The organism is Haladaptatus sp. HS23 (genome assembly GCF_056892285.1).
In genome coordinates, this window is the sequence record NZ_JBXGLH010000017.1 from 1 (window position 1) to 57671 (window position 57671).

A 57671-nucleotide genomic window follows, 5' to 3' on the forward strand; every position below is an offset into this window, starting at 1 on the left:
AACCACGGCGATTGATACCGCTCTCGACCAGCTATCTCTTCCAACAGTGAGCAACTACTTCTAATGTCTACTATAGCTTGGATCTGAGCGTATGACAAATGAACGGATCCTCACCTGCGTTGACTGTCAGTGGCGAATAAGCACACGCGAGCATTCGTCGCATGAAGTCAATCGGCGTGCAATACGGCATTTTCGTGCGACTAGGCATCAGGTGACTTCCCCATCGTGGAATTTCTATGATGAGGATCATCTGTCTTAGCTACTGCTGTAAACTGACCACTAATCTGCTACCCAAGAGCGCACGATCGATCGTGAGGAGAATGGTTGCCAGAACGGCCACGAAGATTGACGCCGGTTGGTCGTCGAACTCTATGCTCTGTCGGTAGCAACCGATGTTTCCCACCAAAGGTCCTTCACTCTGGATCGAGTGCCCACATCTGCTTAGTGCAACATGAGGCAGTGAGACGAATGAATCCCAACCAATCCTTCAGGTCTATTTAAATAAATTTACTGCCGCCCGTTTTTATAAGCGGCAGTGCACCCACCTCGAAGGAAGGTCACAAAAATATGCACACCTGCCTCTAATCAAGGAGAGAAATAGCAAGGTCGTATGCTACTGTCGGTGACGAAATGCAACGGTCTACGCTGACAGCGAAGTCACGAGTAGACGAATCAAACTCGCTTTAGTGGCAGGGAGTCGTTTCGATGTCAGCCCAGACGAGCCGATGGTCCGAGGCCGTAGTAACGTCTTCACCGAGGTTTCGCTTCGTTGCATTCTTGCTCGGCCAGACAACCGACGAAGCGCGAAGCGAAAGATCTGGAGAGGGAAGAACGTAATCGATCTGTTCAACAACGCCCTCAACATCACCACCGAACCGTGTTGCGGTGGGGAGGCCCCGTTGTGAACCGCCCAGACTCTTTGGGAGCTGATCAGTGTAAAAGCCGTCGTTGTCGAGGAGGAACTTCTGGGCAGGATGGAGTGGACGCTCGTCTCGACCCAGACCCGGGCCCGCATTCATGTCGCCCATCAGGACGTAAGAGGCGTCATCATCGAGACCACCATGGACGCCATTGTCGTCGTATATGTAGTCTTCACCAGCGACGTAATCTGCGAAGAACCGGACTTCGTCGTGATTCCACTTCCCGTTGAAGTTGTTCTTACCGTCGAAACCAGGCGGCGTCGGGTGTGCAAACAGACCATGGACAGTCCCTCCCTCGGTCTCAAATGGAATATCAATGTGGGTCTTTGAGGAGAGTCGATAGACATTGAGTTCCTCCTCCGTTAGGTAGAGCGCAGTTTCGTCATCCCCAGAGTCTGTAACAACGCACTCTTCACCCGCGACCGGAATGAGATTTCCAGGCATATCCGCCCACTTAAATCTCCGAAAGGAACGAATGTTTGATTCGTCGATCGGATACTTGCTTGCGATCGCGAATGCATAGTGACCCGGATATTCCCCGAATCCGAACGCGTCACCTGGGCGTTCGCCGAAGGTTCCGTCCTTATTGAAGTCAAAGTCCTGTTCGGGAAGGGCGCCTGTATTACTCTTTGGCTGAAGCGTATGTTCGTAATCGATGCCCTCGAGGTCATCTCGTTGCGGGATGCTGAGATAGTTCTTCACAAAGGCGTCGATGTTCGCTCTGTCAGTGTATTTGCCCTGCTGGAGATTGTTAGTGAGTTCATTGATGACGAGGATATCTGGCTGGACCTCTTGGATGACTCGGGCGGCCGCTTTGGCCTGCGGATCACCTTGCTCCTGGACTTGCTCTGTTTCTAATTCGATCACGTTAAACGTCGCGTAGCGTGTCCCATGATCCTGCTTTCGGTGTTCGTCCCGTTGTCGTCCACCCACGGTACCGACGAAACCAGCTGCAGTCGCTGTACCACCGATCGTCTTGAGTAATGCTCGTCTAGCCTGAGATCGAACCATCGATCGTATATGTGATATATAATTACATTAATTTTCCCATATAGATGTAATCGATAGTAACTTGATATTGGTTTGTTCGAAACCGAGGATTCGCGGCGATGGTACGATTCTGTAGTTTCGAGTAGGCAGAGAGAAAGCGGTTTCCGTGTGATGGCACTACGGTGAGCTATGGCGGCTGCGTGGGCACAGTGGGAGCACGTCACGAAGGTCGACCCGGATAAAGCACTCTACAAGGGGGATACCTACGCTGGCATTGTCGATACAGGAACGGATGCAATCATTATCGGTGGCACTACGAACGTCACTGAACCCAGCGTTCAGTCAATTCTCGATGCACTTGCTTCCACTACGACCCCGATATTCGTCGAGCCGACCTATCGCCCGTCGTCGTCTCATACCGAGGCACTCTCTGGGTACCTGCTGCCGATTGTTCTGAATGCCGATGACCCACTGTGGATCACAGGAGCACACCACGAATGGGTTCGTTCATCCAATCTGGAGTGGGAATCCGTGCATCCAGAAGCCTATATCGTCCTCAATCCAGCGTCGGCAGTCGCCACGTACACGCAGGCAAACTGTGACCTCGATATCGATGACGTCGTCGCCTATGCTGAGCTTGCCGAACAGATCCTCGGGCAGGAGATCGTTTATCTCGAGTATTCTGGCATGCTTGGTGATCCAGCTGTTGTCGCTGCCGCACGAGATGTACTCTCATCAGCGCAGCTCTTCTATGGGGGCGGGATTCACGACTACGACTCGGCCTACGAGATGGCAAGTGTCGCTGATACGGTTATTGTTGGCGATATACTCCATGAGGCCGGTATCGAGGCGGTCGAGGAGAACGTTCGTGGTGCGAAGGATGCACAGCACGAGTCATAATCGTACTCTCGACGATGAAGCAGTGATTGAGAAGATCAAGAGTGCGAGCCTGCAATCGGTCGCTTCTAGGTTAGTATAAAATACTAACTCTACACCCTATCAGTTTCCATGTGGGCTTTACAGCTACCGTTTTGAGTGACCGGCGTCCCTTTTTTAACTTTTGTATTGGTTTTCTATATTCCCCATAAATACTATCTCACCCAATCTAGTATTATTTTCTAGTTATGAGCTACGTTCAAGACGGTTTAGAGCAAGACAACGGATCTCTGGTTCGTATAAACGCCCGGTGCTGGTCCCTCACGAGATGAGCCAATATGAACGACCACAAGAGCAGTACGCAAGATTCCGGTGCCGTATCAACACGCAGACGCACGTTTCCCGCTGCTGGTGCAAGTGCTGGAGTGACGGCGCTTGCTGGCTGTCTCTTACCCACAGGCGGGAGTGGTGGGAGTGTCCCGCCAGCAGGGCCGACGAACAACAGCACGAACGCGACAAGCGGACACTTTCGAGCGATCGATCCCAAGCAGTGGCGTGGAGAGTTCCGTAACGTCGTGAATATGGCGAAGGCCGGTGCGGATCCGACCGGTGAGGAAGACGTCTCTCCCGTAATCCAGCGCGAAATCGGGAGTGACACACTGCTCTACTTCCCGCCGGGACGCTACAAGCTGAATAGTCAGGTTCGGCGCGTCGGACTTCAGAATCTCGGCATCATCGGCCAGAACGCGACGCTTGTCCACGGGAAAGTGGATGCTATCAAAGGTTTTGACGTGACAGCAGGCGAGTTCCACGGTCCTGCCCAACACTTCAAGATCGGGATTCCTGACGATCCGCATCAAGGCAAATTCGTGTTCGGCGGGTTCACACTCGATTGGCGCGGGAAGAACCAGGGGATGCAGGTACTGAATCACCACACTGCAGGGAGGTCAGAAATTCGGTCGCTTCGCCAAGTCGGGATGCATTCTCTTGGATGTCAAGGACCGCTTCGGGTGAATCCAGCCACAGAAGAAGCGCGAGCCCGCGTGAACAACGTCGATTTCCGGTTTGGAGGGCTCACCTACCAGAAGACAATCAACACTCGTGATACCTACGACGGTGGCCCGTACGCTGGCCGTTCGTGGGCAACCTCTGGGATTACGATGCATCCGAGGACACAGGGATATCTTCGCGTCGAGAACTCGCTGTTCGGTGGCTGGCCGGACAACGGGATCTATGTCAAGGGTGGACATCCTGGTGAAGGAGATGGGACCGTCGACGTGATGAACTGTGTCGCGGCGAACAGCCAAGCATCCAATATCCGCATCGGGGGCGACAATTCACGAATTCACAACTGTGTAGTTGTGACTGACCGCTCATTCGGAGACGAGTTCTACTACGAGCAGCGCCCGATTCGCATCGACGACGGCACGTGTACCGTCTCAAACTCGAAAATCGTCCAGACAAAGCCGACGGGATGGTCACTCACGATACAGCACGCTGTCGAAAAAGCCGTAGTGAAAAACGTCGAGGTGACGATGAAGGATACACCAATGACAGCGCTCGTCGTCGACGATGGTGTTGGTCAGGCAATTGTCGAAGACTTCGTGATCAACACGCCTGGGTGGGATGCGACAAAAGCGCGAGTCATTCGGAATGGTGGAGCAACACTCAAGAACGTGTTTCTCGATGGCGAGCAAATTGCGTGAGAGAGCTGGTTTTTAGATTCGGGTGAATTGGTCGGCATTCACTGGGAAAATACTCCGTCCGTAGAGTTTGATGAAGTACGCGGCGATGAACCATGAGAGAATCACCAGCCAGCCAGCGGCCGCCCCCTCTAAGCCGAGCACGTACATCGCGACCACGCCCGTTGTTCCGAGGACGATGATCTGGATGATGCTACCGACGAGAACGACCTTCAGAAGGCCGATGAGTATCGAGAAATGTCGGCGGAGGGTCTCTCGTGCAGTTTCGTTCGGCGCTTCGATCGAGAGTGGGGGGATGCGCATAACTTCATCCTCCATTTTCCTCGTTAGCGAGCGGATCACCGACTAACTCGTACAAGGCTGTTTTCGCATGGATATTCTCGAGATACCCGGCAGCAGTGAGTATTCCGAGCCGATTGTGGACGTATTGGCGCGAGCGGCCAGTCTCGTCGACAATGTACGATTGCGTTGCCCGCCCACCTCGGAGTATTTCAAGAATCTCTTTATCGACATTGGTGAGAGTGATCGTTCGATTGGAATTGTGTGGGAGCATGTAGTACAGCCCTAGGGTGTGACATAAATAGATTACGGACACACTGACTCTAATCGATAGTATACGGCATCTCAGTGTGTGCGTAAGGTATTTATCTAGCCCTCTAGATGTGAAAGTGAGTACAATGGATGAACAAAAGCCGAAATCGGCCCAGAGACCCATCTCTGACCGATTCCAGCAATTGATGAACGATTCGACACAGGAATATCACGCACTGAAGCGCGTGGTCGCTGAGAAATGTGGAGCGATCCCCACTCGATTTATTCGTCATAGCGTCGGTATCGTCGCCACAACCGCGGCGTTCTCAGTGCCAGTGGCGGCACAAGCCACTCAAGAGGCAAGCGACGTGATGTGCTCATCCGGGCTTGGTCCCGTCATTACGCTCGCGTTCGGGATGATCACGATCGGAATGTTTCTGCTCGCAGCATTCCGCGGTGCAATGGCCTGGCTGAAAATGGGGAGCGCCCGGTCAGACAAGAAGAAAGAAGGTCGCGATGCAGCCCGTGGGGCAGTAATCACGTTTTGCGGTGCGTGGTTTTTCCCGCTGTTCGCCGTCGTCCTCGACAAGGCGGGTGTGAGCACTCTCTCGTGCGTGAATTTCGCGAATATAATGTGAGCTTCTCGAGTTCCCTTTCTGATCATGATCTGGAAGAGACGCAGCAGATGGTTTTCGGCATTCCTTCTCGTCATGTTAGTCGCGTCGCTCGCTGCTCCAGTCGCGGCACAATCAGCCAGTGCAAACAACTCGACGACGTCCCAGAACCACTGGATCGGTAGTCCTGGCAACGGTCAGACGACGGTACCATCGAATAATTCGACAAGCAACGGTGTCCTCGGTGGACTTGGTGGTGGACTCGTCCCGTCGATTAACCCAGTCGACATGGCGAAGGGGCAACTCAAAGCGATTGCTAGGATATTTCTTGGCGTCGGGAAGGGCATCGCGAATACGGTTCGCGATAGCGTCGCTGCAGTGCCCGCTCCTGGCCAACCGGACAAGCCGAGTACCTGGGTCAATCCTCAGAATGGTCTGTGGCCCGGCGTCTACAAAGCCTCGGCATGGACGGCTGGCCTCGCGAGCGTTGTACTGATGGCGGCATTCGGGATGTCGTTCTATCGGTCGGATCCGTACGAGAAACGTCAGGCGTGGAAGCGCGTTGGGGTCGCGCTCGTTATGGTTGCGACGACCTGGATCATCCCGCCCCTCTTGCTCCATCTCGCAAATGAAACTGCGATATCGGTTGCTCCCAACGGTGCTGAGTTCATTCAAACGAATTCAAAGCTCGCGAAACTCGGTGTTGGAATTGGCCTTGGTGCCATTCTTGGTATTCTCCAGTCAGGCACAATTGCCATCGGGGTTCTCATCCTTGGCCTCGAGCGAGCTCTCATCTATGTGTGCGTGTTCTTATGGCCGCTCTCCTGGGCCTGCCGTGCGTATTCGGGCTTCCTGAAGAGCATCGGTGACACCTTCGTCTATCTCTTTGGCGTCGTGATTGTCACGAAGCTCTTTCAGGCCCTCGTCCTTCGATTGCTCGCCAACTTGCCCTGGACGTCAGGCGCACTCGGCGTGTTGGAGACGTTCACTCTCGTCATTGGCGGGCTCGTCTTCGCCTTGCTCGTTCTCCCGAAGGAGATGCTAGCCCACGCGAACGACGCCGCCTCAATCGCCCTTGGCACCTCAGCAGCGAATCAGCGCAAGGCAGGTGAGTACGTCGACAAAGCCGGTGAGCGTGTTGGGCACGAGGTGCACGAGAAGTACCAAGACTACCAGGGCAACGACGGTTCCAGTTGGGACCAATCGGACAATTCGACGTTCAGCACCGGGACCGCAGCGAATGAGGATACCGTGAACTACCGATCGGTGAACAATGCGTTGAACGCAGACGGCGGTATCGACGCTCAAGACGTGCGGGAAGAGCAAGAACGCGCTGACTATGAGCTGAATCAGGACCGTGAGATACTGCAGCAATACGACTAACCCCCCGTTTCGGTTCACGCCGACATCCCGGTGCAAGGCTGGGAACGGGACTTACCTATGACAGACAACGAAGACGCACCGAAAGACCCGAGTCAACTCGTCCCGCCACACGTCGATTCCGGGCTCGACTACCACGGGCTCAAAGTGAACGACCTGCTCTATGGGGTCCCGGGGGCTGGGGTGGTCGGTGCCAGCGGTCTTGCTGCACTATTCGGAGCCCCGCTCGGTCCCTCCTTGCTGGGTGCCGGTGTCGGTGTGCTTGGCGGGATCGGTGGAATTGGACTGGCCGTCTCATCAGGCGAGTACTCAACGGGACTGGACCGCATCAAAACACCGCTCGCCTATGCGAAGGCCAAACGCGGGTTCCCAAAGTCAGGTGACGAAGCGGCGACTGTGCACGGCGTGAAACGAATCCACGCCGATGGCACTGCCGAGATGGACGACGGGCGACTCGTCGCGATGGCGCGAATCTCTGGCCGAAATACGACGATGCAAGAGACCAATGACGCCCGTGAGATGATTGGCCGTATTCGTGGCGAACTTGATCAACACGTGAGCGATTTCAACTTCCGCCTGTTCAGCACGGCGCTGGAGATCAACCCCCACGATGTCACCGAAAAATACCGGACGAAACTCTACTCGTCGGAGTACGCGGGCGAGGAGTGGAAGCTAGCGCGAGAGCTCCTTCGAAGTGTGATTCAGTGGACCGAGAACACCGATTTTCCGCGGTTCGATGCGCGGGAATGGCAGCACTATCTCGTCGTAGAAGTTCGTCCGGATGAAGTTGCGGTATCGGACATGACCAGCGAAGGCGAAATTCGCTCGCTACTATTCGGAGGTGATACCGAGCAGTGGGACGCCAAACGCCGACGGATGCAGCGTGAAGTGAAGAGCCGGCTTTCCAGGCTCTCCCGTGCATTCGGAAGTACCGACGGGTGTGAGACGACGCAAGTCGGCCCAGCTGAACATTCGCTCCTCTTGGGCCGGTACTGGAGCGGGACGGAGCACTCCTTCGACTCAGATAGTGTGACGAAGAACGTCGATGCAGCAGTGTGGCCACATAGTGCCGAGAACGGTGACAGTCCACGCCCCGAAGCGGTGGATGCGACCGACACGCCATCGACGGGAGTAGCAGATGTCGCAACGGTCGAGGCAACGACCGACGGCGGTACCGTCTCGCAACCGGTCGCGAGCACTCATGCTGACGACACGGCCAACGAAGAGACGTCGTTCCTCGCACAGGTCCGCGAAGGCTTGCTCGCCCCGCTCGCCAGCGACGAAGACGAGACAAACGGACTGGCTCACGATCGCGTGCAGGAACTCCTGGCCCCGCAAACGTTCGACGCTCGCGATAGCTACGTTCGCACCGGCCAGCAGTACTGTCGAACCTACTGGATCGCTGATTGGCCGGTCGAACCTCGAGAGAAGTTTCTTGAGGAGATCTACACCATGCGAGGCGTGGACGTCGATGTTTGCTTAGACGTGCGAGCGCGGGACAAGCGGGCAACGGAACTCGAATTGAAAGACACAATCGGCGAGATCGACGCGAACATCGACGAGCGTAAGGACGTAAGCGACGTTTCCGCGATCCTCGTTGAGGACGACCTCGATCCGTACGTGAAAATGTACAAACTGCTCCATCACACACAGGCCCAGCCGTGGGATTTGAGCGGCTACGTGACGGTTCGCGCTGGTACTCGGCAAGCACTTGATGAAGCCGAGGAGCGTATCGAGGAGGGGCTAGCGAGTGAAGACGAACTCACACTGGATATCGCGAAACACCGCGCACTCGAAAGTGCGTGTGAGAAAGTGACCGGTACGCTCGAGAGTGCTCCCGCTCATCTAACGGTACTTGCGCCGGAGCAACGACAAGCCGAACTGTTCGAATCATGCTCGCCGAACGGCCGGGATAAATTCGCCGATGTCTCCACACGCGAACGCTATTCACTCACTCTGTCGGGGACGATTGCGGCGGCTTTCCCGCCGGTGTCCACGTACATCGACCAAGAAGGCGGCGTCGAGCAGGGTCGGAACGTGCAGAACGGGAGCGAGATTATTAAAAACCAGTTCTCGGTTGCGCCGGGCCACCGCCTCACGATCGGAAGTTCCGGTAGCGGGAAATCGTACCACGTCGGCAAGCAAGCCACGCGCTGGTACCTGGCCGGTGAGGACCGTACACTGATTCTCTGCGATACGATGGGCGAGTTCGGTGGGCTTGTCGAACTCATGAACGGCCAGCATATCACAGTCGATGGGTCGCAGACGATCAACCCACTTCACATCGAAGAGACGCCGGAGGATGTGCTTCGAGCGTCGGGGAATCTTGACCCCTATGACATGAAATTCACCGAAGCCCGCAACTTCATTCTCGACATGATCGGTGACACGAATGGGGACTTTGCTCCGCTCGTCTCCGATGCGTTGAACGCTACGTACGAACAGACGGGGATCCTGAAGGACGACGTCTCGACACACAAACCGGAGAACAGTCCGACGATGGCCAACTTCCGGGCTATCGTCAACGACATGGGCGAGAATCCGGGCGACTACGTCGATTCCGAACTCGAGAAGGCCCAAATCAAAGAGAACGCTGGACCGCTTCTCCGACGGCTCAGTGGCTTCAAAGAAGGTGGTGAACACGATACCCTCGTCGGGGAATCGGAAGCCCAAATCCGTCCGGGCCAGGTATCGTATCTCGACCTCCAGCAGATTCAGGGCCTTGGTGCGGCGGCGGACAAAGCGACGATGCTCCAGTTGATGCTCGGGCAGGTCTATCAAGCGGTCAAACGGGCACCCAGTGAGACGCTCTTTGTCGTCGACGAGGCACACTATCTGTTTCAATCGAAGGAGATTCTAGCGTGGCTCCAACAATCAGCGCGTCACTGGCGGCATTTCAACGCCGGACTGTGGTTTCTCTCGCACCGACCGGGGGACTTCGCGAGCGCCGACGACACGGATATGCAGGAGTACAAACGCGCCATTCTCGGACAGATTCCGACGACAGAGTTCTTCTACACGGACAAGCTGGAAGAGCAAGATGCAAAAGAGCGTTTCGGGATGAACGATGAACAACTGCAGTTCATCACTCAGCACGCCAAGCGTGGTGAGCAGGGACTCGGCTATACCGACTATCTCGTCGATTATGCGGACGTCGAAGGGTGGATGCACGCTCAAGTCAAAGCATCACCGTTCGAGGATATCGTCTACAGCTACAAAGCCAGCGAGCACGGGCCCTTTGAGGACTATATCGCCGACGAATGGGGTGAGCTCTGATGGGTCTGTTCGGCAGTGACGAGACGCGGGGGAGTTACACTGCGACGCAACTCGGTGAATCGTACACCCAAACCGTGGACGAAACGCTGGGTGTGTTGCTCGGCATTCGGCCCTACAAAGACAATCAGGGGATCGTCGATGGTGCAGCGATGCTCCAATCGCTCCACGACGTGCGGACGAAAGGGTTCCGAGACACGAACATCAGCCAGCACCACACCTTCGAGTTGTGGTTCGACGAGGAGAAGCTGAAGTTCTACATGCACGCTGCTGACGAGAGTGCCGCAAACAAGTTCCGTCGACGCGTCGCGAACAGCTATTCGAACACACAGGTGTTCCGAGTGGAGGGAGGCGACGCATTCCCTCAGATCCATGCTGATGACTACATAGCTGGCGCTGAACTCGACTTGAACCGTCACTACTACTATCCAATTCGTAATCATCAGGGCGACGGCTTCGAGCGCGACCCCTACGGCGAAGTGACGAGCGAGATGCTCTCAACGCCGGAAACGCGGGTTGTCGTACAAGTCGTCTTCCGCCCGGCGAAAAACGATTGGACCGAGGGGAATGGCGGGCTGCTTTCCCGAGATGAGAGTGTGGACGACGTCGCCGAAGGGCTTCGATCGGATCGCGTCGTCGGGTGGCTGAATCCCCGTACCCGTGATGCGAGTAAGAAAGACCGCGAAGCGGCGGACGTCGTCGAAATGCAGCGAGGACAGTATGGTTTTCATACGAATTTGCGGATTCTCGCCGCGTCGCCCGATAAGTACGAAGCCGAATCACGGGCACGAGGTGTCGCGGGGATGTTCACCCGCTACTACAACACGATGACCGAGCAGGGCTTCACCGATGAGCCTATTCCTGCCAGCGAGCGAGGGGCGTTCATTGAGAAACTCCATGCCCGTGAGTGGGAAGACCGAGAGATGATTCTCTCGGTAAGCGAACTCGCGGGTGCTGCACATATCCCGAACAAGGAGATTGAGACGCCGAAAATCGACTGGCGTTACTCCCAACGCGGCGGCGAGGTTCCAGCCGACAGTCAGCGCAGTGAGTAACAACGACGGCACTCCCTCGCTTCCCGGATGGTCCACGCCACCACGTCGGTGCAAGCCCGGCGCCGGGGCTTTGGTGACATACGATGTTCAACAACCTATTCGGCGATGACGACACCCCCGATACCGAGTCAGTAGAAGCCGCTCCCGACGAACAGGACACCAACGAGATTCCCGATGAGCTTCGAGCGCCGACCGGCGAACCGTATCAAATAACACCGACGAAGAACGCCCGCATCGGCGGCGCTGAAGTGCTCACTCATACGGAAGAGAATGGCGTCGTCGCAGGCCCGAAGGTCCGTCGCCTCCTCGAAGGTTCACGGACGCGCCCCGAAGGCCCACTCTGGACGGGATATAACGACAGTTCTCAGGAAGGTTTCCGCGAAGTTCCCATCGAATTTGGATCGCTCTTCCAGCATAACTGGGTGTGTGGAACGACGGGTGCGGGGAAAACGACGGAATTGTTGAACTGGATGGTGCAGCTCGCATACGCTGGTCATGGCTTCGTCTACTTCGACCCCAAGGCACGCGACTCGAAAGAACTCCTCCAGCTACTCCCGGAGGACCGCCTCGAGGACGTGATTTGGATTGAACCCGGTGACGAAGACTTCGACCGAGACGTCGGCATCAACTTCCTCGAGATCCCCGAGACAGATAGCCAGGTCGAACAAGAGCGAGAAATCGAAGATCGACTTGAGAACCTGAAAGCGATTCTCGACAACGACGACTACTGGGGGCCGCGCATGCGTGCGATCACCGAGAGTATGGGTCGGGCGATGATGAAATCGGAGAAAGACTACTCGGTGATTGATTTCTACTTCGTCCTCCTAAATCAGGAGCGTCGCGAACAGTTCGCCGAGGAGGTCGAGGATCCCTATATCAAGGAATTCGTGAACGAGATCGCGGAGATGGACGACGACGCCGTTCGCCCACTCCTGTCGCGAGTGAAAAATTGGGTCGAGAATGGTGTGATTCGCCGGATTATTGCCCAACGTGAGAGCTCGATCGATTTCCAGAAAATCATTGACGAGAACAAAATCGTGATTGTTCGTACACCGGTGTCGAACCAGGACGTCAAGCAGATGATCACCCTTGGCGTGATGCGCCCGATCTGGAGTGCCGTCCAGAATCGGTCGTTCGAGGACGGGGAGAACGAGCCGTTCTTCGCGATTTTCGACGAGTTCGACGCCATTGCGAGCCAGAATCTCGATGTCAAAAATATGCTCGCTCGGGCTCGGTCGATGCGCCTGTCGGTGACGATTGCCTGCCAGTACCCCGAACAACTCAAAGAAGCGGGCGTGCTGAGCGCCGTCAAAGCGAACTGCAACAATCCGGTGATCTTCCGACTACCGAACGACGAGGACGCTCGTCCTGTTGCGAAGTTGTTCAAGGGGTACAACGAGGAGGATTTGATGGAGACCGAGAACTACCAGGTGTGGACGCGAATTCCCATCAAAGGCGGAATGCAGTACTCTGACCCGCTCAAGATTCACACATTCGCGCCGTATCCACCGCTTCGCTCGGAAGCAGATGCCGAGGACATGATTCATCGCAGTCTAGAGCAGTATGGAAGTTCGCCGATTACCGACGCCGAAATTCAGCGCGAACTACCGTATGGCGAATTGAACGAGGGAACAACGGCGGACGATCCGGCAGACCTCCCGGTTGGGACAGACGAGCATTTGCGCAATCAGACGCTCAAAGCCGTCTACGACGAGAGTATTCGACAGGGTGATCCAGGTGGCTGGGTGCAAATAGCAGCATGTGTTGAGCGGTTGAACCGGTATCTGCCCGGCGACGACGTAACCGACGCCGGGAAAGCATGGCGCAAAGTCTTGCAGCGAGTGCCGGATACACACCTCGATCATCGGGAGGTCGAGGACGAGATGGAAGTGAAGCCGCTTGATACCGGCTTTTTGAATCTCGGTGACTCGGAGAACGATGGAAAGGCTGAGCATTGGGCACCGATGGCTGACGCCTACGTGCCAATGACGCAACTCGGATTCATCTTCGAGATACCCGAGCAGACCGGCCAATCCATGCCCGACGGTCTTGCACGACTGGACGACGTCCTCGCAATTACACCGGACGACGACCCAGTGACGGTGGCGGATAAAGTGAACAGCTACCAGGAGGATCACGCCCTCTTGGATCGGCTGGCGGGGACGAGTGACGCCTACATCGAAAGCGAACATACGACGGGCAGTACGCAACCATCACAGACGGTCAAGAACCTGGCACAGGCACACAACGACGGAAATCGATGCCTCTTCTTTGCCCGCGAGGAGGTGGCGGAGAAGGTGTATGATACGGTCGCACACGAGCCGTTCTGCTGCCGAAGCAACCATGGTGTGACGGACGAGCGTCGGTTCTATACGGGCACGCAGACGCTGACGATTGACAGCGAAACGATGACACGCCCTGGCGGACGCGAGAATGTTTGGGTGCATGACGAGCAGACCGGCAAATACGAGCTTCGAGATGGAGAGGGGGAAGTACATGCTCGGTTCAGGTCGGCAGCGGACATCTTTACCGACGCCAATGCGTACCCCGACGGCGGTACGAACAACATCAAGCCGCCGGTCATCCCCGAGTACGAGATGGATGGTGATCTCAGTACCGTCGAGTGGGACGTGATCGTGGTGCCGCCGGAAACAGAGACACCGATGGATATCATGCTCTATCAGGAAGGCGGGTCGAACATTCACCTCCCGAACCTCATCGACGATATAGTGGACGAAGAAGATTCTGTGACAGCCAACGCAGAGCCAAGCATTACTAATGAGTCGCCGACACAAACGGAGGAACAGCAGGTCGATGATGTGAGAAAGAACGTGATTGACGAAGCGGCAGAGTTCCTCTAAGTGGCTGGTTGCGGACTACAAATTATCTTTGAGTTTCTGAATTGCCTTCTTGGTCCGTGAACGCAGGTCCTCGATATCGTTGTCGTGCTTGGTGCGTAGCGACTCGACTTCCTTCTCGAGCTCCTCGATCCGTTCCCAGAGTGCTTCCACATCATTAGGATGGGCGAGATCTCGTGCGGCGAGTTCCAACCCGTCCTCGCAGAACTGCTCACCCCGCTCCGTCAACTGCCACACGATCGCCCGTGATCCTTGGCCGATGTGAACCCGATCAATTTCTTCGACTAACTTCCACCGTTCCAGTAGGTCCATGTGGTGGGTCATGCTGCCGGTTGGAATGCCAGCGTGTTCCCGTAGCTCCGAGGTGTTCACTGCAGTATTATCAGCGGACAACAACACTTGGAGGATGTTGCGGCGAGGATGGCCGAGGCGGTCTTGCATCTCCTCGAAGGTAGGCACCGTTCCATCTGACTCCTCAGTGATTGAACCATTGCTCATGAGGCGTTATTTTCCCTGTGAGGCCATAAATATAGCCTCCTATATGGCGTGATTACATCATCCCGACGGAAAGGCACCTGCCAAACAAGGGGGGCGAAGAGATAGAGAGAAACCAGGCCTGCAAGAAGCTGACAGAAGTGACACATAGATGAACAGCGGGGAGAAACCCTGCCGAGAGCGAGAGTGGATACCAGCTGTGACATGAGTAGTGGCACCCCAAAGTATCAACCGACAGAGGTAGAGGTGACAGATGAAACGCCCCCGGCTGGCACCCCGGAGACGAAGTGAAAATAGCACCCCACAATGGGCGAGAAAATGGGCACCCCAGAAGGCGTCCAGCGGGATCCAAATGGTGTGACGAAAAGCGGCGGAAACACGACGAGAAACAACTGGACAGTCCACCAAGAGCAAAGCAACGACAAGCATCACAACGAGACCAGAGACAGTCCACTAGAGACGAACCACGACGGACCAGGGCAAGAACAGAACGACAGTCCCCATGCGAAAACAACAGCCGAGGGACAGAGAACAACGCGAGCTGGGACAGTCCAACAGCACGAATAGAAAGCCCAAACTGCGAGCGATATAGCTTGCCGAAGGTGGAGAAATAGTTAAACCGAGAACCGGTGACAGTCAATGAGAGCGAGACAGACACGGACAGTGTAGCGGGAGCGAGAAGAGAGCTGAAAACGAGAGATACACAGTACGACGAGGAGCGAGCTAGGCGACAGTACCGACAGCAGGGACGTGCAGTTTAACGAGAGGACGACAGTCACCGAGACGAAAGAACCTCGAGGAGCGGTCCACCTCAAATACCGAGTGACGACGTACGAGACACAAAGGCTGTGAGACAGCACAGAACAGTCAACAAGAGCGACGAGTTCTGACAGTCCTCTTCCGGGACAGGACGACAAAATCCGATGAGCGACGATAGTGGGGTGCCAGTGGAAGCATTGGTTGGGGTGCCCACTGGCTTCACGCAGATCTGAGTGCCAACCAGGATGCCAGAACGGGTGCTAACAGGAGCACACACCGTCTGAAATCTGGTGTGACGGCATGATCTGGGTGCCGACCCAAGCCCACCACGGGGGTGCCGTCTCCAGCGAGACACCGCAGTTTCAATGAAGCGACCCACGACAGCAGGAGATGAACAGCACGGAAGACTATCCACGAACGACAGATTACCGTGTTCGCCGACCACTACAGATGGACTGTCATATTTGACCACCAGCACACCCCGAACTCCGATGGTCTCATGCTGAAAGGACTGTCCAAGATGAACAGTACAGGAGAGATGAGCCGGCTAGAGCCCGGTGGACTGTCCTCTGCGTACCAGCAGGAGAGTGGTAGGTTTAGTAATGGTGGGACTGTCGAGTGAGCGCTGTTTACAGCGGAACTCTGGTGTGTTACCAGCGGGACTGTCAGGAGTTAGAATTGACTATCTATCCGGTGGAAAAGCAGATGAAAACCGCTGTGTTTCAGCTGGGTGGGCACCCCGTCTGGTTTCTGCCGGCCGACTGTCCACTGGTCACGAGTAGCGGTTATTCGCTCGGCGGCGAGTATTCGGCATCCCACCCTTGAACTAAACAGAGCAAATCACAGCCGCTACTTCAGTCAAAGTTGAATTAGGGGAATTATCCGTCTGTGTCCCCATACGTCATCGTTGCTGTGGTCTTGAGTACATCGTCTCCACCAAACCACCCTTGGGTAACCTGTGTCTTAGCCTGGGTTTCCACAAGAATGTCACCGGCAGTTAAACGACCTGGATTGACAAATTCTGAGATGAACTGATACGTTCCCGAACTCGTCGTGGGTGGTGTCAAATGGATTCGCCAGTCTGCTGTCTCTGTCGAATGTTTTTGTTCTACTGTCGCTTGCTTCTGATCATCATTATTGGCGGGTACAACGTTTGACTGCCAATTCGTACAGACCCCATCGTTCGACAGATCCTCTGTCCGCCAGTTGTGCTGGACTGCAATGCCCGCCTGTTTCCAATTCGTTGAGCACCCACTATCGCCTGTGATGACATTATACTTCGTCAGCAGCACAAGCCGTGTTTGGTTATTGGCGTGGCTTTTTTCGAAGAGAGTAGCCTCCATGTAAACTGCTCCGTTTGGACAGTCATTGCCATCGGAGTTTGTCTCGGCACGTGCAACGACAGGAGCTGACTTGACATCGGAAATATCGAGCATGCCCCCTGAGATGGTTGCAGCAGTCCCCGGCGGGCCAGTGATCATTGTGCATCCTGAGAGGGCAGCGCTGGCGGTGAGACCACTTGTAGCAAGGACCGAACGGCGGGAGGGCATGATTGGTGATTTGAAAAGCAGGGTAATATTTGTTAGGGGACATATAGTAATAGAACCCCACAATATTGATGGCAGCCCAGGTGATGAAAATTCAGAATCGCTCAAAATGATTGGTTAGTAGCTCGAATCAGCAGTGAGCTAAGGGGGTGCCGTAAAGATAGTTTCCTGCCGTCTCCCTGACTTCGCTTCTGATTTCACTGCTGGGTGGTACATTAAGCAGGTTTGGGGACACCTGATCTCGAGTGATCAGGTGAGAAACGCCGTTGCTACCGACAGAGCGCCAACTATGGTCGCCGGACTGTTACTGACTTCGCAGATGAGCCAGTTTGCTTGACTCTGACCGTTGTCGGTAGTTGCTCTTTCATTGTCACGACTAAGCGGTATGCATCAGCACTCTCATCAGCTGTGCAACCACCGCCAAGCCAAGATGAGGTATCCGTATTACCGACAGTCACTGTGAGGGTCTGCGAGCCTTCGTTGTAGGAGACATCCTTCAGATCTGCTTTGTTGCATGTGCTTGATCCAACATAGAGTGCTGCTCGAACGATCACCTGCTTCGACTCCGGTTTGAAGGAGACAATCGGTTGTTCGGTTGGCCCAGGGAAATCGTTGACATCCGGACTGCCTGACTCGTAGATAGTGAATTTTCGACCGGTAATTGAGTGGGAGCGGTTAGTCACACCACTAAGATCGCCTATACAACCACCAAAGAATGTAAGCGCAGCCAATGAGAGGAGTGCACGACGTTTCATAAGTAAAAGCAAGCTATTGTAAGCGAAGACATCGGCAATGATTTTGCAGCTGTACTCACTCGTCTATGGCTCATCTTCACTGACCTCAAGCGTGAATCCCCACGTGAACGTCTCATCATACCCGTCTTCGTCGTGAATATTATAGGCGGCCTCGAATCGATACTCTCCAGTCGGGAGACAGCCGTACTTGGTCGGATCATCAACGACGATCAGTTTCTCTGTCGAGGACTGTCCCGGCTCAAGCGATGCTGGTGTCGGAAATTCATTCGTCCAGATGAGTTCGTGCTTCGATTTCCCGTCGGTTCCAATGCACTCCGGTGCGTAGTCAGCTGGTGGACTATCTGGTGCCTTGAGTGCATAGAGAAGAATGCCAGATTCTCCTGCGCTTGAACTAGCGCCTTTGTAGTAGGGAACGTCGAACTTTCTGGTTGTGTCACCAGTATTGGTCGCGGTAGTCCTGAGATGGGCTGTTTGAGCGTTTGTTATCGTTGCTTGTGTGACTTCGATAGTCAGGTCAACTGGATACCGTTTTGGGACTGCATCGATTTGTGTTACTGATACCCATTTTGGAAACGGTGTGTTGCCTGAGGACGCTCGACCGAGACAGCCAGATGAGATGGGGAACAGCGTTCCCAGGCTTATGAGCACGGTTCGGCGTTTCATATCAGTTCATAGGTGTATTGAGGAATAAGCTTCGTGGTGAGTGAAATACCTCTTTGACATTACTCTCGTGAGTCAGAGACTCTGTTTACGATTTCGTCCTAGTGATCACTTTTGACTAGAGAAGTGGCAAAATTACTCCCACGGTACCTGAGAGATTCTATAACCAAATTTCAACTGGTAGTATCTGTAGGTGGCAAATTATGGGTACCCACGTACTTGTGTCGTTCATAGAGATACAGGTAGGGAAGCACGAATCCAATCACAGGAACGATCATCCAATAATACCATCCAGACGGGTTCCAGTCGGAAACGGCAGTAACATACTGCTTATCGAAGTAGATGATGAGCGGTGAGAGGAGCGTTAAAACACCGCCAAGCAGAGCAAACGGTGCGGTGATCAACGACGTGTAGACGTCAGGTGGCAGAGCAATTGCAATGAGAGCAATAATTGGGACGAGGGCAGCAAGCACTCCAATTGGAATCCACCACTTGTCGCTGGGAGTGAGTTCAGGTGTCGAGACGATTGTTTCGCTCATGGCATAGTAAACGATGTGATTAATTATTAATTTATGTACGACCAGAAGTAGCAATCTGAAACCAATGCTATCGTTGCTCGTCACGCTCGTCTTGGAGGTGCTCAACGTGGGCTTCTAACCGACCAATCATCCGTTCCATGCGGTCAAGCCGTTCGTCAACACTCCCGCCTGACCGGACGCGAAGAATGAAGTAACCGAGTCCACCGAGGACGCCGAAAAGGATGGCGGCAGACACGACAAGCATCAGGGCTATAAATACGAGCTCAAAACCATCTATGAGCAGAAATGGTGCCATTAATTTGGATATAGTAAGAAGACAATATAACACTTGACACCGCTCTCATCATTGTTGTTGGACCCTTCACCTCGCCACCCGCGTCGGAGCATATGAAGCATCCCGACCGTTTTGCACTACCGTGATCGAAGACAGTCCCTTGAGATCATCCTAACCGCGTCTATTACGACCGTTCGTAATCACAGGACAGACAAGAAGAGAAAACTCAGCGCGAGAGATAGACGTTAGTATACAATACTAACGCTGGCAAATCAAACGTAACCCTCAAGGATCGAGGCACTACTCTGCAAGTCAATTGTACCGCGCGAAAATCTTCCTCGTAACTACGGCTTATCGCGAGAACTACTTAAATGAAAGCTGATCAGTGGCCGTTGCCCTCCTCAACGCGGAACGACCCACCGCACTTGCTACAGCTGTACTGCTCGGGGTGACGTACTGTTTTCGAGCGTCGATAGCGGGCAACCCGACCGCCGCAGTCCTCACAGACAAGCCACCACTTGGGCGTAGTGAAGTGTTCGCAGTGCCGTGAGGTGTCGAGGTGGTTCGTCCAGCGGGCGAACGTTGCGCCGTGATCCGCGTCGCCGAACTCGTGGTACTGCCACGCGTGAATCAGTTCGTGCCGGACGGTTTCACTGAATTGCTCCCAGCCATGTTGTTCGTAGGCCGTCCAGGTCAGCGCAATTGTGATTGCCTCTGTTGCAGGGTCGTACTTCGTCACGCCCGCCTGTCATTGGGCTCGGTGTGAAACCTCCCAGTTGATTGTTTCGACCGGCAGTTCGGGGAAGTGCTCGGCGGCGACGTTCGTAGTGTGGCGTTGCGTACGGTCAAACCGACCACGCTCGGTTGGCGGTGTGCCATCGCTACCGCTCGGCGCATCTGTACCCGGTAGCTGTATTTGGACAAAACCCCTATGCACATTGTTGGTGATGTTTTGTCCATGACCCAGTATACAGAGTGGGCAGATAAACAGCAAACAACCACTGTGTCGGTAGATGGGCACGAACTCACGATCGCCTATTACGAGGAAGGGACTGGTGATCCAGTCATTTTTCTCCATGGAATCCCCACTTGGTCGTTTCTCTGGCGAGACATCGCTCCTGAAATCGCCGATGAATATCGGGTTATCGTCCCTGATCTAATCGGATATGGAAATTCATCTATGGACGACCACTTTGATCGATCGATTCGTGCACAGGAAGAGGCGATCGGTGATTTTCTTGATCAGCTCGGAATCGACTCCGTCTCGTTCGTTTCCCATGATATCGGTGGCGGTGTCGCACTGCGCTATGCCGCACACAACCCCAGTCGCGTCGACAAGCTCGTTTGTTCGAACGCGACCTGTTACGACTCGTGGCCGGTGCAAGTGATTACTGACCTCGGGTTACCTAAAACCGCAGAAACTCCGCATGACGAGTTTCTCGAAGAGATGCGTTCTACCTTCTCACAGGGAACCTATGAGGAGGCTGACGAAGCCTTTGTCGAGGGAATGCTTGCTCCCTGGGACTCGGAAGAAGGGCAGGTCTCCGCCTGCCGGTGTGCTGTTGCGACGAACACGAACCATACGACCGAAATCTCCTACGAGAACATCGAAGCAGATCTCCTCTGTCTCTGGGGGGCAGACGACCAGTTGCAGCCGATCGAGTACGGGGAACGGCTCGCGGAAGAAATCGATGGTAAGGTAACACCGCTAGATGAGGCATATCACTGGGTGACCGAGGATCGCCCCGAATCTTACCGAGAGGAACTACGGACGTTCCTCCAGAAGTAACGACCATGAATACGACTGACCAAATCCACGAAATTGAGGCGACAGGCTGGCAGCGCGGTATCTACGACGACATCAAACGGACCTTCCGTGCGCCGTTTATCAACTGGATTTTCCGGACGACAATGGCCAACTATCCCACATTCCTTCGCTACGCGTGGGGGCAGTTGAAGCCCGTTTTCGATACGCGCGCATTTGCCCGATTTTCCGTCGAATACCGCGATGGGATTCTCTCGACGGTCGAGAAGTCGGCCGACCTTCCAGTGTATCGCTGTGAAGAGATCGACATCGTTCCATCGGAATACCGAGAACTCTGCGGCCAACTCGCAACGTTCGATATCGTTGCCCCTCGACTCGCTGTTTTGTTTGAAGTGATGGATCGGACGCTTCACGACAACCCTATTGGTGAAAATCCGAACACAAATCGAGAGACGACGGCACCCTCCCCGAACTGGCTTGACGGTAACCGAGGTATCTCACCGACGATGATCGGCTTCGACGAAATCCCTGACGAATTGGACGACACGATCTCGGGAATTCAGGCGTTCCACGGATTCGATAGCGGTCTACCGAGCATCTACCGGTGTCTCGCCCAATGGCCAGCACTGCTCAACCCGCTGTGGTTCAATCTTGAACCGATTCTGAAATCGGATACCTTTGATCGTGCTTGTGAGGTGGCGAACGAACGAGTCTCTGAGCACGTCAACTCTATTCCGTATCGTCCACGGTTGACCCCTGACGGTCTTCGCCACGTTGGATTCGATACCACGACCATCGAGGATCTCAGAGGGCTGTTCCATGAGTTTAATCAGGGTGCTGTTGCAACCGTAGTTCCTGCACTGCCCCTGTACGCTACAGCCGTCGACGCGACGGGCATTCGTCGCTTTCCATAATTGCCATTTTCGCTCGGAGGATGAGGCTTTCTTCTTCAATAAGCTACCAATTGCCAACTGATTATGTGGGGATAATCATCTCGTCTCAAATACAAGGGATGGGCTACTCTGTGCCCCGATTACACCTCGTACGTCTTCTGCCAGAGGACTGTGTCTAAGTAGTCGATGAACCGGGTCATCCGACCGTCTTCCAGTTCACAGACGTGCGCAAAGGGAACAGCAAGGGGCTTGCCCGACGTTCTGTGCATTCCATGGAAGGTACCGAGGACAACGATCGTGTCACCGCCGTCGATGAATTTGTTGGTGTCGACCTGAAAATCCTCGAAGTCCTCGAGACAGGGGGTAAAAACGTTCTCTAGGACTTCCTCTGGACCGTGGTACGTTCCACCGTAGATGTCGCCCTCAGGCTCAGTCCACTCGATATCCTCGTCCATTGTGGCCATCGGAGTGTCGATGTCACCCTCGTTGAACGCGTCGTAGACGCCCTGCACGAGTTCGACGTTGCTTTTAGCCGCAGTGCTCGCCATGGTTCTTCACCAAGTCGTATGTACGTCGCCCAAAAGCATATGGGTAGATATGTGCTAGCATACCACTCCTGCGATTTGACACCGTTCTCATTTCATCAAACAGACTATCATACTCTACAATCCTCGTTGAGGCGGTGTATCGTGAAATGGACTCAAAGATCCTGTTTTGTAGTGGCTTGTGTTCGCGCTGGGTCGAGCAGTGTCATTGGTACGAGGGGTACCGTCGATCACTGGGAAAAAACACAGGATCACTCGTCAAGAAAGATCGAGTTGGCAGCAAGCTCCTGTCTCGAGTTCATTCTCCTCGATGTACTGGGCCAAACACGCATAATTACAGAACTTTCCGATAGTGGTCCGCTCTCCGCTTTGTTCTTCGTCGACAAAAACGGGGGAGTGTACATGCACATCACTCCCACAATACGTACAGGCTTCGCTCATATGCTGTGAGAGCGAGCTACAGAAGGAAAAGAGTAGTCTCAACGCGTATGAATCCTAACTGTCTAGCGATCACATATCAGGGTCGTAGAAATAGAGACTGAAGCGGTGGTTCGTTCGGCAGTTCCGTCCGTCCTGTTCTCACGCATGGCCAACACGGGAATCCATTCAGGCCGTCACAGTCGCAGTCTTCGGGTTCGGCCTCTTTGTCGTCCTCCGAAGGAATGCGTCAAGCGTCCCGTCGTCAGTCGCGTTGTCGACGGCGTCCATGTGCTTGCAGAACGCGTTGCGGTGGACGTGGTGCGGGCAGGTGCACGCCATCAGTTCCTCGGTCACATCGTCGATGGAGACTGTATACTGATGGTCTGCGGGGTCTCGTGGCTCTCGTTGGTGACTGTTACGAGTCCGGAGGCATCGACGTCGAAGGAAAATTGTTCGGCCTGTGTGCGGTTCTGTGCTGTCTCGGCAGCGCCAGAATCTTTCGGCAGATTCGTTCGCAGATCTAATCAGAGTGATAGCGTCTGCCCGGTGATGGAGATGCAACTGACAACTTGAGAAATTGTAGAAATTTGTTGGAGAAAATTTATTAGTAGAAAATGAGTTGTGAATGTATGGACGGAACTGGTGGAGATGGAATGGACAGGATGGATGGAGACCCGACAGGCTCTGGGACTCCAGTCCTCAAGTCCGATTCAATCAAGGCAATGGTAGTACTTCTTGGCATTCTCGTCGTCTTCTTTCTCCTTATGTATTTTCTTGGGTAGCACTTCACCACTACACACCAATCATAGCTAATGGGTAGAGGGACCAACTGGCGACAAGATTCTTGCAGCGATATGCGAATCAACGTTCTGTCTGTGATCGCTCGGTGAGCAGTGGAGTCAGTTGAGAGAATGGTCGTGCAGATTGTCTTTGGTTCGAATAGTAGCACAAAGCATTTACCGGTCTCCATTAAGCCACAGATTGCGGCGCGGTTGCCAATGACTCCCTGAATCGGTCTCGTGGGTTTGGCGCCATCACTCCCGATCCACACGCTCTCCCCTCGCCACCCTTCCTTCCTTCCTTCCTGTTCGCACGCGTGCCCTGCGTCACGAGCAAGGAGACGATACTTACATCTTCTCAACGACTGACCAGAAGAATTTTAATTTGACAAACATAGTAGTGTGGTATGAACCGATTCTATCTCTTTTACGTCTCTACGCTGATTGGCGGCGTAGCGCTAGGTATCCCTGCATTGATATCTGTGATCACTGGTGAGCAAAGTATTCCACTAGTACTTCAAGCAGTAGGTGGATGTGGTATGGCAGTTGGAGCAATCTATGAGGTTTTCTGCAAAGATCCAGCAGAGTTCACTGTGGGAAAGTATACGGTTTGGACAGTCGTTCTTGCAGCCCTGCTGATTATCCTCAGCGGCGCTATTCGGTTAGTAAGCTAGCGGTTAGAGTGAACGCGATGAGCAGGGCCGATTTGCGGAGCAAACGAGTAATGACGATAATTCCAGATGAATAGATGGTCGGGGAAGAATCGTCTATGAAAATGATAGTATGGGTTCATTCAATCGATCGGCAGTCGGTTGTTTTTGCAGTCATTTAATCGTCGAAAGTTATTAGCCAAATGATAGTCTGGGTCAAGAAGTGAAGAAAACCATTCTCGAACCAGGTCCAGGACAGATCGAGTCAGAAAAATCGACGAACCACCAAGCGCTCTGGCTGTGGCAATCCATCACTCGGACCATATCCAATTGGAAATCTCAGGGACAGGATGGACGAGGGGCGATCTAGAGGCACAGACACGGAATATCTTCGAGCTGTTTGAGCGATTCGTTTCAGAGTTTGAAGGCGATATGCGGAGTATTGTTCGAAACCGGATCCACATTCGAGAACCACATCTGACAGCCAAGAATCGGCGTCTCATTCATGAGATCCGGGGCGATTTTTTACTCGGCCGAACTATCCCGCGAGTACGTTCGTTGAGGTTTCTAACTTAGCACACGAGGACGCTTTAGTCGAGATGAAGCTGATGCAGTAGTTCCTACTGGTGGATGGGAAACAGAAGTTCAAATGGACGGTTGAGAACAGATTATCTAATTCCGACCAGTGTTGGGTCCTTTGATTGAACTACGATACACAGTATTTTGATGGAGTAATTGCCTTCCTCTGGTATGAACGTCCAACTACTCGAAGCGACCCAGAATCCAGAGGAACTTATCTGTCGTAGTGTGCGAAACGATTCACTCTGCGGCGGATGTTGATCGGCCATCGATGCCCTCAAGAATTCGTCCTAGGGGGACAAAAGACAGATTGGAGAGCCTCTCTTTTCCTATACCGGATGAATACCATGAGAACGACTAACGAAGCGGTGGGGAGAGACGAACCAAAGGGGGTTGTGATACCCGCTTCACGGTATCCACATGGGTATGCATCCGTTCGATCACTTAGCCGGGCAAACATACGAACGATCGTCGCAGTCGCAGATGAATACCTTCCGGTTGCCGCATCCCGATTCTGCGACGAAGTCGTACGAGTTCCGCCCTCGTACGAAATACTGGCGTACAAGGACGCACTTCTGGGAATCGCTGCCCGTCCGGACGTGCACACGATTATTCCACATCGTCCACAGGATACATACGTCCTCTCGAAGTATCACGACGAATTCGATCGATACGTTAGCCTCGTCGTCCCGCCACTTGAGACATTGAAGAGAGTACATGATCGAAAGCAGCTGATGGATATTGCAGAGCGCACAGGGGTACCAGTGCCGGAGACACGTCTACTGGACGAAGCCACCGAATGGGAGGTCGATCGGGTCGTCAAATCGCGATACAACCTGCTCGTCGACGAGTACATCGACTCGTATGAGCCATCCGAGTCGTCGATCGTCAAGTCGGTACAGCACGTTCCGTCGAACGAGTCACTCGATATCGCGACAACGTGCGAAGCAATGGACCATGTCCCGATCGTCCAAGAGTACATCGATGGAACGGACGAGTACGTATTCGGTGCGCTCTACGACCACGGTAAACCGCTCGCGACGTTTCAGCATCGACAGATTCGCGGGGATTCGTATACCGGTGGTGGTGGTGTATACCGTGAATCCGTCGAGATTCCGAGCTTAGAAACAGCGGGTCGAGCGATCCTCGATGAACTCGAATGGCATGGGCTCGCGTGTATCGAATACGTCGAAGATGCGACAACTGGTGAATTCAAACTCGTCGAAATCAACCCACGGATGTGGCAATCACTTGCATGTGCGACGGCTGCAGGTGCGGATTTCCCGTTCTGGTACCGGCTTCAGGCGATCGGCAACACCGACTCGATCGAACCGGGATACGAGGTCGGTGTCGGAACGCATTACATGATCGGCGAGCTGGAATACCTCACGAGCATCGTCCGCGACGATTCATCAATCGTTGGTCGTCCACCGCTTTCTGCAGCCATAAAGGAGATTCTGCTTTCGTGTTATGAGATGCCGAACTTCGATTACTTCCACGTAGACGATCCACTCCCAACGGTTCGTATAGCACGATCCGAAATTTCCAAGGGGATCCGACGGCGAATGACATAGTGTCGGGCTATGCACTTTCTTCCGCTGCACCGGGCGAAAAGGAGTGCATTTGATTCATCATCGTCGCCTGCTTTATCATCGGCATCTCCAACAGGGTAAGAAGCGTGTACAGTTCCGCAGTCCTGTTTTCTCCGTTCTGATGCTTTCGATAGACCGTTTTTACCCCCTTCCAATCCAAGAATGGAAGTGCCTGGATCGTAGGCTTGTGCTTGCGGATGGCATCGATTACGAAGTCTTCGTGGCGAGCAAACCTCGCGTGATCCCGCCACGAATCTTGATTGAGGTGATATTTTGGTGGTTGGTGTCTCGGTAAGTGTTTGCGTCGGAAGCTGGCCACTTGTCGCCCGAGATACTGCACTGGATAAGACCGCGCGATCGGGACATCCGATGATGGATGTGGGATAGCTGCGAGTTCGGGAGCAAGCCGTTGGACGGCCCGATTGATGAGATCGCGTCGGAGGCGGTATCTTTTGGGTATTCGAAGGTGTAAATCTACGAGCCGGTTATCCAAGAAGGGAATGTGAGACGGACACAGCTGGCGGAGGCTATGTAGATTGATTAACTCGGAATCGTTCGAGAGGGGATAGTACGTGCTACAGACGAGCAAGTCGTCCAATGAATCGTAGCGTATGCCGTGGTGATCGATTTTCCCATTATCCTGAACGACATTCGCGGACAGGATTTCATGGAGGTCGTGAGACGTGGTGAGGTATTCCGGCGGCGAAGCGAGCGCCGTCCCGCCCGAAGAAATCCAGTACTCGAGAATATCCGTCAGTGAGCTCATCTCGACGCCGACCGGTAACGTGAGCGTTCCCAATGATCCGAGCGATTGTGAACGGGTTGGAATAGGATAACTTTTGAACAGCGTATCAGCATAGAGGCCGGTGAAGAGCGAATCAACCGACTCGGTGATTTCGTCCGCGAAGGGGGTGAGATAGCCTTGGAAGTAGTAGCCATCGAAATTGGAAAGCGACGCGTTCTTCGGTAACGTTTCCAGATACGTGGTATCCGTTCGGTGGAGGATTCGAAGGTCTGCGTTGCCGATTTCGGCGACCTGTTCGGCGATCCGTGCTTCTCGATTGTTCCACTCAGCGAGATGAAAGGCGGTAAGTTGACGATTTGCGGCAGCTAAAATCAACCGTGAGTCGCTTCCACCACTCAACATGAGACCGGGCTCACGATCCGAGTTCAAACGCTCGTCGATGACGTCCTGGAAAACGTTGATGAACGTTTCGACGAAGTGCTCGAACGGTTTGTCCTCCGGTTGATAGTGAGGGGTCCAGTAGATCTCTGACGTAACTTCGTGAGTGGAGAGGTCGTATGTCGTGACAGATGCCGGAGGAAACTTTTCGATATCACGAAGTGGTGTCTTAGTCCCGAAAACTCTGCGAAGCGTAAGATATTCGAAGAGATATTCGTGATCAAATCGACGGCTGATCTGTGAGAAAGAAGGAAGTAGTTGGATTTGTGTCGAAAACACAAGCGTTCCATCGACTCGGGCGTGAAAAACGGGATGAGTCCCGAATCGGTCGAGAAAAATTGAGACGGTCTCACTAACGTGATCGTAGACGATACCGACGAAATTACCGTTAAGACCAGTAAGGAATTCCCAGCCGAGTCGTTCGTAGAGCGATGCGCAAAACTCAACGCTTGCCATTGAGGATGGACGGGAAGTATATCCGGATTTGTCCTGGAAACCGTACGCTTCACCCAGGAGCCACATTTGGACTTCGCCATCGCGGCACCAAACTGGTTGACTATCGTTTGCCTGTGAGTGAAACGCCATATGAACAGTAGCGGACGTGGTTCTGTAGGTAGAGGTGGTCGATTCTTCCGATCCGTGTAATGAATTCGCAATTTTCGAAGTAGAACCAGAATAGTCACCAAGAATACCGATCAACCCAACCATACAAACGACCCTCCCTCAATTTTATCTTTCCCACTTAGTCGTGTGTAAGCGCCGTCTACTAGAGATAGCATGAAGTCAGAATGCTATCGGAGGTACTTTACTTAATCTTATTGTTACTAATAACACGTGAGCATTCTTTAGACGGGGTACTGAATGATTGAGTAGTACGATCAGGGTTAATCGCTAGATCGTTGCATACTCAAACAGGTCGATACTGACCTGCTATCCGCAGTTACACGTGTCGGGAGGGAACCGCAACCTCGGCAACATGAGGGTCTGCAATACTAGCAAAAACCGTCGTCTCTCACATTGTGTCTGAAAACAGGGATCGAATTCTCCGCACCTGAGTCAGCACTGGGTCAAGTAGGAGTGTCTGTGTCTTGAGAATATTATCGGTTATTTCATACGTGCTTTCCATCAACGCTTGCTGGTCGGTGATATCCGAGACCGTCACTTGGCGTGCCATGGATAACAAGACTGAAGCAATGGTTCGTTCGGCAGTTTCTTTTGCCCCATTCGTACGCACGGCCAGCAGTGGAATCCATTTAGGCCATCATAGTCGCCCTTTGTCGATTCAGTGTCGTTTTCGTTGTCCTCATCAACCGATGGGAACGCGTCGAGCGTCCCGTCGTCGGTTGCGTTTTCGACGGCGGCCATGTGTTTACAGAAGGCGTTGCGGTGGACGTAATGCGGGCAGGTACACGCCATCAGTTCGTGAGTCACATCGTCGATGGAGACTGTGTACTGGTTCTCTGTCGGGTTCTCGTGGCTCTCGTTGGTGACAGTGAGGAGTCCGGGGGCATCGACGTCGAAGGAGAATTGTTCCCACTGTGCGCGTTTCTGTGCCGTCTCGTTAGCTTCAAGGGCTGCGGATTGTTTTGTACTCATGGTCTTTCAGTCCAATTAGGAAGACCAGTGCCGGGTGCTACAACACCCGGCGCGTTTCTACACGCCCGAGGGCACCGTTCTTCCTACGCTAAACTATGCACTAATGCATAGTAAAACTACCGACTTTGCGTTAGTGCATAGAATTAAAGTAGGCAGAGGTGCATAGATTGAACTATGTTGAGTCAGAAATCGCAGGCAATGAGTCGATATCGAGCGATCATGACGGAGACCGATCGAGAGCATATTAGTGGTGAAAGCGACCCCTCGAACCAGCAGCGCGATCAGGCCGTCTATCGGGTGAGTAAGCGGATCACCGAGGAACTCCCGAAGGATATTGCTGTACTTGCCAGGCATCGACCCGACAAGCTCGAAGAACTCCGGGAGATTGTTTGTGAGGAAGTCGACGAAGGGTAGATGGTCGTATCCCATGTGGGCACAGCCATCTGTGACTTCGTCCCCCAGAGTGAGCCCCATTGAAACTGGATAGAGGAACTGAGGGGTAATTATCTACCAATAATAGTAGGAACTATTATTCTTATAGAGCATCTATTTGTCGTCAATGACGAACTTCGAATACCGATCACGGCGAACCCCACTTGGCTTGCTTGTTGGAGCGTGGGCTCTGTGGTCGCTTTTTGAGATTTGGACAAGCGGAATTGATTGGCAGAGTGGTGGCGCTATCGCAACTGTTGGAGCGTTCACAGCAGTCTGTCTCGGGTGTCTCGTGTGGGCTATTGGGGCAACGACTGGTGGTTCTATGGAGCGACCGACTTTGTATCGGCGGCTTATGCAGCTCTTTGGAGTGCTTGGGATCGTGTTTCTTGGTGTACTTGCTCTCGTAGTGCTCTTCTAAAATCGAGTGGTGGTTATCGGGAGGCGTCTTTGTCATTGAATTGCCTTACTGGTGTCTGATTTGACTGCAATATATCCTCCAGAGATTGCTAACACCAACCCCCATCCACGAGCTATTGCATTACTCCAAGACTGATAGTGTCGAACGTGCCTCTGCGTCTCGACCAGGTACTCGATGGTGCAGAGAGTCGTTGAGCATATTTCTTCTACCCACCGCTAAACTTCCACGGCACCAGTGGCTCGTCCGTTCGAGCATTCGCATTTTTATAACGGTACTGCTTCGTACCAACCCATTCTCATCGGCTTCGAGGGGTCGGGTTCACCCTTCGTCTTTCGTTTGGTCTTCGCGCAAGCCTAATACGTCGAGCGTTCCCTGCTCAGCCCGTATCATCTCTGAATCCTCGTACTTCTTCCGGAGGCGTTCGAGCGTCCGATAATCGGCCCGTTGTTCTTCGGTCCACTCGGTTGCGAATGAGCCGTCCTCGATTTGCTGCATACACTCACGCATGTACTCTTGAAGGGGTTCGCGGTCGAAAGCCTCGATTCCCCGCAGTTGACCGTACTGGCTGGTTCGGGAATGGTGTGAGAGTTGCTCGATGATCCCTTGGGTAGCTGCTTTCTGGAAAATGTGGGCCATTTCACGGGAGAGCGACTGTTCGAGCATGATCACTTCTGGCGGAACGCCCGCTTCGAGTTCTACCTCGTATTTACTCATCATAGCGCTTACGAAGACCGGAAACAGTGCTTGTTCGGACATGAGGTCGGTCTTGGTCTCCACCTCGAAGCTGCTTTCGATGACTCCGGACCGTGTCGCACCAATTCCCTTTGCGACCGCGAGTCCCACTCGCTTTGCGTTGCCGGATGGGTTTTGATGGACCGCTAGCAGCGCTGGCGCCCCACGCCCCTCGATGTATAGCTCTCGGACCATCGTTCCGATCATTCGCGGTGCGACCAATATCACATCGAGATCGTCATCAGGGTCGATGAAGCCGTAGGTGACGTTGTAGCCGGAAGCAAAGGTTACTACGTCACCCGTATCGAGGTTGGGTCCTACATCGCTTTCGTACACTTCCGGTGCAACCTCATCCGGAAGAAGCATGAATACGATATCCGCTTTCGATGCAGCTTCCGAGACACGATACACAGGGAATCCGTCTTCTCGAGCGCGGCTCGACGAGTCGTCTTCTCGATTCCCCACGATTATCTCTTTGACACCGGAGTCGCGAAGATTCAGTGCTTGTGCGCGCCCCTGGTTTCCATATCCAAGTATCGCGACTGTTCGGGTTTCGAGGTATGAGAGGTCGGCGTCCGCATCGTCGTAAACAGTAGTGTCTTCCCGTGTCATGGTACAGAATGACAATGTATGCAGGCGTGGATATAACTTCCCACATCTCGTGTTCAAATGCGTCGTCTCACTTCCCCAAGAGAGAGAGAGAGAGAGAGGCTAAGGCTATTACAAGGGGGAGACCGAGGGTACCGCAAGTTAGTTGGTCGTTTGTAGCTACTAGCACTACTGTTACCTGAAACTACGTTTGATTGACCGTGGTGGAAGAGTCAATCCGACCTGACGACGTTGGTCGGGATCTCATCGCTGATCACACAAGTGCGGTGCTTGCTCGTGAATCTGAGATTGAGAATATCTTTGCCTTCGACAGTGACTTTTCGACGATGGGATTCAAGCGAGTGCCAGTCGATACAGACGCGTAATTCTCCAGAATTCTTTTAGCTGAGCGGTCCCTGTATTATGATATGCACTGCTCACATTTGTGCATCAGTACGGTCTTGCAGTCGATGAGCGGCATCTCTCTGTTTTCATAGCTGGTGGCAGAGGTCATTGGATCGACCTCACGGCATCGCCAATCAACTACTCACAAGTCACCAGTATACAATGTCACAAACATACGATCTTCGCGACCAGATCGAGCACCTCGAGTCACTCACCGGCGACGGTACTGAACTCGTCACCGTTACTGTTCCCAACGGCAAGTCGTTGGGATCGATTCGAGAACGAATCGCCCAAGAATACGCGAGTGCTGAGAATATCAAATCCGACCAAACACAACCCCACGTTCAGCAAGCACTCAAGCGTGTCCAGCGAATCCTTCGTCGATACGAAAGGACACCAGAGATGGGACTCGTAGTCTATGCAGGTGTCGTTGATGGAGACCTGATCTCGACTGCTTTCGACGACTTACCCGCTCCAGTTACGGAGTCAACGTACCGATGCGACGATCACTTTGACCTGGCCCCCTTGGTTGAAGCGGTTACCCCGAACGAAACCTTCGGTCTCATAGTCATCGAACGCGGTGGTGCTGCCATTGGACGGCTCATTGGTGAGCGCATTATCCCGATTCGGACATTCGAAAGCCAAGTAATGGGTAAATCCAGGGCAGGTGGACAGTCCGCACAGCGGTTCGAACGTGACCGAGAACGACAAGTCCACGAGTTCTTCCAACAAGTCAGTGACATCGCTACGGATGCATTCATTAGTGACGAGGATATGGTCACTGGGCTCGTCGTTGGAGGAACACTTGCGACTGCGAAGCGGTTCGTCTCCGACGGCTACCTCGATCATCGATTGCATAATCGGCTGCTTGGAACGTACTCGGTTGAGTATGCGACCGTACAAGGGTTAGACCAACTTGTCGAAAAAGCGGACGAGCAACTACTTGATGCCGAACAGCGAGAAGGTCGTGAGCAGCTCGATAAGTTCTATTCGCGGCTTCGAGAAGGTGAGCTGGTTGCATATGGTGCTGAGGAGGTAGAGCGAGCGACCGAGTTCGGTGCGGTTGAGTCCGTACTCATCGCATCGACAGTGCCGCGAGACCAACGAGAAGAGTTGGAAATAGCTGTCGAACAGCAGGGTGGTAGAGGATACGTGATCGACAGTGATACAGAACGTGGATCGCGGTTCGTGAATGCCTTTAGTAGTGTTGGAGCACTACTTCGGTTTCCGGTGAAGTAAGATCGCTTTCTATTATGCAAAGCAGTCATAGTTAGTAGACAGAACCGATGACGATATTTGTCGGGTGATTCGTGAGTTCGAATTTCCGGTGGTGACTGCTCGGTGGGTTGCGGATACGGTCGAGATGGAACGGCGGCCAGTGCATCAGCGGCTCAAGGACTTGCATGAGCGAGGTGAGTTGGAACGTGGGAAATTGAGTCCGCGGGTGGTTGTCTGGTGGATTCCAGAAGAGTAAGATGGATTGCGATGCTCACAAAAGATCCACAGACGAAGACCCCGTTACAACAAATAATGAAGAATGACTAACTTGGAATATCCGGACGCAGAAACCATCCATACGCTTCATGCTGATATCGTTGCAAGCGATGCCGATACAGAATCGGGTGTTCACTCTCCGGACGACGTTGAATCTGCGCTTGAATACATTCGAGGATGCGGGTTTTTCGGACAAGGACCGGAAACAATCCACGAAAAGGCAGCCCATTTGATGCGGTTCTTGGTGGCAAATCATCCCTACGTGGATGGAAATAAGCGAACTGCACTTAACACGGTGGAGCTGTTCTATCTACTGAACGGCTACCACTTTGCGTACGAAGATGAGTCGGTTCGGACTATCCTCAAGGAATTTGCGATCCAAGAACAAGCCGTGAATATCGAACACGTGATCGAGTATTGCCGAACACATACGGTTCCCGAAGACTAAATACCATGACGGACATATTTACTTCTAAGATGAGCTCGTACAGCACGACTGACTTCGAGGCCGAACGTGCCAGTCTCCGGAAGCAACTGCAAGCAGCCGAGACAGCAAAGGAACGCCGTGAAGTGATGCGTGCGATGGCAGCCCTTGAGCGGAAAGAGCATGCTGAGACGTACGAGAAACTCGCAAAAGAGTAGAGAACAGCGAATTCGTAGTTCTTTTTCGGAAAATCACGTCTGAACCCTGCTGTTAGTATTGTCACCACTCAATCGTAGAGTCGTGTGAGACGTTCGCTTATCGTGGTGCTCGTCGGGAAACCTTCTAGGTAAGTACGTTGCCCGACCGACCTTCTCAACACGTCTCCGTCTGCAGATCGAATGCATTCGTTTGTTCTCCGTCTGGAGACTGGTAAACGATCTGTATCGCCTCGAGGATGGCCGTCGCTGACGTGAGTGTTATATTGTATTTGAAGGTGGCTCCACCACAGTCTACTTCATTTGGTGATCGTGAGTTTCCCCACTTGCTCGAAAGAACAATCGTAGCCCTGTCCTCGGTTTGGTTATACTCTAATGATCTTAGAACCATCTCGTGACAACCGGTCGGTGGACGAAACCACCCGATCAATTCTGTTGTCTTTGTCTCACAGTTAGTGGTGACCGAGACTGATTCGTCAGGGGCTGGCATTTGGCCATCAACCACGACCAATTTCGCGGTGAGTCCATTCGTTTCTCCGTTTGATGGCGGTGAAACGGTAGACGGTGTTACGTTGGAGTGCGTTGCCGTCTCTGGTTCTGTTCCATCTGCTTCCCCTGGTTGTGGTCTATCTGCTCCTCGTCCGAGACAGCCTGTAAGACCAGCAGAAAGTCCAGCAAGGACAGTTCGACGGTTCATAATTCGTTATGTTTTGATCACATCATAAGCTTCGTGATGAGTAAAACACCCTTTTGACATACCCAAGAGGTTTGTAGTCGGTATTTGTGGATGGCTCTGACCTCGATTGTCTCCCGAGAACGTCAGTCATATTCAGCACCTGACTCGACTTATTCAGTATAATCCACCCGATTGAATCGGCGACCGTTCTCCTGAATGCGATGTGCTACAAATACTACGGCATTCAATCGTCTTCCCCTTTCCCCCAATGGCTTCGATAGTCAAAATTAGCGGATCGGTCGTCGAACCGATCGAGTCGAAACTGTGCCATCGGGAAGGGTGGTTCCTCTCCGGTGACCAGTGATCGAACGGCACGCCCAGTTACAGGCGAAAGCATAACGCCTCGGCCGTGAAGACCGGTCACGACCGCGAGCCCATCCGGTGCTTCCTGGGGGGTGTCGATGATAGGAAGGCCGTCGGGTGAGGCACAGTCCGCGGTCGGACAACAATCTTCTCGGCGGATCGTTCCCGCAGCAACCCCATCGAGCAGCGGTGCAACGTCCTCAATCACGCCTTTGCGGAACGATTCTTGAACGCACATCGGTGTGCCTTCCGGGTCGTCGAGGAGGTGTTCGTTTCCGCCGACGAGCACGTTACCGTGATCGGTCGTCCGCCAGTATATCCGCATCGTCGGTTCAGAACCCATAGGACAGTCGTCCGGGAGTGGGTTGTCCGGTTCGATGACGACCGCGTTCCACCGGAGCGGCCTCACTGGGAGTTCGACGTGCTCGGCGAGGAGGTCGCGTGTCTTCCATCCAGTTGCGTAGATGACATGGTCGGCGTCGATAACGCCGTACTCTGTCTCAACACCAGTGACCGTACCGTCTTCGACTCGGATATCCGTGACTTCGTGGTCGCGGAAGATACCCGCTCCGTTCCCTTCTGCGGCCCATTTCAACGTCATTGCATAGTCGAGTGCGTCGAGGTAACCGGTACCATCGTAGAGGAGGCCACCCCCGTACGCAGAGAGGTCACCAAACGAGTCCGGGAATCTGCGCTCTAGTGCATCTCGGGTAAGAAACTCTCCACCACCTGGTGCTTGATCGGTGTAGAGGTCGGCGTTTGCCGCAGGAACGAGACGAACCGTCTCCCGTTCTGTGAACGAGAAGACGCCCTGACCGTCCAGGTTGCGAAATTGCGACAAGGCGAACGTTGCCCATTCATCGGGAAACGGTTCAAGCGAAAGCGAAATCATTCCGGACGCTCGAGAGGATGTATCTGCGGCGATACCGCCTTTGTCGAGGACGATAACGTCTTGGTCGGGTGCGAGTTCTCGGGCGATGGCAAGCCCTGAGACACCAGCTCCGACCACGACGACGCGGTTGTTAGTAGTTGACATGGAGACTATTTAGACACTCGAAGAGATGGCACAAAACGCTACGGGTTACTGAGTAGCTTACAATAAAGTCACCGACAGTGGTAGACGACTGTCGATACAGTACTTCGCGTATACACGGTGCTTAGTCACCTGGAAGAATATCCAATTCGTTTGATGAAGAGACGACGAAATTGCTGATCGTGAGCCAGACCGAAAGTGAATACATATAGCGTTAGTATAGCCTACTAACCTACATGAGTACCCATACCGTTTGAAAAGTGAGCGAAGGAGAGAATGAGGAGAGCCGAAAGCGTTCGCTGGGCAATCTCGGATAGGGCCATTGGCGTGACATAAATCGAAGAAGTGAGTGAGTTAGTAGCAGTCGGTGAGTACACCCTTCCGAGTGGCTTTCGCGCCACAGTTCTCACACGTCCAGTCGGAGTGATCGACGGTGCCGTATGTGTCGTAGCCAGTGTACGGGCCACTGATACGCTCGTCGTCCGAGGGGAAGACGGTGAGCGCTGGGCACCAATCTACCACGAATCAAGACACCACGACACGAACCAGCGTAAGCAACTATTGGCTACTGTGGAGTACGTCTTGTTTTGCGGTTGGAGAGAGGATGATGATGCATGATTTGGTCCTGACGACGGCGTCAGTTGTTTCTGATCGCAAGAGAACATGGTAGTAATCAAGCTACTGTTCTCTGAGTTGGAGAATGCCACGCAGCCCGCCGTTTAGCTGATCCTGTGGGTCCGAAAATGAGTCCAGATTGTCAATCTAGTTTTGTACACATTTCATATACTAGAGTATTATTTGTGGTGAAGGGAAATAAGTTATACAATTCTACGTATGGCAACAACATTAATGAGAGAAAGCTGAATTTGGAACAACACGGAGAATGAATGCCCGATGAGACTGAGCGGAAAATTCGGAGCGAGTATATCCAAGAGCACATTCGCGGAAATTGTAGCGGGCAGGAAGGTGGGTGACCCGTCTCTGTCAATCGAAATCCCGAAAGCTCGTGGACGAGTATGGGTGGGGACCGATACTGTCCTGACTGAGAGCGAGGAGACGACAACGATTCCTCGGCGAGGGAATGCATTTATATGAGGTTTACAGCACTAATTCGATTCATCCGCCTTGAGAACGATAGCGGTCGAAATCGCCACCCACTCTTGCATCGACGTCGGATGTTCGCCCTCATTATTGTCTTGCAGCTTCTCTCGATCGTGTGTGTCGCTCCTGGTGTCGCAACCGCCGCCACAGAAGACGAACAACGGTTTGCGAGGCATTCGAAGAACCTGAAATGGACTGATGATGGGACACTCGGTGCTCTTGAAACGGGTTTGGCCAACGACTGTGCGCCAACCAACGGCACGAAGACGGGCAATTGCACCGCCACCAAGATGAACACTCCCAGCGACTGTTATTCAGGTGGCGATAGAACGACGGCTACGCAACCGAATACCAACGATACTGGTAGCAATGGCACGCCGACCGACCACCCCACCGATTCGGGGTCCACTGTGACTAGCTCATCGAATACACACACTACGATGGCCGAACCGAACACGAAAGCATCGCAAAAAGTGGACCGAGCGAACGTCCGCGGGTCCGGTCTGCTGCCAGACATAAACTCACCGATTATCGCGATACTCGGGATTCTCTGTGTAATCGGCGGACTGATAGCTCTTGCTCGGTAAGCTATCCCGCCCTGCTCGGTCTGACGGCCTCGTTGAGGGTGAGGTCTCCCTGCTTCCAAACGCGCTTTGCAGAAATCGAAGTGGTTCCCAGGCGTTGATTCGGGGCATTCCGCTCCAATATCGGCTTTTTCCAACCCACGAACAAAGACGTGATGAGGGAGAACAGGAGTTGGGGATGTATCTCGGACCGTTCGAACGCAACAAACTACTCCCTTACGATGGACTCGATAACGTCAGTGACCGGGTAACATCCCGTTGAGAGCGCTATGATAGAAGCCGTTACGGACCGTTGGCACGTCACGGTAGACGACTTCGAGGATTTCGAAAGTTTCTATCAATCTGTGAAGGCACATATTCGTGATTTGGCCTGACGATCACCGCTGGCTATGAAATTGCACGTGAAAAACAGCTCGATGTCTCTCCTGGAACCTTTTTGGTCAATATCGACGGCGAAACCAACCAATGTCAGCACAAGCAGCAAGTTCCGAATCGGTATGAACCGTTTGTTCGGAGTCTACTTCACTACCGACGGGTGGGTCTCTGCTCCCCTACCGCCGCATTCGTCTCATACCCAGCCAGACTCACCCCAGCGATGAACGCAACCACGGCCCCTGCTCCCATCGCTGGCCAGCGAGGCAGACCGGTTGCAAGTGATATTTGAAGCGTCATTTGTGCGAGTACGATTCCCGCTACGATGATGAACATTCGGGTTGTCGATCGGTCCATCGACGTATCCGGGTGTAGATGCTCTAATCGTGTCATAGTCCGTTCGTTGGTTGTAAGATGCGGATGATTCAACCATATCCCGTGGCCACGTAGTGAAAGTGAAGCCACCACTGGTAGGTTGCTCATTAGTTGTCATCGGGGAACTGGTACAGACGTTTTTGAGAGACTGGTCAAAATACATTTTTTGAAATCAGTCATAACCCGAAATGGTCGAGTGAACCTCGACCGCTACCTATCGAACCATAGTCAGGACGTGTGACGTCCCTCGATACGGTAGTTCGCTGCAAACCACCTTCACCATCGGTTTGGTGACCACCACACCACTACCGCAGCATCTCGAATTCCGGCCCAAATGGGGGTATGATCCCGCAATCATGCTCTCGGTGTAAACCACCCTAGGTCGGAATTCCATCCAAGGGAGTGAACAACGTGGTTCCCTGATACAGGGACACAGGGTAGCTGCCTGAATCCGTTTCCTTCAAATTCATCTATTCCAGTATCGAGAGCAAATGCCGCCCAGCCACCACTGGATGTGAAACGGTTCAGCGGGAAACCGTTATCCGGTGGCCGCGATACCTGCATGGTATGGGACTATTCCAAGATGTGCCGTGCATCACGGAAATCAAACACAACTACGGCGACGTACACGGTGGGATGAAGCGCTGTTGGAACTGCGGGAATGTCGAAGAGACCGAGCAGTGACCGGCGGAACAGAGCGTACGCGATTCACGCCCGCCGTAAACGACGGGACCCTCTCACTGAATTAGATAACGATCGCGATCCCGTCGAGTGTGTCTGGCGTGATTAGGTCGGGATGATCGACGTAGAACTCCGCGAAATCGTGGAACAGATTACCCGCTTTAAAATGCTCTTTGTCGGGCGTCTGGACGAGATTGCTGTAGAAATAGTCCACGGGACTATTGACGTAGGTATTCAAACTCGACTGGCCGATCGTCTCGATCTCGTTGGTGGGAGCGTCGACGGGTTCTTTCTCGGAGCCGTCTCGTGTGGGTCGAGATGCTCGTGTGTGGGCAATTGAATCGAGATCACTGAATCGCTCGAATCAGCATTCACAGTAGGATTATAGTTATTGGGATGATATCTCCGGTAGGGGAGTACCCATGTCATCACCGCCATTCGAACTATTAGAAACGACTATCGACCGTATCCACCACGCATACAAAGCGGGCGATTTGGACAGTCGCGAACTCGTCGATAGTTATCTCGAACGCATCGAAGCGTACGACAAAACTGGTCCACAGATTCACTCGATTATCACCGTCAACCCAGATGTCCGGGAAAGAGCTGAAGAACTCGATCAGGTATTGGAAGAGTCAGGGGATTTCGTTGGGCCACTTCACGGCATCCCGGTAGTGGTAAAGGACCAAATTAAGACAAAAGGAATTACCACAACCTTCGGTTCCGTCGCGTTCGAAGACTACGTTCCGGAGCAAAACGCGACACTTATCGAGCGGCTCAATGACGCAGGCGCAATCGTCTTTGCGAAAACAAACCTTCCAGATTGGGCGACCTCGTGGTTCGGATTCTCATCAGTTATAGGACGAACTAAAAATCCGTATGCGCTCGATCGTGATCCGGGTGGATCAAGCAGTGGAACTGGTGCAGCAGTGGCTGCCAATTTCGCTTCGGTTGGTATCGGAGAGGACACAGGAGGTTCTATACGATTGCCAGCGTCGTTCACCAATCTCTTTGGATTCCGTGTCACACCGGGGCTTATCAGTAGAACGGGCCTCTCACCACTCGTTGTCTCACAGGACACTGCCGGGCCGATGACCAGAACGGTGAAAGATACCGCAATCCTGCTTGACGTACTCGCTGGATACGATTCAACCGACCCGTACACGGTCACGAACGAGTTAACACACGTGAATGGGACGTATGTCGACCAGCTCACGGAAGATGGTCTTGATGGTGCTCGAATCGGCATTCTCCGCGAAAAATTTGGCGACAATTCCGATCCGAAGGCGAGGGCAGTCAACCAGCTCGTCGAGGAGACAATCGAACTGATGACTGATGCCGGAGCAGAAATCGTAGATCCGGTTCAAATCGACGACATCGATCACTACGTTGAGGAAACGTCCTTGTATCTCGTTCAATCAAAGCGAGATATCAACGAATTTCTGACTAATCAAGCGAACGCACCAGTCGAATCAGTCGACGAGATTTACGAACAAGAACTCTATCACGAGCTTCTTGACCTCTTCGAAGGCATTGCAGAGGGTCCCACCGACCCGGAAGACGAACCAGATTATTGGAGGAGAATCGTCCTTCAGGACACCTTCCAACGAATCCTCCTCAATACGTTCGCTCAACATCGACTCGACGCGGTTCTGTGTCCGGATGTGCAGGTAGTCCCACCGAAAGCGGATGAAGTGCAGTCCGGTGCGCTTGATACGCTCACATTCCCAACGAATACGGTCATCGCGTCACAAGCTGGATGCTGTGCGATGTCGATACCTGCAGGAGTAACCGACGAGGGGCTTCCCGTTGGTATTGAACTCATTGGTAAACCGTATGACGAAGCGACATTGTTGAAACTGGCCTACGCGTACGAACAGATTGCAAACCCCCGTGTCGTTCCGGACACGACACCAGCGCTCGAGGCAGAAGAGTAACACTGAACTCTCTATTTTCACCTTACATCCGGCATAGTTCAAGAAATCTGAGGTCGTCTATATCGACGGGGAACGTCGGTATTTCTAACCTCCCAAGCCACGACTGGCATCGTAGTGACCCTGATTGTATCATCGTCTCCTGGTGACTGCTGTGATCATGTGTGGGTTTCGACCCCGTCGATGACGATATCCATGCCAATCTCAACCTGTTGGTCAGTGATGACGAGTGGTGGAATGATCCGGAGAACGTTTCCATTCCGCCCAGCGGTCCACACTAAGAGACCATGCTCGTAGGAATATTGCTGAATCGCCTTTACCAGTGGCTTGTTTGGTTCTCCATCCTCGTCAACGAACTCGACTCCGATGAAGAGACCTTCACCTCGAATTTCCCCGATTTCTGGTGTTGTATCCGCTATCTCTCGGAAGCGATCCCGGATATCCGCTCCCATCTCACGAGCGTGAGCGAGCAGATCATGGTCTTGTATATACTCGATTGCACGAACTCCAGCGCGCATTGCGGGGACGTTACCGCGATAGGTTCCGACGTGCCCTCCTGCGTCCCACGTATCGAGATCTTCGTGGTACATCGTCGCAGAAAGGGGAAGACCAATGCCGCCGATTGCTTTTGCCATCGGCATTATGTCGGGCGTCACGTCTTCCCATTCAGTTGCGAACCACTGCCCGGTTCGTCCGAAACCGGTCTGGATTTCGTCGACAATGAGCGGGATATCGTTGTCCGCAGTTATCTGCTTCAATCCTTGGAGGAACCCCTCTGGGGGCGTTACGACGCCACCTTCTCCTTGAATTGGTTCAACCCAGATACCAGCAGGGTCGGCAATACCGCTGTAGGGATCCTCGACCAGTTCTTGAACGTCAGATAACACTTGTTCGCGCGCCTCGTCATCTGAAAGCCCCTGTCTGAACGAATATGGATATGGGACGTGATAGACGTCGGGAAGAAGCGGCTCATATGCCTGCTTGTACTTTCGCCCCCCACCGAGACTCAGTGCGCCGGATGTCGCCCCATGATACGCGCCGCGGAAGGCTATGAGTCCCATATTTCCTGTGTTGTATTTCGCTAGTTTGAGCGTGGCTTCGATGGCGTCGCTCCCTGTCGGTCCGCCAAAGACTACTCGATTCTCGTCTGAGAGAGTGCCAGGTGCAATCTCGTTCAACTTTTCGATGAGCTCGAGTCGCGCTTCGGTCGGAAAATCGATCGAGTGAACGAGTTTCTCCGTTTGCTCTTGGACTGCTTCGAGCACGTATGGATTCGAGTGACCGACGTTGAGAACACCGATACCAGCGAAGAAATCGAGAAACGTGTTCCCGTCTACGTCACGAATCGTTGCCCCTTTCGCCGAGTCAATAGCTATCGGGACGCTTTTTGGATACGCGACGGCAGCGCTGTCGATCTTCCGCTGTTTGTCGAGGAGTTCTTGAGATCGTGGTCCCGGAACGCGATCGACGTCAGGTGCCTCGCTAAAATGAAGATCGTCGATTGGTGGGCTGCTAGTCATACTCACACTAGGGAACGGGAGACGAAATACGTTACCAGAATGGACCGCTGTGTTTGTTACGATGCCATGTCGCACTGCAAGCGTTCGGACGACTGGAATACCGAATGCCCTCCGCCAGTGACCGAAGTTATTTCTCCCTCTCTGGCTACGTATTCGGTATGGTAACGATCGACATAAACTGCGACATGGGGGAGAGCTTCGGCAACTGGACGATGGGACGGGACAAGGAAGTGATGCCGTACATCACCTCCGCCAACATTGCAGGGGGATATCATGCAGGAGACCCACACGTGATGGACGGCACTGTTGCTCTCGCTGCGGAACACGACGTCGGAATCGGAGTGCATCCCGGCCTCCCCGACAAGATGGGGTTCGGGCGTCGAACAATGGCCGCGAGTCCCGAGGAAGTTCGCGACTACGTCACCTACCAGTTGGGCGCGTTGCAAGCGTTTGCCGAACGGCACGGAACGACCGTCCAACACGTCAAACCGCATGGGGCGATGTATTCGATGCTTTCGGAGAGTGATGAGCACGCTCGGGCGGTAATGGACGGAATTCTCGACGTGAACGAGGACCTCATTTACCTCGCAACGGATATGAACATCTATGAGGTCGCACAGGAGTACGACGAACTTCGCTCCGTGTTTGAGGGGTACGTCGATCTCACGTACCGTCCGGACCGAAGTCTCATCGTCGAACAACAGATGGAGCAAAAAGATCCGAATCTGGTCGCAGAACGGTTTCTCGATATCGCACTCGATGGAAAAGTGACCGCCGAAGATGGGACGGAAATCGACGTTCCTGCAAAGAGTATCTGTATTCACGGCGATGGACCGAACGCCGTTGAACTCCTCGAAACCATTCACCAACAAGTGGACGAACACGATATCCAACTCGCATCACTTGACGAAATCGCGTGACATCCTCGCCCGCCCTAAATGGCGAGGCTTCCTACAAGGGAAGTCTCATCATCGGAGGTTTCGGAACCATACTCCGAGAGAGTCGTCTGTCGAGGTTTCCGACTCGTCTCTCGGTGTCCCAAGGCACTGTCACAAGTGCACCCATCCTGTGGTGTGTCATCGTCCGTCAGTTTCAGCGACAGACTCTCACCCCACGGGTCTACGCGTCCGGCGATGTTCGCCGCCGCGTTAATATCCGCTTGATACTCCGTCACCCAACACTCCGAGTTTGTACATCGGAACTCCGCTTGCGAACCACGCTTCCCGAGGTGTCCGCAGGCGTGGCACGTCTGGCTGGTGTACGCCGGGTTCACCTTCCGAACTGGGATACCAGCATCTCGGGCCTTGTCTTCAATACGCCCGGTGAGACTAGCGAACGCCCAGTTGTGAAGACGGCGGTTCATCCACTTGCCGTAGTCAAGATATTCACGGATATACGACAAGTCTTCGAGAACGATTATCGGCGAGTCGAACTGTCGGGCGTACTCGACAGCCTGCCGAGACGCTTTCTCGACAATATCTGTGAGTGCGTTCTGGTAATGGTCGAATCGCTCGTCAACCCGCCAGTCGGCGTCACGTTCTTGCAATCGGCGAAGCGTTGTAAACATCTCCTTGCGGAGGTGGCGTGCCCGTCCGCCGTCGAACAGCATCGGTTGGGTTGGAGTACCGTCCTGACAGGCACAGCCCGTCAGAAGCCTGGATTCACCGATATCGAAACCGACCGGCATTGGGTCGTCCGGTTCTTCGGGTTCCGCGACCGCGTACTCGACGGTTACGTGAAGCACCCAATTCTTTCGGTGTTCTTGCAGTCGGAACTCTCCGACCGTCACGTCGCCGTCGAGCAAGCCCGCCCACAACTCGCGTTGTGCAGGGTTGATACGGAGAGGAATCCAGAAAGCGTTGCCACGTCCCGCCTGTGGAACGCGCCAGCAGAACTCGTGTGTTCGTTCTTCGGAGTGGTCGAGTTTCCATCCCCGGTTCGTGAATCGGATGGGGTGGTCGTCTTTGAGTTCCAAAGCGTTGTACGTATCCCGAAGTTTCGGAACATACGACTTGAGCGCGTCTTTGGCGTAGGATGTGAGCGTGTACGGTGTGACGATATCGTTGACCGCCGTTTGCGTATCTGCGCCACTCTCGAACGCTTCGGCGAGAGCACGGCGGTACATCGCCACGGTACGCTGAAGCCGGTGCTCTTTATGCGCCGTTGTGGCGCGAGCGTGGCTTGGAGCGTTTTCGTGGCGGTAGTTTCGGCAGTCATCCGACACTCTACCGTACAACCCGAAGTTACATAAGAGTATGGGATATAAACCAAATATATGCCCAAAAGCATCCACATCAGAATAGACGAAGACCAGTACGACGAACTCAGCGACTTCAAAGACAAGAGAGGTTACACATGGAAAGGGCTACTGCTCGAAGGTTACCGCGCCCTCGACACCGACGATACGACCGAGTAGGACAGACAGCCGGGCGTCACACGTGCAAATGCCCAGCTAACCGAACGCGATTCCTCCCCGCCGCAAGCGACGTGGTTTCCTCGCTACCGCAAAGATGAGAAGTGTACATCCACCTGGGTATCAAACTCGTTCAGCGGCTTTGTCTCGTGTTTGAAGAATCTCGTCTTCTCACTCCGCTTCCTCGGATGGCATGGTAAACTCCTCGTCGATATACTTCGTAGAATAGTCGCCGTTGTGGAAGGCATCGTCATCAAGCATCGCTAAATGGAATGGAATGGTGGACGGAACGCCTTCGATTTCAGCCTCTTGAAGCACTCGTTTTGCTCTGCGGAAAAGGTGTGGTCGATCTTCCGCGGAGACGATGAACTTGGCGATAAGAGAGTCGTAGTAGGGACTGATTTTGTCGCCTTCGTCGATTCCGTCGTCGACACGGGTTCCGATTCCACGCGGTTGTCGATATCGGTCGACCGTCCCTGGCATCGGTGCGAAATCGTTCGATGGGTTTTCCGCGTTGATGCGAAACTCCATCGCATGACCCCGGGGTTTGATATCTGTTTGCTCGAACGTGAGTGGTTCCCCTGCGGCCACTTTGAGTTGCCACTGGACGAGGTCAAGTCCTGTGACAATCTCCGAGATCGGATGTTCGACCTGGATTCTCGCATTCACCTCGAGGAAATAGAACTCGCCATCCTCGTATAGGAACTCCACCGTTCCAGCATTAACATAATCTGCTTCAGCGGCTCCCTTTCGCGCTGCATTCCGTATGTTCTCTCGCTCTGTCTCGGTCAATGCTGGACTCGGCGTCTCTTCGATGAGCTTCTGCTGTCGTCGTTGGATACTGCAGTCGCGCTCGCCAAGATCCCGGACGTTACCATGTTCATCACACAGAATTTGGACTTCAATATGTCGTGGGTTTTCGAGGTAGCGTTCGACGTACACGTTCGAGTTGTCGAAGTAGGCCTCGCCTTCTCGTTGAGCGTTGGTAAACTGTTCTTCGATTTCGTCCTCGTCGTGAACGACTTTGAGACCCCTACCGCCACCCCCGCCGTCGGCTTTGATCGCGATTGGGTACCCGTGTTCGTGCGCGAATCGAGATATCTCTTGGACGTCTGTAACCGGCTCCGTGGTTCCAGGAACGATTGGAACATCGGCACGTTGCATTATTTTCCGAGCTTTCGTTTTTTCACCGAACTGCTCCATAGCCTTACTCGGTGGGCCGACCCAGACGAAATCGCTCTCTTCGACTGCTGCAGCGAACGACTTGCTCTCGGCGAGGAACCCATATCCAGGGTGGATGGCATCGACGTTCGCTTGTCGAGCAGCGTCGAGGAGCGACTCTTGGTTGAGATAGCTCTCGCGGGCGACCGAAGGGCCAATGTGGTACGCTTCATCCGCGAGGCGAACGTGGCGTGCGTCTTTATCCGCATCGCTATAGACGGCTATCGATTTGATATCGAGTTCATTGCAAGCTTGGATGACGCGGACGGCGATCTCACCACGATTCGCGACCATTACACGATCAAACATAGTGTATGGGTATTGGTCCCGCGGCATATAATACCGAAGTAGCCCACACGTCTTTCAGCGGACTACATTCTCCTCGAAACAGATTCCACAGAGTTGCTAGTCGTCGATAACTATACGGTTCCGCATGAGGTGTGTTTATTTATACCATGGCTGGATCGCAAATCCAACGAACGGAGTTACCGTCGCCACGGTACGAATACGGCGGTGACGACCATATTTTCGTCGAGTTAGACCAGGAGATGAGTTTTGATGCCAATTTCAAGGCGATGGCAATCACACAACAGATTCGGGAGATGGATCTGGCCGGAGTCATCGAAGTGTGTCCGGCGAACGCATCCTACCTGCTTCACTTCGATCCGGACCTGATCGAACCGAACACGCTTATTGCGAAGCTGAAAGACCTTGACCGTGAGATACACCTCTCGGAATACGAGTGGGAGACACGTATTATCGACTTTCCCGTACTCTATGACGACCCATGGACACATGAAACACTGATGCGTTTCCGTGACAACCATCAAGATCCGAACGCGACGGATTTGGAGTATTCGGCACGTATCAACGGGTTCGAAACTCCGGAGGCATTCATCGATGCACACGCTGGGGCCCCGCAGATGGTGACGATGATCGGGTTCGTGCCGGGCCTCCCGTGGACGTTCCAGATGGTCCCCCGCGATGAGCAGATCGAAGTGCCGAAATACGTTCAACCGAGAACCGATACCCCAAGCCGAGCGATCGGCTATGGGGGGGCGTTCACGGCGATTTATCCAGTTCAGGGTGCTGGCGGTTATCAGTTGTTCGGTCGAACCCCCGTCGAGGTATTGGATGTCGAGCAGAACCTACCCGACTTCACGGAGTCGATGGTGTTCCCACAGCCCGGAGATATAATGAAATTCAGGAAAATTGACCGTGATGAGTACGACCGCATTCGGACAGAAATCGACGATGGGACGTTCGAATATCAGTATGAATCGGTCAAATTTTCTCCCGAGGAGTTTTTCCAGGACCCAGAAACGTACAACGAGGAACTCGTGGAGGTGCTGTACGAATGATCGAAGTGTTAGAACCCGGAATCTCGACTACAGTCCAGGATCTCGGCCGATTCGGGCACTACCATATTGGGATGCCACCATCCGGAGCAATGGATCTGTTTTCTCACAAGGTCGCAAATTACCTCGTCGGTAACGATGAAAATGAAGCGACACTGGAAATCACGTATCAGGGACCAGATCTCAAATTCGAAGAGGACACCGTCATCGCGATAGCCGGTGCCGATATGGACGCGACGGTAAACGACGAACCAGTTGACACCTGGGAATCATACCAGATCGATGCTGGAGACGTCCTGTCGTTCAACTTTTCAACCGAGGGTGCACGGAGTTATCTCGCCGTTCGGGGTGGAATCGATGTGCCGCTCATGATGGAAAGCCGGTCGACATACACACTTATCGGAATTGGTGGCCACGAAGGGAGATCACTCGAAAGCGGTGATACACTCCCAATCGGAAACGTGGATGGCGATTCGGTACAGGACAAGAGGCGCGTGCCCAATGACCTCCGACCGGGATACAGTGATATGGACCCAATTCGGGTGGTCATGGGCTTGTGTGACTATCGACTCACCGACGAGAGTAAAGCGGAGTTTTTGGACGCCGAGTGGACTGTGACGCCCGAGGCAGATCGTGTCGGGTATCGTGTGGAAGGAATAGATCTCGAGTTTATCGAGCGGGAACAGCCCTTCGGTGCGGGACCCGACCCCTCGAACGTCGTCGATCTGGGCTATCCGGTCGGGTCGATTCAGGTCCCAGAACAGCCCATCGTTCTGATGCGAGATGCGGTGACTGGTGGAGGCTATGTGACGATTGGAACGGTCATCAGCCCCGATCGAAACCGCCTTGCACAACATCGAACACATGAGTCATTTTCCTTTGAAGCTGTGACTATCGACGAGGCACTTGCAGCACGAACCGAGCACACTGAACGACTCGAGGCAATCCAATCCTCATTCATCGAATGAGCCACCCATCGAATGAAACCCGCTCACGATGGGTTACTGGACGAAGCATATACAAGCACATCCGGAGTATCGATACTGATGATACAATGGAGCGAGGATCATGACTGAAAAAATCACAGTTCAATCCCCGATGCCTGGCGTGTTTTACCGCCGACCGGACCCAGACGAAGAGCTGTTCGCCACGGAGGGAGATTCCGTCGAAGCAGGAGATGTTATCGGTCTCGTCGGTGTGATGAAGAACTTCCACGACATCACGCCTGAACAGTCGGGGACTATCACCCAGTATTTCGTGGACAACGAAGCGGAAGTCGATGCAGGAGAAGATCTAGTCGAGATCGAGATCGGCGAGTGAAAGAATTAATCGATGCGATTCTCCGTAACAGTACGCGATTCGCAGTCCGCTTTCTCTTCCCGTCAACCATACTCAGACGACCCATTCATCCGTCGCATTGTCGCGGTTAACACGGCGAAGATCATGGATCTCCTGTCTGACCGCTTCCCAATTGGTGATATCTAACCAGACCTGTTCTGGATCCTCGTACTCTGCATACTCGAGGAGATCGATGTCGTCAGGGCTCTCGGCATCGAAGGTCTGTTTGTACTCTTCGTTCTTGGCGAGCAAATCACCAAGACGGGATTTGTACTCCTGCTCGCTCAACTCTGCCAACCGATTCAGCCGTCGCCATTCGAAGTACGCTTCGTTCCGTTTGTACGTCGCCGGGTTCTCTGTCACACGGGTCAAGAGACCGATCTCGGCAAGTCGTTTGAGATGGCGACAAGCGGCATTCGCAGAGCAGTCTGCGCGGTCAGCAACCTCGGCAACACGGGTTGGGTCGGTGAGTTCGAGGGCGATTCTGTAGACGCGCTCATCGGCGGGGGCGTTTTCCAGTCTGTCGACGAACTCAGCTGCAAAATCGGTTTCTGGTGGTTCTTGTTCGATTGTATCACCCATACGCAGAAATGCGAGTTAGAACGCAATATATCAATTGACTACGCATATTATCGAGAATAGGCCGTGATGAGCCAAATTGGCGGAGGATGTGATACGGTACGTATGAGGCTACATCCGGATCTAAACACCGCCTTGGCTGTCAGGAAAAGGTTCTTATGCTGGAACCGCTTCAGCTAGAATAGACCCACCTGGAGGCTCTAACGATGACCTTTCAAGAACAACTCCGCTCGATAGAAGAGCGGTACGACCTAAGCGAGAGCGAACATGCCCGGGAACTCGGACGCATCGTCGCGGACCTCCAAGACTAACGCCGTCATTCTCCTGCTTCGAGAAACGAGACAAATTCTGCTTTTCCAATACCTTCGGTACTGATGAGTTCGTCATGTCCGGCACGTGTAACAGATTCAAGAAGGAAGTCCGTACAAAGTTCGGTATGTACGTCTCCATAGTGCTCGTAGGCTTCTGAACGAGTGAGCACGTCTTCAAATTCGTCGTCAAGATTCTCGACCGTACCGCTTGCACCGTGATTCGTATACAGTGCAAAGAATTCCTCATCCAGATCGTAGTGTTCAATAATCGCATCTTGCTCGGACGTCGTTATCTTATCTCTGTCCTGAGTGACATACGCGAGAGAATATTGAGAATCCTCGGGATGATGGTAATAGACACAGGTAGTCATCCCATCAACGTAGGCGATAGACCAAATTAAAACACACTACCTCTAGAACCCAACCAACATATCTCCCTATCCACTGAACGCCTACTTACTCGGTGTCTTCATGTGGTCGACGCGCTAACCGGTCGAACTGCTCTTGAGCAGCATCTGCTCGCTCTTCTGTTTCCGTTGGCTCGTACTCAATCTCAACCACTGTGCTCCCGTCAACAGTAACTGTGAAAATCGCGTCTTGATGGCGTTCAGATTCTGGAAGATCATCACGCTGAATGACGAGCTCATCAACAGTCTCGCCGTCCGATTCGAGGAGTAAGACAGCCTGTTCCTCTTCAAATCGATCAAGAACGGCAGTGAACGTCTGTGGAGAGTCTGTATTCTCGTCAGTCATTCGTAGGTCTCCCGAAGTATAGTTGTCCCCTCGGTATCCACGACAATGACGGTATCGCCTCCGTTGTTCCAAATTGGCTGACCTGAGTTCCAGTAGAGGTCGGTATTTGTATTTGTTCCACCCCCAGAGTGGACGGTGATCTGCTCACCAGGGCTGAGAGTAGTTCCTGTGGGAATGGTATACCTGTGATCGGCTTCATCACTGAGTTGCCATCCACCGAGGACGAGGGGTTTGTTCCCTGTGTTTTTCAAGACGAGGTACTCATCGTTGAGATTGTCAGCGTCATCCCCTGCGGCATCAGCATGGACCTCGCTGAGATGTAGTGAACCAGTCGGTTGTGACGACGTCGGTGTCAACGTTGCGGTTATGGTCGGTGAGGGAGTGGCAGGCCTATCAGTAGTCCCGACAGTGATCGTTGTTCGTGCCCTTACTGGTGCAGTGTCGCCTGGTTCAATCGGTGAGGCTGCTCGAAGGGAGTGTGGATTGGTGGGTGCTTTTGCTTGTGTTTTCACAGTGATTTGCTTGCCAGTGCTTTCGAGCACGATATTGCCGTGGACAGCTGTCCAATATGTCGGGATGTTGTGTACCGCGAGACGGTTGAGTGTTTCTTCGTGTGGATGACCGTATTGGGAATCGTAGGCGCTCGAAATTACAACGACTCGCGGAGTGACAGCATCCAGGAATTCGTCGCTACTACTGGAGCGACTACCATGATGACCAGCGTAGAGTACCGTCGAGTTGAGTGCCGAGCGATGGTTCTCGATCATGTACTGCTCTTCTTGCTGGGCAGCGTCACCTGGCAGGAGGAAGCTCGTCTTTCCGTACGTGACTTTGAGAACGATACTGTTCTCGTTGCGTTCTTTGTTGGCGATATAGGAGGCTGGTGGAGCGAGAACTCTTACAGTGGCACCCTCGAACTTGATGTTGTCTCCCGCTTGGGTTTTGTAGAGCGTAACGTTGTGTCGTTCGACAGCATCCAGGTAGCGTTGGTACGTACTGGAGCTGGATGCAATGCCTGGATCATACACGGCTCCAATACCGTTCGCTTGGGTTTCGTAATAGTTGATGATGGCTTCATTGCCGCCGATATGATCAGCGTCTGCGTGGGAAGTGACGAGATGGTCGATACGAGTGATATTGTGCTGTTTGAGATACTGGAGAACGGTCTCACCGTCGTCACGCCAATCGCCAGAATCGATGAGCATGGTTTTACCCGTCGGTGAGACGATGAGTGTGCTAGCGGACTGGCCAACATTGATGAAATGGACTTCAAGTGAACCGGGAGATGAAGTAGACGTGGTTGCGGATGTTGCCGGTGAGTTGGTAGAGGTTTGTGTCGGGTTAGATGGACCGCTCCCAGCGCACCCGGCAAGAATGACGAGGGTTGCTATGAGAAGTGCAAGAAACACCCGCTGATTTCGCATACAGCGTTCACGTTAAACAGCAGTAAATAGGTTGTTCCATCACTGGTGACGAAATCGACGAGAAGGTTTTCAAGTATCCTATCCGCGCCACGACGGCCCTGAACGAGTCCTAGCCCGTGGCTGACCTTAGCGCACCTACTTACGGCAGCCTCTGATAAGATGTTCGTTCCAATTGTGTCTGTCCAAGGTGACCAATTCTAGTGACTCTGGTTTGAGAGCACAGTTAAACGGGTCACAGAGGAACATGTGTGAAGATGTAGAACGCCATATAGGCGAGTACACCTAAAATCAGCAACAATCGAGTGGCCGCGATTAGTGCCTCACCAGTACCCATTTCATCGCCTATTGTATTCTCCGGTGTTTCACTACTTGATGAATGAGTTTTGTTGGATACAGTATTGGATTGCTGATCGCTCTGAGCTTCGATAGCATACTCAGACACTAATGAATCTGCGTTCAGTTGGTGAATGAGTCGGGAGAGATCCTGCCCGTTCACCAATTTGACGTTCAGTCGGTCGGCTAATTCTCGTGCCTGTTGTGTATACCCACTCGTAGTGACGATGACGACAGTGTCAGTCCCTGGCTCTTGCTGTCGAAGACTGCTATATTGTTGAATCGCTTGTGAACCCACCTTATTCCCTGAATCATAGCGTTTAGCCTGCAGCACATGTTTTTGTGGAATCGGCTGGTCATTCGTTGCGATTATATCTATTCCCCGGTCGTTCGACTGCTGAGAAACCTTGGTTTCCCATCCCTGTCGAGTCCAAAGATCGGCAACGAACTGCTCAAACGCATATGGCTCAATTTGCTGGAGCTGTTCATGATAGGATGGAGTATGTGCATTATCGCGTGTTGCCATCCTGTTAGCCTCGAAGTTTGTCGATGAGTCCTTTGGTTCTCTTTGAAAGGACTTTCAACCCCTCCACTCCGTCGCGGATGGCCTGATCGAGGTCTGCATCGAAGTCTTCACCCTGATTCCAATCTGGATTCGCTCCAAATCCCCACGCCCCGTTCATCCCAGCCGTGGACTCGAAGCCTAAGTCATGGTTCAATTGTTCGATTTCAGCGTGCATTGCATCGATGTCGTTGAAACGACTGAGAACAGAACTCACGTATGATGAAGAACATCCCACCCGATTAGCAATTTCTGATTGCTTTAGACGTGGGTTGTTGTACGCTGTAATCAATATTTTCCGTTGTAGTTCTGTCTTTTGTGCCATTACCAATATAAAATAGTAATGATTTAAATATGTTTTGGAGGTGTGTATCGATCAAATTCCACTGTATAACCCCTATCGGCCAACTACTTTTGCGGTGAACGGTTGTTAAGGTAGGCACCTAGACTTGCACCAAGTCCGCCAATGAAGGCAAGAGGCGAGTGCCAGCGACGGTCCCGGATAGAGAGTAAGGAATGATCAGCCGTTGGTGGTGTTGACACTACATTTGCAATATGAGTATCCCGAGAAACGAACGGCTCCACGCCACCGGTGTATGTGTCTGGATTTTGCCGCCTGGCATTAGATCTGCTTAGAGTCCTTTGATCCGGTTTGTTATCCGAACTGTTTCTCACGGTTTCTGAGCCGTTGTCGGGAATTGATTCACCACACTGAGTGCTCTCTAACGCATAGAGATCCGGGTAAAAATCCCCAATCTCGATCGTAGCTATGAATACATCCCTGTTTACGATAGTTGGCGGTGTTAAATAAGCGTCAGACTCGGCATTGATAGCAGAAACCCATTTTTTTGAGCCTGTCTCCGTATCAAGTGCATAAATTGCAGGAGTTCCCCAGGAGGGTTCAGAATCATCGAAGGATTCATGATATTTGCTTGCGAAATATATTGTATCATCGGTTACTGTCGGTGCTGCTTCAACTTGAGCAGGTGTTTCAAATCGCCAGAGTTCGTCACCAGACACCCGATCAAATGCATAGAGAGTACTATGGGAATCGAAATATTCTCCTTGAGATTTGTAGACAGGGTCAAAAATATCATTGGTGTACGAACGAGTAAGAACATACAATCGACTTTCATCGACTGCAGGAACACTAATATACGGTTTTCTTTCAACAGTATAAGTATCTCTCTCTGTTCCGTACTGCGTTGTTGGTGCTGTTCCACGCGCAGGAGCAGGCGATTGCCATAGTATGCTTCCATCGACTGTGGAAAGCGCAGAGACAGTTAGCGATGGCTCCTTCTCGCGAGTACGACTTGTTACGTATATCGCATCTGGGGTTATTGCTGTCCCTACTGGTTGATCAAGGGACTTTTCCACTCGCCACTGATTTGTTCCTGTTGTAGCATCGCGTGCGATAATCTCTGTTGTGGCTCCCGTTGAGTCCCCTGAGCTGGTATACAGAGTACCTCCAGTGACACCCATCAACCGATCTTCTCCTTCGGTCTCCCAAATCGACTGACCAGTGGCTGCATCAAGGGCACCCCCTCCAAAATACACCCGATCGTCCATCACTTCAATAACTGGTGTACCAAGATCCGCACGGCGCCACTGAATCTCCCCAGTTGCGGCATTTATTGAATAAACGCCCATATGACCTTCATGCTCATAAGGAGGTTCCTCTCCAGAACATGAAACATATAGCGACCCATCAGAGATGATTGGTTGTGAGTTAGGTTTCCCCAATCGGCCACCTGTTTGAGATTCAGAATTAAGCTGAGTTTCAGCAGGAATTTTGTCTTGTTTCCATAACTGTTCACCGCTCGCCACATCATACGCAATCACTGCTCCATCCGTTACGCCGACACTTTCAGTGATACTAAGATAGGCGATGCCATTTGCGACAACTGGACTCTAAGAATCAGAATCCCCAGAAAAGTAACCGGAAGAACCATCTCTCCATCGTGACCGGAGGTACAGGCCAGCCGGTCCAGCGGCATGTGTCGCTCGTGTTTTCCCGGCAGTCCCTAATGGTGTTGACCAGCTATTTTCTGGGGCAAACACATCTGCTGCCTCTGAGGGAGAGGTAGCACCTCCCGTGCCACTGCTCAAAAGCATAGCTCCGGTTGCAGCACCAGTCGTTTGAAGGAAGGTCCGTCGGGTGATTCGTTCCATGTCACTGAATTATAAACCCAAATAATAAGCTTTGTGACTATTGCAAAGAAGCAAGAGAATATTGTTGTGGAGTTCGGGACCCTCTATGTGTTTATCGCTTGTGAACTAGCTTTTCTCCCGTTTCTTTTGGTGTCTACATCAAATTTCCGACTTGAATATGATGCAGGTGTGACAAAAACTTCCCGTGAGCCACGCACCGCAAAGTCGATCCTCGTTAACTCCGAGTACATCTCGGATCTGTGGCCAGATTGGTTTACTTTTGTTATTGCCCATTGCAGTGGATGTGTCGGTAATTAGCTACTGTGATACAGGAACCAAATCGCGATGCCGGAACCAAACATCGATTTCGACCGTGTAATTGGCACGAGACGATTGTCTCAATCGGATTGTAAAATTGTTTCGTCGTAACAGGAATGATTCAAGTTGGATTATGATATGAGGCGGTATAGTAATTCAACCCAATTTCATTCCATTTCATAGTGCTTCCAGATCATCGATCGCTCTATCAGTACAGATACCTTCGATGGTCAATCGAAGGAGTGATCCCAATCTCCCATCCTCGCCATACGATGGTGTATTGAGATTGTCAGCCCGCCTTGGTGACCCAATATCGAGAATTGCTCGTTGTTTCGCTGATTCGTCACTATCGACAACGCCGAATACACGACCTCCTCGATCTTTGACCAAGGAAAAGCACGGGATATCGGTGATCCCATCTCCCACGTAGATCATATTCTCGAACGGAATCCGACGCTTCTCCGAAGCGACCTCGTCATTCACCTGGTATGGGTTTTCCCGCGCAGTTTCTGGAGAGATCCCCTTATTAATCTCGTAGAGATACCGGGTTTTATCTGTGAACGAAATTGGACGCTGAATATTCGTGACAACACCGTCTGAATCAGTATCTAACCGCGAGGCATACACTGCCTTACAACGATCTGCGATAGTCGTCCCCTCAATAATTGGTTCGAGTCCTTCCGAGATGACGTAGTACTCTACGTTTACGTCCTCGTACTCATCTGTAATTGTGTCTATATCGTCGAAAAGGTAAGGAAGTCCTGGGTACAGTTGCTCGTCCAATTCTGCACCAAGCGAGTTAAGATCCGCAATAGAGAGTTCGCCAAGTGGTTCTCCTTCCCCAACGTTTTCGAGCAACAACGAGAGATAGGCGACAGTCGGATCATATCCCGATCGGACTCGAGACTGAAAGTCAGTGAACCAGAATTCCTCTGGGTCTATGTCGTATTCTTTCAGCAGCTGTGTCGTTGAGTCTGGAGCGAGTGTATCGTCGAAGTCAAAGATCAGCCCAATAGTTGTAGTCATTCGATCTCACCCCTGACTGAGTGTCCGTTGGAAGTCTCTCCGTTTCGAACGGAGATCATTTCGGCGATCTTGCAGGGCAGTCGTCTCGTCGATATCTGCCGTTATGATCGGGCGTAGTCTTGTGTCATCTGGCATTCCATCGACAAGTTCGGGGTCCCCGAGTATCTGATAGTATTCGTCATGGGCATGGCCATCAACGATGTGCTCGATATCGCTACCAATCTCTTGCTTGCCTAGCGTGGTGATTCGATAGTAGGTTTGCCTCCCATCAGCGCCTTCTGGTGCGGGGATTTTAGCGACGAGGTTTGCATCGAGAAGATCCCGCAAGTGGTACTGGAGATCGTTACTATCACGACCAGTCTCTTCGGCCAGTCGTTTCCGTGAGATCTGGTCATACTCATAGAGTAAGTACAGGATGCTATATCGAGTTGGGTCTGCTAATGCCTTCTTTCGCTCGATGTGTGGTTCTAACGAGTCGATTTTTCCACTGAAGAGACGTTGTTCGACATATTCAGTGACATCACCCCGGTCCAATGCATCGAAGGTTGTTGGCTCATAGACCCCAGTCATCACAACTGGTTCTACAACCTCTCCCTTGATTAGGTTAACGAATTTTAACTCAAATGTCCTACTTTTCTCTGAGACGGTATCTATTCCTTATTTCAGTATCTATAGCCGAATGATGAAGCGTCGGGATTATGGGTTTCAATTCAAAGGAGAGTCGGTATTTTCGTACGTGCAACGGGACGCTCCTGAACCAGAGGAATCCCAACTGGATGAGGACGTTTTTGTGTACGTGATGGGACCCTATACTGCATTTGACGCCGCGTACGCGTACTCTGATGGAGAGGAACTCAAATCACCATTCATTGAGGACCCACTTTTTGACCCAGAATTACACATCACCGATGATGACCGAGGAAGCTATGAAGTAGCGCTCGATGATCTCTGTGCGACCCTTCGTGAGGAATTTGGTGTCCGTGCTTTCCTTGCCACTGATATCGACATTCCAACCGAGAAAGATGCTGCTGAGGACGAATTATCGAAGCCAGTACTTACCCAATCTATCGAGTTTGCCGCTGTCAGTGATGCTGTTGTGTTCGTGTTCACACCAGCAGGCCTGACAACGGGAGCTGGGTCAGAAGTTGGTGCGATACTTGGGGAGTTCCATCTACGACAGGGAAACTCCGAACCGATTCGAAAACCGCGTGAGCGATTCCGGATTTTCACAACTGAAGAGTTCAGTAGCGCAAGCATCGACGAGGTTCCATGGACGTATGGTGTTGATACGATCGATTTCGAA

Annotated in this window: 53 protein-coding genes and 2 pseudogenes (1 of these 55 running past the window's edge); 24 read left to right on the forward strand and 31 right to left on the reverse strand. The window is 52.8% G+C overall.

The genetic code is table 11. The annotated features are described in order from the left end of the window. Positions 1 to 683 precede the first annotated feature (683 nt). Positions 684 to 1787 carry an endonuclease/exonuclease/phosphatase family protein gene (locus AC1XDK_RS26565; protein WP_483353030.1) on the reverse strand — a complete coding sequence of 368 codons (1104 nt, stop codon included), beginning with the start codon at positions 1785 to 1787 and terminating at the stop codon, positions 684 to 686. A gap of 312 nt (positions 1788 to 2099) precedes the next feature. Between AC1XDK_RS26565 and AC1XDK_RS26570 the strand changes: the two genes are divergently transcribed. After that, the gene (locus AC1XDK_RS26570) at positions 2100 to 2810 is read left to right on the forward strand and encodes a phosphoglycerol geranylgeranyltransferase (RefSeq protein WP_483353031.1); all 711 of its coding nucleotides are present in this window, start codon (positions 2100 to 2102) and stop codon (positions 2808 to 2810) included. A gap of 314 nt (positions 2811 to 3124) precedes the next feature. Beyond that, the gene (locus tag AC1XDK_RS26575; RefSeq protein WP_483353032.1) at positions 3125 to 4492 is read left to right on the forward strand and encodes a hypothetical protein; all 1368 of its coding nucleotides are present in this window, start codon (positions 3125 to 3127) and stop codon (positions 4490 to 4492) included. Between the two features lie 12 nt (positions 4493 to 4504). Here the strand turns inward: AC1XDK_RS26575 and AC1XDK_RS26580 are convergent, their stop codons facing one another. Both AC1XDK_RS26580 and AC1XDK_RS26585 read right to left on the reverse strand, forming a co-directional pair. Next, entirely contained in the window at positions 4505 to 4792 is a 288-nt protein-coding gene (locus AC1XDK_RS26580; RefSeq protein ID WP_483353033.1) for a hypothetical protein, read from the reverse strand. A gap of 4 nt (positions 4793 to 4796) precedes the next feature. Beyond that, positions 4797 to 5204 (reverse strand): helix-turn-helix transcriptional regulator, encoded by a 408-nt coding sequence (locus tag AC1XDK_RS26585; protein WP_483353034.1) that lies wholly within the window; start codon positions 5202 to 5204, stop codon positions 4797 to 4799. Between AC1XDK_RS26585 and AC1XDK_RS26590 the strand changes: the two genes are divergently transcribed. The 5 genes from AC1XDK_RS26590 to AC1XDK_RS26610 all read left to right on the forward strand — a co-directional run bounded on the left by AC1XDK_RS26590 (position 5167) and on the right by AC1XDK_RS26610 (position 14203). After that, a complete protein-coding gene (locus AC1XDK_RS26590; protein WP_483353102.1) occupies positions 5167 to 5658 on the forward strand; it encodes a hypothetical protein in 492 nt (163 codons plus the stop codon). The genes AC1XDK_RS26585 and AC1XDK_RS26590 overlap by 38 nt on opposite strands. A gap of 24 nt (positions 5659 to 5682) precedes the next feature. Beyond that, positions 5683 to 7017: a TrbL/VirB6 family protein gene (locus tag AC1XDK_RS26595; protein ID WP_483353035.1), complete on the forward strand. Its 1335-nt coding sequence runs from the start codon at positions 5683 to 5685 to the stop codon at positions 7015 to 7017. A 57-nt stretch (positions 7018 to 7074) separates the two neighbouring features. Then, positions 7075 to 10290 carry a VirB4 family type IV secretion system protein gene (locus AC1XDK_RS26600; protein ID WP_483353036.1) on the forward strand — a complete coding sequence of 1072 codons (3216 nt, stop codon included), beginning with the start codon at positions 7075 to 7077 and terminating at the stop codon, positions 10288 to 10290. Beyond that, positions 10290 to 11342: a DUF8128 domain-containing protein gene (locus tag AC1XDK_RS26605; protein WP_483353037.1), complete on the forward strand. Its 1053-nt coding sequence runs from the start codon at positions 10290 to 10292 to the stop codon at positions 11340 to 11342. Before AC1XDK_RS26600 ends, AC1XDK_RS26605 begins: the two co-directional genes overlap by 1 nt. Before the next feature lie 83 nt (positions 11343 to 11425). After that, positions 11426 to 14203 carry a type IV secretory system conjugative DNA transfer family protein gene (locus tag AC1XDK_RS26610; protein WP_483353038.1) on the forward strand — a complete coding sequence of 926 codons (2778 nt, stop codon included), beginning with the start codon at positions 11426 to 11428 and terminating at the stop codon, positions 14201 to 14203. A 15-nt stretch (positions 14204 to 14218) separates the two neighbouring features. Here AC1XDK_RS26610 and AC1XDK_RS26615 read toward each other — a convergent pair whose 3' ends face one another. Together AC1XDK_RS26615 and AC1XDK_RS26620 are read right to left on the reverse strand one after the other, a co-directional pair. After that, positions 14219 to 14698: a transcriptional regulator gene (locus AC1XDK_RS26615; RefSeq protein WP_483353039.1), complete on the reverse strand. Its 480-nt coding sequence runs from the start codon at positions 14696 to 14698 to the stop codon at positions 14219 to 14221. A 1634-nt stretch (positions 14699 to 16332) separates the two neighbouring features. Next, positions 16333 to 16797 (reverse strand): hypothetical protein, encoded by a 465-nt coding sequence (locus AC1XDK_RS26620; protein WP_483353040.1) that lies wholly within the window; start codon positions 16795 to 16797, stop codon positions 16333 to 16335. Positions 16798 to 16888: 91 nt separating this feature from the next. Between AC1XDK_RS26620 and AC1XDK_RS26625 the strand changes: the two genes are divergently transcribed. Next, positions 16889 to 17122, forward strand: coding sequence for a hypothetical protein (locus AC1XDK_RS26625; protein ID WP_483353041.1), 234 nt, complete (start codon positions 16889 to 16891; stop codon positions 17120 to 17122). Positions 17123 to 17819: 697 nt separating this feature from the next. Here the strand turns inward: AC1XDK_RS26625 and AC1XDK_RS26630 are convergent. The 4 genes from AC1XDK_RS26630 to AC1XDK_RS26645 form a co-directional block, all read right to left on the reverse strand. Next, entirely contained in the window at positions 17820 to 18419 is a 600-nt protein-coding gene (locus AC1XDK_RS26630) for a hypothetical protein (protein WP_483353042.1), read from the reverse strand. A gap of 170 nt (positions 18420 to 18589) precedes the next feature. Further along, complete coding sequence (locus tag AC1XDK_RS26635) at positions 18590 to 18955, reverse strand: hypothetical protein (RefSeq protein WP_483353043.1); 366 nt, start codon at positions 18953 to 18955, stop codon at positions 18590 to 18592. Between the two features lie 67 nt (positions 18956 to 19022). Continuing rightward, positions 19023 to 19190 carry a hypothetical protein gene (locus AC1XDK_RS26640; protein WP_483353044.1) on the reverse strand — a complete coding sequence of 56 codons (168 nt, stop codon included), beginning with the start codon at positions 19188 to 19190 and terminating at the stop codon, positions 19023 to 19025. Positions 19191 to 19611: 421 nt separating this feature from the next. Continuing rightward, positions 19612 to 19968, reverse strand: coding sequence for a SprT-like domain-containing protein (locus tag AC1XDK_RS26645; protein ID WP_483353045.1), 357 nt, complete (start codon positions 19966 to 19968; stop codon positions 19612 to 19614). A 219-nt stretch (positions 19969 to 20187) separates the two neighbouring features. Between AC1XDK_RS26645 and AC1XDK_RS26650 the strand changes: the two genes are divergently transcribed. Further along, positions 20188 to 21018, forward strand: a complete 831-nt coding sequence (locus tag AC1XDK_RS26650) for an alpha/beta fold hydrolase (protein WP_483353046.1) — start codon at positions 20188 to 20190, stop codon at positions 21016 to 21018. Positions 21019 to 21023: 5 nt separating this feature from the next. After that, a complete protein-coding gene (locus AC1XDK_RS26655) occupies positions 21024 to 21908 on the forward strand; it encodes a halocarboxylic acid dehydrogenase DehI family protein (RefSeq protein ID WP_483353047.1) in 885 nt (294 codons plus the stop codon). Positions 21909 to 22027: 119 nt separating this feature from the next. Here AC1XDK_RS26655 and AC1XDK_RS26660 read toward each other — a convergent pair whose 3' ends face one another. Next, the gene (locus AC1XDK_RS26660) at positions 22028 to 22435 is read right to left on the reverse strand and encodes a nuclear transport factor 2 family protein (RefSeq protein WP_483353048.1); all 408 of its coding nucleotides are present in this window, start codon (positions 22433 to 22435) and stop codon (positions 22028 to 22030) included. A 603-nt stretch (positions 22436 to 23038) separates the two neighbouring features. Continuing rightward, the gene (locus AC1XDK_RS26665) at positions 23039 to 23191 is read right to left on the reverse strand and encodes a hypothetical protein (protein WP_483353049.1); all 153 of its coding nucleotides are present in this window, start codon (positions 23189 to 23191) and stop codon (positions 23039 to 23041) included. 290 nt (positions 23192 to 23481) lie between these two features. Between AC1XDK_RS26665 and AC1XDK_RS26670 the strand changes: the two genes are divergently transcribed. From AC1XDK_RS26670 to AC1XDK_RS26680, 3 genes are all read left to right on the forward strand, one after another. Further along, a complete protein-coding gene (locus AC1XDK_RS26670; protein WP_483353050.1) occupies positions 23482 to 23634 on the forward strand; it encodes a hypothetical protein in 153 nt (50 codons plus the stop codon). Between the two features lie 404 nt (positions 23635 to 24038). Continuing rightward, positions 24039 to 24305 (forward strand): hypothetical protein, encoded by a 267-nt coding sequence (locus AC1XDK_RS26675; RefSeq protein ID WP_483353051.1) that lies wholly within the window; start codon positions 24039 to 24041, stop codon positions 24303 to 24305. Between the two features lie 1289 nt (positions 24306 to 25594). Next, entirely contained in the window at positions 25595 to 26434 is an 840-nt protein-coding gene (locus AC1XDK_RS26680; protein ID WP_483353052.1) for a carboxylate--amine ligase, read from the forward strand. Between the two features lie 7 nt (positions 26435 to 26441). Here AC1XDK_RS26680 and AC1XDK_RS26685 read toward each other — a convergent pair whose 3' ends face one another. Together AC1XDK_RS26685 and AC1XDK_RS26690 are read right to left on the reverse strand one after the other, a co-directional pair. After that, entirely contained in the window at positions 26442 to 28343 is a 1902-nt protein-coding gene (locus AC1XDK_RS26685) for an asparagine synthase-related protein (protein ID WP_483353053.1), read from the reverse strand. Between the two features lie 450 nt (positions 28344 to 28793). Beyond that, positions 28794 to 29231 carry an SWIM zinc finger family protein gene (locus AC1XDK_RS26690; RefSeq protein WP_483353054.1) on the reverse strand — a complete coding sequence of 146 codons (438 nt, stop codon included), beginning with the start codon at positions 29229 to 29231 and terminating at the stop codon, positions 28794 to 28796. Positions 29232 to 29450: 219 nt separating this feature from the next. Here AC1XDK_RS26690 and AC1XDK_RS26695 point away from each other — a divergent pair, with 219 nt between their 5' ends. Then, a complete protein-coding gene (locus AC1XDK_RS26695) occupies positions 29451 to 29645 on the forward strand; it encodes a hypothetical protein (RefSeq protein WP_483353055.1) in 195 nt (64 codons plus the stop codon). Between the two features lie 757 nt (positions 29646 to 30402). Here the strand turns inward: AC1XDK_RS26695 and ilvC are convergent. After that, a complete protein-coding gene (gene ilvC / locus AC1XDK_RS26700) occupies positions 30403 to 31428 on the reverse strand; it encodes a ketol-acid reductoisomerase (protein ID WP_483353056.1) in 1026 nt (341 codons plus the stop codon). A gap of 543 nt (positions 31429 to 31971) precedes the next feature. Between ilvC and prf1 the strand changes: the two genes are divergently transcribed. Beyond that, complete coding sequence (gene prf1 / locus AC1XDK_RS26705) at positions 31972 to 33048, forward strand: peptide chain release factor aRF-1 (RefSeq protein ID WP_483353057.1); 1077 nt, start codon at positions 31972 to 31974, stop codon at positions 33046 to 33048. A gap of 31 nt (positions 33049 to 33079) precedes the next feature. Here the strand turns inward: prf1 and AC1XDK_RS26710 are convergent, their stop codons facing one another. After that, a complete protein-coding gene (locus tag AC1XDK_RS26710; RefSeq protein WP_483353058.1) occupies positions 33080 to 33214 on the reverse strand; it encodes a hypothetical protein in 135 nt (44 codons plus the stop codon). Between the two features lie 132 nt (positions 33215 to 33346). Between AC1XDK_RS26710 and AC1XDK_RS26715 the strand changes: the two genes are divergently transcribed. Both AC1XDK_RS26715 and AC1XDK_RS26720 read left to right on the forward strand, forming a co-directional pair. Further along, entirely contained in the window at positions 33347 to 33751 is a 405-nt protein-coding gene (locus tag AC1XDK_RS26715; RefSeq protein WP_483353059.1) for a type II toxin-antitoxin system death-on-curing family toxin, read from the forward strand. A 5-nt stretch (positions 33752 to 33756) separates the two neighbouring features. Next, entirely contained in the window at positions 33757 to 33945 is a 189-nt protein-coding gene (locus AC1XDK_RS26720) for a hypothetical protein (RefSeq protein ID WP_483353060.1), read from the forward strand. A 917-nt stretch (positions 33946 to 34862) separates the two neighbouring features. Here the strand turns inward: AC1XDK_RS26720 and AC1XDK_RS26725 are convergent. The 3 genes and pseudogenes from AC1XDK_RS26725 to AC1XDK_RS26735 all read right to left on the reverse strand — a co-directional run. Next, positions 34863 to 36017 carry an NAD(P)/FAD-dependent oxidoreductase gene (locus AC1XDK_RS26725; protein WP_483353061.1) on the reverse strand — a complete coding sequence of 385 codons (1155 nt, stop codon included), beginning with the start codon at positions 36015 to 36017 and terminating at the stop codon, positions 34863 to 34865. A gap of 351 nt (positions 36018 to 36368) precedes the next feature. Next, complete coding sequence (locus tag AC1XDK_RS26730) at positions 36369 to 36536, reverse strand: DUF8118 domain-containing protein (RefSeq protein ID WP_483353062.1); 168 nt, start codon at positions 36534 to 36536, stop codon at positions 36369 to 36371. Between the two features lie 2658 nt (positions 36537 to 39194). Next, positions 39195 to 39491 (reverse strand): annotated as a pseudogene (locus AC1XDK_RS26735) (PD-(D/E)XK nuclease family protein); the annotation flags it as partial. A 58-nt stretch (positions 39492 to 39549) separates the two neighbouring features. Between AC1XDK_RS26735 and AC1XDK_RS26740 the strand changes: the two are divergent. Then, the gene (locus AC1XDK_RS26740; RefSeq protein ID WP_483353063.1) at positions 39550 to 41064 is read left to right on the forward strand and encodes an amidase; all 1515 of its coding nucleotides are present in this window, start codon (positions 39550 to 39552) and stop codon (positions 41062 to 41064) included. A gap of 155 nt (positions 41065 to 41219) precedes the next feature. Here AC1XDK_RS26740 and AC1XDK_RS26745 read toward each other — a convergent pair whose 3' ends face one another. Further along, entirely contained in the window at positions 41220 to 42581 is a 1362-nt protein-coding gene (locus AC1XDK_RS26745) for an aspartate aminotransferase family protein (protein WP_483353064.1), read from the reverse strand. A 158-nt stretch (positions 42582 to 42739) separates the two neighbouring features. Here AC1XDK_RS26745 and AC1XDK_RS26750 point away from each other — a divergent pair, with 158 nt between their 5' ends. After that, on the forward strand, positions 42740 to 43501 hold the full coding sequence (locus tag AC1XDK_RS26750; RefSeq protein ID WP_483353065.1) for a LamB/YcsF family protein: 762 nt from the start codon (positions 42740 to 42742) through the stop codon (positions 43499 to 43501). Positions 43502 to 43515: 14 nt separating this feature from the next. Here AC1XDK_RS26750 and AC1XDK_RS26755 read toward each other — a convergent pair. Beyond that, positions 43516 to 44798, reverse strand: a pseudogene (locus AC1XDK_RS26755) (RNA-guided endonuclease TnpB family protein). A 58-nt stretch (positions 44799 to 44856) separates the two neighbouring features. Here AC1XDK_RS26755 and AC1XDK_RS26760 point away from each other — a divergent pair. Next, entirely contained in the window at positions 44857 to 44997 is a 141-nt protein-coding gene (locus AC1XDK_RS26760; protein ID WP_483353066.1) for a hypothetical protein, read from the forward strand. 168 nt (positions 44998 to 45165) lie between these two features. Here the strand turns inward: AC1XDK_RS26760 and AC1XDK_RS26765 are convergent, their stop codons facing one another. Beyond that, on the reverse strand, positions 45166 to 46524 hold the full coding sequence (locus AC1XDK_RS26765) for an acetyl-CoA carboxylase biotin carboxylase subunit (RefSeq protein ID WP_483353067.1): 1359 nt from the start codon (positions 46522 to 46524) through the stop codon (positions 45166 to 45168). Positions 46525 to 46670: 146 nt separating this feature from the next. On the opposite strand from AC1XDK_RS26765, the gene AC1XDK_RS26770 reads away from it, so the two are divergent. The 3 genes from AC1XDK_RS26770 (at position 46671) to AC1XDK_RS26780 (ending at position 48893) form a co-directional block, all read left to right on the forward strand. Further along, on the forward strand, positions 46671 to 47576 hold the full coding sequence (locus AC1XDK_RS26770; RefSeq protein ID WP_483353068.1) for a 5-oxoprolinase subunit B family protein: 906 nt from the start codon (positions 46671 to 46673) through the stop codon (positions 47574 to 47576). Next, positions 47573 to 48541 carry a 5-oxoprolinase subunit C family protein gene (locus tag AC1XDK_RS26775; RefSeq protein ID WP_483353069.1) on the forward strand — a complete coding sequence of 323 codons (969 nt, stop codon included), beginning with the start codon at positions 47573 to 47575 and terminating at the stop codon, positions 48539 to 48541. The genes AC1XDK_RS26770 and AC1XDK_RS26775 overlap by 4 nt, the downstream gene beginning before the upstream one ends. Before the next feature lie 100 nt (positions 48542 to 48641). After that, entirely contained in the window at positions 48642 to 48893 is a 252-nt protein-coding gene (locus AC1XDK_RS26780) for an acetyl-CoA carboxylase (RefSeq protein WP_483353070.1), read from the forward strand. Positions 48894 to 48965: 72 nt separating this feature from the next. On the opposite strand, the gene AC1XDK_RS26785 is transcribed toward AC1XDK_RS26780, so the two are convergent. The 10 genes from AC1XDK_RS26785 to AC1XDK_RS26830 all read right to left on the reverse strand — a co-directional run bounded on the left by AC1XDK_RS26785 (position 48966) and on the right by AC1XDK_RS26830 (position 56938). Continuing rightward, on the reverse strand, positions 48966 to 49493 hold the full coding sequence (locus tag AC1XDK_RS26785) for a DUF7342 family protein (protein ID WP_483353071.1): 528 nt from the start codon (positions 49491 to 49493) through the stop codon (positions 48966 to 48968). Positions 49494 to 49806: 313 nt separating this feature from the next. Further along, the gene (locus AC1XDK_RS26790) at positions 49807 to 50172 is read right to left on the reverse strand and encodes a DUF8172 family protein (protein WP_483353072.1); all 366 of its coding nucleotides are present in this window, start codon (positions 50170 to 50172) and stop codon (positions 49807 to 49809) included. An 85-nt stretch (positions 50173 to 50257) separates the two neighbouring features. Beyond that, positions 50258 to 50554 (reverse strand): DUF3006 domain-containing protein, encoded by a 297-nt coding sequence (locus AC1XDK_RS26795; protein ID WP_483353073.1) that lies wholly within the window; start codon positions 50552 to 50554, stop codon positions 50258 to 50260. Further along, complete coding sequence (locus AC1XDK_RS26800) at positions 50551 to 51978, reverse strand: lamin tail domain-containing protein (RefSeq protein ID WP_483353074.1); 1428 nt, start codon at positions 51976 to 51978, stop codon at positions 50551 to 50553. The genes AC1XDK_RS26795 and AC1XDK_RS26800 overlap by 4 nt, the downstream gene beginning before the upstream one ends. Before the next feature lie 232 nt (positions 51979 to 52210). Continuing rightward, positions 52211 to 52837 (reverse strand): restriction endonuclease, encoded by a 627-nt coding sequence (locus tag AC1XDK_RS26805; protein WP_483353075.1) that lies wholly within the window; start codon positions 52835 to 52837, stop codon positions 52211 to 52213. A gap of 4 nt (positions 52838 to 52841) precedes the next feature. Beyond that, the gene (locus tag AC1XDK_RS26810; RefSeq protein ID WP_483353076.1) at positions 52842 to 53198 is read right to left on the reverse strand and encodes a winged helix-turn-helix transcriptional regulator; all 357 of its coding nucleotides are present in this window, start codon (positions 53196 to 53198) and stop codon (positions 52842 to 52844) included. 83 nt (positions 53199 to 53281) lie between these two features. Continuing rightward, the gene (locus AC1XDK_RS26815; RefSeq protein ID WP_483353101.1) at positions 53282 to 54763 is read right to left on the reverse strand and encodes an outer membrane protein assembly factor BamB family protein; all 1482 of its coding nucleotides are present in this window, start codon (positions 54761 to 54763) and stop codon (positions 53282 to 53284) included. Between the two features lie 21 nt (positions 54764 to 54784). Then, complete coding sequence (locus AC1XDK_RS26820) at positions 54785 to 55045, reverse strand: twin-arginine translocation signal domain-containing protein (RefSeq protein WP_483353077.1); 261 nt, start codon at positions 55043 to 55045, stop codon at positions 54785 to 54787. Between the two features lie 474 nt (positions 55046 to 55519). Continuing rightward, a complete protein-coding gene (locus AC1XDK_RS26825) occupies positions 55520 to 56368 on the reverse strand; it encodes an HAD family hydrolase (RefSeq protein WP_483353078.1) in 849 nt (282 codons plus the stop codon). Between the two features lie 6 nt (positions 56369 to 56374). Then, positions 56375 to 56938 carry a winged helix-turn-helix domain-containing protein gene (locus AC1XDK_RS26830; RefSeq protein WP_483353079.1) on the reverse strand — a complete coding sequence of 188 codons (564 nt, stop codon included), beginning with the start codon at positions 56936 to 56938 and terminating at the stop codon, positions 56375 to 56377. A 109-nt stretch (positions 56939 to 57047) separates the two neighbouring features. Here AC1XDK_RS26830 and AC1XDK_RS26835 point away from each other — a divergent pair, with 109 nt between their 5' ends. Then, positions 57048 to 57671: the 5' portion of a DUF7509 family protein gene (locus tag AC1XDK_RS26835; protein WP_483353080.1), read on the forward strand. Its footprint extends 114 nt past the window's final position; only the first 624 of its 738 coding nucleotides appear in the window; it begins with the start codon at positions 57048 to 57050; the stop codon falls past the right edge of the window.

Bases quoted from the DNA above. Each gene is read 5' to 3' on its own strand.
- AC1XDK_RS26760 (WP_483353066.1), top strand. From the start codon at position 44,857: ATGCCCAAAAGCATCCACATCAGAATAGACGAAGACCAGTACGACGAA.
- AC1XDK_RS26770 (WP_483353068.1), top strand. From the start codon at position 46,671: ATGGCTGGATCGCAAATCCAACGAACGGAGTTACCGTCGCCACGGTAC.
- AC1XDK_RS26740 (WP_483353063.1), top strand. From the start codon at position 39,550: ATGTCATCACCGCCATTCGAACTATTAGAAACGACTATCGACCGTATC.
- AC1XDK_RS26580 (WP_483353033.1), bottom strand. From the start codon at position 4,792: ATGCGCATCCCCCCACTCTCGATCGAAGCGCCGAACGAAACTGCACGA.
- AC1XDK_RS26820 (WP_483353077.1), bottom strand. From the start codon at position 55,045: ATGGAACGAATCACCCGACGGACCTTCCTTCAAACGACTGGTGCTGCA.
- AC1XDK_RS26805 (WP_483353075.1), bottom strand. From the start codon at position 52,837: ATGGCAACACGCGATAATGCACATACTCCATCCTATCATGAACAGCTC.
- AC1XDK_RS26570 (WP_483353031.1), top strand. From the start codon at position 2,100: ATGGCGGCTGCGTGGGCACAGTGGGAGCACGTCACGAAGGTCGACCCG.
- AC1XDK_RS26670 (WP_483353050.1), top strand. From the start codon at position 23,482: ATGGACGGAACTGGTGGAGATGGAATGGACAGGATGGATGGAGACCCG.
- AC1XDK_RS26590 (WP_483353102.1), top strand. From the start codon at position 5,167: ATGGATGAACAAAAGCCGAAATCGGCCCAGAGACCCATCTCTGACCGA.
- AC1XDK_RS26630 (WP_483353042.1), bottom strand. From the start codon at position 18,419: ATGAAACGCCGAACCGTGCTCATAAGCCTGGGAACGCTGTTCCCCATC.
- AC1XDK_RS26690 (WP_483353054.1), bottom strand. From the start codon at position 29,231: ATGAGTACAAAACAATCCGCAGCCCTTGAAGCTAACGAGACGGCACAG.
- AC1XDK_RS26775 (WP_483353069.1), top strand. From the start codon at position 47,573: ATGATCGAAGTGTTAGAACCCGGAATCTCGACTACAGTCCAGGATCTC.
- AC1XDK_RS26585 (WP_483353034.1), bottom strand. From the start codon at position 5,204: ATGGGTCTCTGGGCCGATTTCGGCTTTTGTTCATCCATTGTACTCACT.
- AC1XDK_RS26620 (WP_483353040.1), bottom strand. From the start codon at position 16,797: ATGGAGGCTACTCTCTTCGAAAAAAGCCACGCCAATAACCAAACACGG.
- AC1XDK_RS26595 (WP_483353035.1), top strand. From the start codon at position 5,683: ATGATCTGGAAGAGACGCAGCAGATGGTTTTCGGCATTCCTTCTCGTC.
- AC1XDK_RS26810 (WP_483353076.1), bottom strand. From the start codon at position 53,198: ATGGCACAAAAGACAGAACTACAACGGAAAATATTGATTACAGCGTAC.
- AC1XDK_RS26715 (WP_483353059.1), top strand. From the start codon at position 33,347: ATGACTAACTTGGAATATCCGGACGCAGAAACCATCCATACGCTTCAT.
- AC1XDK_RS26675 (WP_483353051.1), top strand. From the start codon at position 24,039: ATGAACCGATTCTATCTCTTTTACGTCTCTACGCTGATTGGCGGCGTA.
- AC1XDK_RS26725 (WP_483353061.1), bottom strand. From the start codon at position 36,017: ATGTCAACTACTAACAACCGCGTCGTCGTGGTCGGAGCTGGTGTCTCA.
- AC1XDK_RS26710 (WP_483353058.1), bottom strand. From the start codon at position 33,214: ATGCAAGTCCTTGAGCCGCTGATGCACTGGCCGCCGTTCCATCTCGAC.
- AC1XDK_RS26660 (WP_483353048.1), bottom strand. From the start codon at position 22,435: ATGGCGAGCACTGCGGCTAAAAGCAACGTCGAACTCGTGCAGGGCGTC.
- AC1XDK_RS26615 (WP_483353039.1), bottom strand. From the start codon at position 14,698: ATGAGCAATGGTTCAATCACTGAGGAGTCAGATGGAACGGTGCCTACC.
- prf1 (WP_483353057.1), top strand. From the start codon at position 31,972: ATGTCACAAACATACGATCTTCGCGACCAGATCGAGCACCTCGAGTCA.
- AC1XDK_RS26750 (WP_483353065.1), top strand. From the start codon at position 42,740: ATGGTAACGATCGACATAAACTGCGACATGGGGGAGAGCTTCGGCAAC.
- AC1XDK_RS26685 (WP_483353053.1), bottom strand. From the start codon at position 28,343: ATGGTTGGGTTGATCGGTATTCTTGGTGACTATTCTGGTTCTACTTCG.
- AC1XDK_RS26605 (WP_483353037.1), top strand. From the start codon at position 10,290: ATGGGTCTGTTCGGCAGTGACGAGACGCGGGGGAGTTACACTGCGACG.
- AC1XDK_RS26745 (WP_483353064.1), bottom strand. From the start codon at position 42,581: ATGACTAGCAGCCCACCAATCGACGATCTTCATTTTAGCGAGGCACCT.
- AC1XDK_RS26695 (WP_483353055.1), top strand. From the start codon at position 29,451: ATGACGGAGACCGATCGAGAGCATATTAGTGGTGAAAGCGACCCCTCG.
- AC1XDK_RS26680 (WP_483353052.1), top strand. From the start codon at position 25,595: ATGGATATTGCAGAGCGCACAGGGGTACCAGTGCCGGAGACACGTCTA.
- AC1XDK_RS26600 (WP_483353036.1), top strand. From the start codon at position 7,075: ATGACAGACAACGAAGACGCACCGAAAGACCCGAGTCAACTCGTCCCG.
- AC1XDK_RS26665 (WP_483353049.1), bottom strand. From the start codon at position 23,191: ATGGCGTGCACCTGCCCGCACCACGTCCACCGCAACGCGTTCTGCAAG.
- AC1XDK_RS26780 (WP_483353070.1), top strand. From the start codon at position 48,642: ATGACTGAAAAAATCACAGTTCAATCCCCGATGCCTGGCGTGTTTTAC.
- AC1XDK_RS26765 (WP_483353067.1), bottom strand. From the start codon at position 46,524: ATGTTTGATCGTGTAATGGTCGCGAATCGTGGTGAGATCGCCGTCCGC.
- AC1XDK_RS26720 (WP_483353060.1), top strand. From the start codon at position 33,757: ATGACGGACATATTTACTTCTAAGATGAGCTCGTACAGCACGACTGAC.
- AC1XDK_RS26790 (WP_483353072.1), bottom strand. From the start codon at position 50,172: ATGACTACCTGTGTCTATTACCATCATCCCGAGGATTCTCAATATTCT.
- AC1XDK_RS26785 (WP_483353071.1), bottom strand. From the start codon at position 49,493: ATGGGTGATACAATCGAACAAGAACCACCAGAAACCGATTTTGCAGCT.
- AC1XDK_RS26610 (WP_483353038.1), top strand. From the start codon at position 11,426: ATGTTCAACAACCTATTCGGCGATGACGACACCCCCGATACCGAGTCA.
- AC1XDK_RS26800 (WP_483353074.1), bottom strand. From the start codon at position 51,978: ATGCGAAATCAGCGGGTGTTTCTTGCACTTCTCATAGCAACCCTCGTC.
- AC1XDK_RS26575 (WP_483353032.1), top strand. From the start codon at position 3,125: ATGAACGACCACAAGAGCAGTACGCAAGATTCCGGTGCCGTATCAACA.
- ilvC (WP_483353056.1), bottom strand. From the start codon at position 31,428: ATGACACGGGAAGACACTACTGTTTACGACGATGCGGACGCCGACCTC.
- AC1XDK_RS26635 (WP_483353043.1), bottom strand. From the start codon at position 18,955: ATGAGCGAAACAATCGTCTCGACACCTGAACTCACTCCCAGCGACAAG.
- AC1XDK_RS26625 (WP_483353041.1), top strand. From the start codon at position 16,889: ATGCCCCCTGAGATGGTTGCAGCAGTCCCCGGCGGGCCAGTGATCATT.
- AC1XDK_RS26825 (WP_483353078.1), bottom strand. From the start codon at position 56,368: ATGACTACAACTATTGGGCTGATCTTTGACTTCGACGATACACTCGCT.
- AC1XDK_RS26655 (WP_483353047.1), top strand. From the start codon at position 21,024: ATGAATACGACTGACCAAATCCACGAAATTGAGGCGACAGGCTGGCAG.
- AC1XDK_RS26830 (WP_483353079.1), bottom strand. From the start codon at position 56,938: ATGACTGGGGTCTATGAGCCAACAACCTTCGATGCATTGGACCGGGGT.
- AC1XDK_RS26650 (WP_483353046.1), top strand. From the start codon at position 20,188: ATGACCCAGTATACAGAGTGGGCAGATAAACAGCAAACAACCACTGTG.
- AC1XDK_RS26795 (WP_483353073.1), bottom strand. From the start codon at position 50,554: ATGACTGACGAGAATACAGACTCTCCACAGACGTTCACTGCCGTTCTT.